This is a genomic window from Anaerococcus sp. Marseille-Q5996 (genome assembly GCF_946893725.1).
GTDB lineage: Bacteria > Bacillota > Clostridia > Tissierellales > Peptoniphilaceae > Anaerococcus > Anaerococcus martiniensis.
The window spans coordinates 173,015-230,685 of sequence record NZ_CAMPPE010000003.1; the positions used below are offsets into that span (position 1 = coordinate 173,015).

Sequence of the window (57,671 nt, forward strand, 5' to 3'; positions counted from 1 at the left end):
ATGATATTAAGTTAATTAATCCTAGCCAAAAAACTAAAACTACCCAGATAGACCATTTGGTTGTATCAACCTATGGTATCTTTTGCATAGAAACAAAAGCATATAAGGGGAAAATATATGGAGGTGAATTTTCAAAGGAGTGGACTCAATATCTTTCTAATAGCCAGCATAAGTTTATGAATCCTCTTTTTCAAAACTACGGGCATATAAAGGCTGTTGAATCTATCATAAAAAATGATTATCCAAATTTGCCTTACTTTTCTATAATAGCTTTTTCTGCAGAGGCAAATCTAAGCTCAATAGATGTAAAAAAAGCTAAAGTCTGTAAGATTTCACAATTAAGTAATGTGATTAAATCCCTATCTACAAATGAAATAATATCAGAAGAGGAGCTTATAAAACTTGTAAAATTAATTGAAGAAAATAAATCTTATCAAATGGACATATTGCATAGTAGGGAAATAAATAAAGTTAAAAAAGAAAACCAAGAAAAAATAAGACAAAATATTTGTCCTAAATGTGGATCAGAATTAGTTGAAAGACAAGGTAAATATGGAAAATTTACTGGTTGTTCAAATTTTCCTAAGTGTAGGTTTACAATAAATACCAAATAGACATACATACATTAAAATGATAGATGAGAATTATTGAAAAAAGGGACAAAAATGATAAAATTTTTAAAATATACATTAGTAATATATTTAATATCCTTAATATTATTATATATTACATCTAAAATTAAAAATGATGAATTAATTATGGTGTATGCTGCTTTTGGAATAATATATGCTCCGATTGGAGCCTTGATTTTATATGGATTAAATAGAAAATATAATTTTTCTATGCCTATATTTTTATTTGTAGCCTTAGTCGCTACTATAATTGCATTTTTAATAGGAATGGTAATTGTTTTTAATTTCCTTTAAAATTTTAGTGGTTAATAAGAATGTGATAAATATAGATAATAAAACTATTAGCTAAAGCACAAAATCCTCGGAAAATACTTAACCGAGGATTATTCTTTATCTACTCATAAGTATTTTTATTAATTAAAGGGTAAAAATCATTATATATAAAATACTAGTTTAGATTTTCAAAAGGAGGCTTTTATGAACAAGAATACAGGCGCATACATGGGTGCTGGTATGTTATTGGGATTAATTTTTGGTATGCTACTGGAAAATATAGCCTTGGGATTATTAATAGGAATTGGATTAGGTGCAGCCATTGGGGGTTACAAAGATAAAAATATCTAATAATTTAGAAGTTAACGCCATGATGGCTCCAGCATAAGATATTTACCTTGATAATAGTGTAATTATTGAGTGAGAGATTATTTAATTATAGGATTTTGGGTAAGTTACTATATATAGGTTTTTTAAATTTGAATGTTATCATATACCTTTAAGATTTGAAAAAGTCTTAAAGGTTTTTTTATCGAAAAGTTAGGAGATATTATTGATTAAATATGAAAATGTATCACTGACCTATCCTGGATCTGGAAAGGCCATTGATAATATAAATTTTGAAATAGAGGATGGTGAGCTTTTTGTGATAGTTGGTCCCAGTGGAAGTGGAAAAACTACTACCCTTAAGCTTATTAATAGACTTTTAAGAGAAACTGAGGGACAAATTTTCTTTGATGGAGCCGATATAAATAGCTTTGATTTAAGAGAGTTAAGACTTAATATTGGATATGTTCTCCAAGGTATTGCCCTTTTCCCAAACATGACGGTAGCAGAGAATATAGCTATAATTCCAGAGATGAAGAATATGAATAAAGCTGATATTATAAAAAGAACTGATGAGCTTTTAAATGAAGTTGGACTGGATCCTGATATTTACAGAGATAGGCTACCTAGTGATTTATCTGGAGGAGAAAAACAAAGAATTGGCATTTTGCGTGCAATTATTGCAAACCCAAAGGTTTTGTTAATGGATGAACCTTTTTCTGCTCTTGACCCTATTAGTCGTAGAGATCTGCAAGATTTGATAATTGATTTGCAGAAATCCTATAAAATCACAACGGTTTTTGTAACCCACGATATGTCCGAGGCACTAAGGGTTGCAGATAGGATTTGTATCATGCAAGATGGAAAGATTGTCCAAATTGGTAAGGGAAAAGAAATTATTGAAAATCCTGCCAATAAATTTGTTAGTCAGTTTTTCGAAAATGAGAGTGAGTATATAAATGAATAATTTAGTAACTACATTTAATGAGAGAAAAGCTGATTGGTTAGTAGCCTTATACGAGCATTTAGAAATATCTTTGATTTCATTATTAATTGCTATTTTTATAGCTATTCCCCTTGCAATATTTTTATCAAATAGGAAAAAAGCAAACGAAGCTATTTTGCAATTAACGGGTATTTTTCAAACAATACCATCATTGGCCTTATTAGGTTTATTTATTCCAATCATGGGCATTGGTAAAACTCCAGCCATAACAGCCCTAGTAATTTACGCAATTTTCCCAATTTATCAAGCGACCGTGACAGGCTTATCGGAAATAGACCCATCTTTGGAAGAAGCGGCCACTGCCTTTGGTATGACAAAGTGGGAAAAGTTAAAAAAGTATAAATTAAGTTTGGCTATGCCAATTATAATGTCTGGTGTCAGAACTTCTGCGATTATGATAATAGGAACTGCAACATTGGCAGCCTTAGTTGGAGCTGGGGGACTTGGTAGCTTTATTTTGCTAGGAATTGATAGAAATAATTCATCATTAATTTTAATCGGTGCTATTTCTTCAGCACTTTTAGCTATACTCTTTGGAGCATTAATTAAATTATTACAAAATAAAAAACCAAAAACTATTTTAATATCACTAACACTTGCAACACTTCTTACACTTTTAAGTCTAACTCCATTTGGGGCAAAAAGTCCAAAAAAATTAGTTGCTGCAGGAAAACTTGGGGCTGAGCCTGAAATTCTTATAAACATGTATAAGGACTTGATAGAGGAAAATACTGATATAGAAGTAGAGCTAAAACCAAATTTTGGAAAAACAAGTTTTCTTTATGAGGCGTTAAAATCAGGTAGTGTTGATATTTATCCTGAATTCACTGGTACTATTACTAGTTCACTTTTAAATGATGATATTGGAGAAATATCAAATGATCCAACAGAAGTCTATGAACTTGCAAGGGATAAAATTTATGAGCAGGATAAGTTATCATTACTAAAACCTAGCGAATTTCAAAACACCTACGCTATAGCAGTTAGAGAAGATTTTGCAAATGAAAACAATTTGGAAAAAGTATCTGACCTTAAAAATGTGGAAGATAGTGCTGTAGCAGGATTTACCTTAGAATTTAATGACAGGGAAGATGGAAACCGTGGTCTAGAATCCTTATATAATTTAGATTTGGATGTAAAAACCATGGAGCCTGCCTTAAGATATACTGCAATTGCAAACGGCTCGATTGATATAACCGATGTTTATTCCACAGATAGTCAAATAATTACTAATAAATTGAAAGTATTAGAAGATGATAAAAAATTATTCCCTCCTTACCAAGCTGCACCTCTTTTAAGAAGTGAAACTTTAGAAGAATATCCTGAATTAGAAGAAATATTAGGAAAACTTGCAGGAAAAATAAATTCTGATGAAATGACTAAAATGAATTATATGGTAGATGTAGAAGGAAAATCTGCAAATGAAGTTGCTAGAGAATTTCTTATTAAAGAAAAGCTAATCGAGGATAAGTAAATATTGACAAAAACAATAATTGCTTTAACGTTGCAGGGCGTGTGCTTGCTAGCTTTATAAATTTCAGTTATCCTTTTATTGAAGATAGTAAAAATAAAAGTTATTTTGAAATTTTAATTTTTTGAGGTGAATTATGGATAATAAGTTTTGGACATATGAAGACCAGGCAGTTGAACTTACACTAGAATGGGCCAAAGAGAGAACCGTTTCTGGATCTGACCCAAAGACAACTGCCCTTTCCGCAAAAGAATTAAGAGAAAAAGTTGGTCAAACTATAACTGATGATGGACTTGGGCCAAAAAAAGCCCTAGAAATTTTTGAAACACTTAATAGGGCAACTCGTTCTGCAGATGACCCAATGAATTTTGCATACATTCCATCTGCTCCAACCAAGGCAGCAGTTGCCTTTGATGAAGTAGTATCGGCAGCCAATGTTTTTGGTGGAATTTGGGAATGTGGTGCAGGAGCAATTTTTGCTGAAAACCAAGTGATAGATTGGATAAAAGAAAATTTAGCTTGGCCAGATGAAGCTGTTGGAACTTTTGTTTCAGGAGGTACACATGGCAATCTTTCTGCCCTAGCCTGCGCCAGAGACCATGCTAAAAATGTTTGGAAAAATGAAGGGAAATATCCAAATGGCAGACCAAGTGATGGTTATAAATTAATAATTTCTAAAGATACTCATTCATCAGTAAAAACTATTGCAAAAGTTTTGGATGTTGATGTATTGACAGCTGAAACTGATGAAAATGGTAGAATGACCGGACATGCAGTTGAAAGACTTATAAAAGAAAATGAAGGAATATTTGCTGTAGTTGCAACTACAGGAACTACCAATACTGGATCTATCGACCATATTGAATCCATCTCTAAAGTATGCAAAAAATATAATATCTGGTTACACATTGATGGTGCCTATGGTGGGGCTGGAATACTTGCTCCAAGCGTAAGAGACTTGTATAAGGGTATTGAAGATGCTGATTCCTTTATAGTAGATCCTCATAAATGGCTTTTTGCACCATATGATTGTTGTTGTTTGGTATATAGGAGTCCAAAAAATGTATACCAAACCTTCTCCCAACATGCAGAATATTTGGACGGAGTAGACCATAGTCAATCAAATCCATCAGATATGGCCATCCACCTTTCAAGAAGGACCAGGGGATTGCCATTATGGTATTCATTAGTAACATATGGTAGGAAAAAATATACAGAAGCCATTGAACTTTGTATAGCAAATGCAAAAAAATGTGCCAAAGCAATTAAAAATACTGACCATTTAGAATTAGTAATGGAGCCAAGCCTATCAATAGTTGTATTTAAAAGAAAAGCTTGGGAGAAAGAAGACTATGATGCCTGGTCAAAAAATTTAGCTTTAAATGGCAAATTACTTTGTCTACCATCAAGTATAGATGGAGAAACTATCCTAAGACTTGCATTTTTAAATCCAAATACAGATATAGATAAGGCTATAGACATGATAATAGAAACAACAAAATAAATAAGCAAGAAACTTCACTTTAATAAGTGGAGTTTTTTAAGCATAATTAAGTGGGATGGGTATAAAGAAGTAAATACTAGAATGAAATAAGAGGAAATATGAAATTACATACAGGCAACCTATATTGGCCAGTAAATACTGAGCCAATTTCTTTAAATATTAATTATAATGTAGACGCTGATTCGGATGTCTTAGTAGTGGGATCTGGTATGTCAGGAGCCTTAGCAGCTTATGAACTTTCAAGAAAGGGATATAGGGTAACTTTAATTGAACAAAATAAAATTGCTTCAGGATCTACATCTGCAAATACCGGGCTTATCCAATATATGTCAGATGAGGGTGTCAAAAGTTTTTCTGAGCAAATAGGCCTGGAAAAAGCGGTAAAATTTTATAACCAATCCAAGCAAGCTATAGATGATCTAATAAAAATAGATCAAGAATTAATAAATATAAGTCAAGCAAATTTTAAAACAAGTGAAAGCCTAATACTGGCAAGTGCAAAAAATAAAATACAAGATGTCAAAGATGAAACTAAAATGCAAAAAGAAATTGGATATGAAGTTTCTTTTTTGAATAAAGATGATTTAAAAGAACATAATATCAATGCCTATGGGGGATTACTAGCAGGACCAGATATAAATCTAAATCCCTATGCTTTTGTGCTTAGACTACTCAAAACTGCATCTGAGAAATATAATCTTCATATTGCAGAGGGCGTAAAATTTATTGAAGCAAGAAAAGAAAATGCAGACAATATAGTGACTTTGGAAATTGCTGGAAAAAAAATAATAAAAACCTATAAAAAAATAGTAATTGCAACAGGATATAATCCACCAGCTCAATTTGAAAAACACTTAAAAAATGTAGAGATTTATAGGACCTATGTTGCTGTAAGTCAAGTTATTGATATATCTGATCGAGAAGACTTTTTGACTTGGGAAGTTAAAGATGCCTATACTTACTTTAAAAAAACTTTTGCCAGTAGGCTAATGGTAGGTGGGTTTGATGAAAAAGGCGATAAATTAAAAGAAAAAGATGCAAAAAAACATAAAAATGATTTGCTAAAAGCTGCAAATAATATGTTTGTAGAAAAAAAGGATTTAAGTTCAGAATATAATTATGCTGCCCTGTTTGGGATGAGTAAAGATAATCTTCCATATATGGGTATAGATCCAGAAAATCCAGACATATTTGTAGTTTGTGGTGTAGGTGGCAATGGCACAGTTTATTCTAAAATTGCTGCTACTATGATTGCAAAATGGATAAATAATGAAAGTCTTAAGGATTATGATACTTATAGACTTGCTAGGTAGATCTTAAAATCAAATGTAAAGGTGATACTATGACAATAATTAAAAATGAAATACCCATATTAGAATACGATGATAATCTAAATTCTATCATCATGCCTAATCATGCAAATCTTGATATTAGTCTTCCTAGCAAATGTTTGTTCGCTTTTTTGGGAGATGCCCTAGATAAGTTAGCTTATGATTATAAGGCAAAGATAATAACTACCTTTAATTCAATTACTAAAATTTATCCTATTTATATCATAGATTATGAAGGTGAGGAAATTTGCCTAGTGCAAGCTCCAGTAGGTGCAGCCGCATCTGCCCAGATTTTAGATTGGTTAATATCTTATGGATGTAGGCAAATAATTACTACGGGTTCTTGTGGCACTTTAGTTGATATAGATGAGAATGTTTTTTTGATACCTTATACTGCCTTAAGAGATGAAGGGGCTAGCTATCATTATTTGCCGCCATCTCGTTTTGTAAATATACATCCACTTGCTTTAAGAACTATTGAAAAAACTTTGATTCAGCATAATCTAAAATATGAAGAGGTCATTACTTGGAGTACAGATGGATTTTATAGAGAAACTAGAGAAATGGTAGATTATCGAGTAAGCGAAGGATGTAAGGTAGTAGAAATGGAGTGCTCAGCTCTAGCAGCCGTTGCTGAGTTTAGAAGTGCAATCTGGGGACAAATCTTGTTTACAGCAGACTCCCTTTCAGATATTAAAAAATATGACCCTAGAGGATTTGGTGGAGATTCCATAGACTATGCTTTAAAGCTTTCGTTGGACACATTAAAAAATTTTGATAAATAGAAAGCATTAAGGTAAATAGAAAACATTAAGATAAATATAAATCATTTAATAAAAAATAAAGAAATTAAGATCCAGGAATTATAACGAATATGGCAAAAAAATTGAAAGAATACTATGATCAAGAATATTTGGTGAATTTAGCAGACAAAATCTCAAAGGTTACGGATAAGTTTGATAGATATAAGTTTTTAGAACTAACTATACCTTCTATTGACAACTTGGAATTTACTCCCAGACAAGAACTTGTAGCCAATGCCTTATACGAATCTATAGACAGAGATTATATAGGTACACTAAATGTTTTTTACCAAATCCTTGGACCAGAACTTACGGGAAATTCTGGGGCCTTTTCAGAAGGCTGGTGGCTGTGGCCTATCGGCAAATATGTAGAATATTATGGAGCAGAGTATTTTATCCAATCCACAGATTTTTCTAAAGAATTAACCAAAAGATTTACCGGTGAATATTGTATGCGTCCAATATTAAAAAATTATCCGCAAAAAACTTTCGAACTTCTAAAGATATGGTCCACAGATGAAAATGAACGTGTGAGAAGACTTTCAAGTGAATGTATGAGAATAAGGCTACCATGGGCAAGGAAAACGGACATAGCACTTCAGTATTTCGATGACTTTGTAGAAGTTCTTGACAATCTTAAAAATGATCCCGATAAATATATTCAAAAATCTGTAGCTAATAACCTAAACGATTTGTACAAGGAAGATCCAGAAAAGTTTGTCTATATAGTAGACAAATGGGAGAGTCCAGATATGACTAAAGAGACTGAATGGATTATAAAACATGGCTCAAGGACGCTTGATAAGGAGAAGTCCTCGTAGGAAATTACAATTATGATATTAAAAGCTAGTTTAAATGATTCAAGAATCTTAGCCCAAATGGCGATTAAAATCTGGGACAATGACTCGGTAGAAGAATTGGAACAAGAGTTTAATGAGTTCGCAGTGAATTCTGATATGGCAAGTTTTATCAAATATGTAGATAAGAAACCAGTAGGCTTTTCCAATGTATCTATAAGATATGATTATGTAGAAGGCTGTGAAACTTCCCCTGTTGGCTACCTTGAGGGAATATATGTTGAGGATTGCTATAGAAATAATAATTTTGCAAGAGACCTAGTAGAAGCTTGCGAGGTGTGGGTAAAAAGCAAAGGAATAAAGGAATTTGCAAGTGATTGTGAATTGACAAATTTAGATAGCCTAGCCTTTCATCTGGCTATTGGCTTTAGTGAGGCCAATAGAATTATTTGTTTTAAAAAAGATATATAAATTTAGGAGGATCTTATGAATAGCAAAATGGCAACTTGGGTAGCTGTAGGGATAGCACTTGGGGCAGGAGTTGGTTCGGCTCGAGGAAATATTCCAGTAGGTATTGGAATAGGAATTATCTTGGGAGTGGTTGGAGGTTTATTGACTTCCAAACAAGGAGATAAAAATAAAAAGGCATAGGCCTTTTTTTATTTGACAAATGACACTGTGTCATCTATAATAAAAAAGTGACACGGTGTCATAAGAGGAGGATAATATGCCTAAAGATACTTTTCATAATCTAGACCAGGAAAAAAAGCAAAAAGTTACTAAAGTATTACTTGAGGAGTTTTCTCATAAACCATTTTCTGAAGTAAATGTAAAATCAATAGTTGAGAAAATTGGCATAGCTCGTGGTAGTTTTTACCAATATTTTGAAGATCTTGAGGATAGTTATTTTTATATACTTGATAAAAATACTCGTGATATACATTTGCTTTTTATGGCAACTTTGAAAAATAATAAGGGTGATATTTACAAATCTTTGAATGAATTTGGTGAAGATATTGCTGAAATAATTTTTGACAAAGATGTTTATAATTTATACAAAAATAAGTTTTTATATTGGGATGAAAATCTTAATAAAAGTTGGGAATGCTCACATGGGGATTTTAAGAAAGCTTTTAATAGGGCGGATTCTATGGGCATAGATATAGAAAAAATTTATTTTTTTAGGGCCGTTGTCCATAGCCTCATCGAGCGAAATTTTAGAGAAGAATGGGATAAGTCTACATTTGTAGAAAAGTATAAGATCCATATAGGGTGGATAAAGGAAGGAATTTTTTAATGCAATTAGGAGAAAGTTTATTTGATATAGGCTATTTGGCCTTGGTTGTAGCCTTGGGAGTAAGGTTACTTTTAGAAAATAGTAAAGAAGCAAAATTATTTGGTATTATGGCCATAGTTCTGGGAATTGGTGATAGCTTTCATCTATTACCAAGAGTGGTTTCTCATCTAAGTCCCGGAGGTCTTGCAGCACATACATCAGCTCTTTCTTGGGGTAAATTTGTTACAAGTATAACTATGACAATTTTTTATGTTTTATATTATTATTTTTATAGAAAACAAAGTGGAGACTATGACAATAAGAAGAAAATTTTAATTTACGCACTTGCTATTATAAGAATAATACTAGTAGCAATGCCACAAAATAATTGGGGATCAGCAAATGAATCATACCAATGGGGGATTTATAGAAACATTCCTTTCTTGATTATGGGCATTTTATTAATTATCTGGTCATACAAGGAAAAAGAAAAACCAGGTCTTAAAAATATGTGGTGGTTGATTTTACTAAGTTTTGCATTCTACATTCCGGTAGTGCTATTTGCAGACAAGTACCCTGCAGTTGGATCAATGATGATGCCAAAAACGGTGGCGTATCTATTTATAGTAGTGTATGGATTTAAATACTTTATAGGAGAATTTAAAGCAAAATCTATACTTGCTAGTTCCATTACAATGTTAGTTATGGGTCTATTAGCTGGAGCATTTTCTAGAGAATTTACAAAATTTTATAGTTTTAATGAAGATACCTATTTAAACCTTATCCATACCCATAGCTTGGCTCTTGGATTCTTGGCCTTAATGGGAATCTACTTGCTAGTTAGAAATAACGATGATAGAAAAATCCTTTCAATAAAAAAATCTTATCATACTTATATTACTGGTCTTACAATTACTGTTGTTGCTATGATTGTTAAAGGAATATTTACAGTAGTATCCCAAGGCAGACAAACTATTAACCAAGTGGCCATTGCTGGAATTTCTGGTATCGGTCATATAGTATTAACAATTGGTATTATTAGTTTGATGGTAAAAATTTATAAATTTGAAACTGAAAATAACATTATAAAAAAATCTATAAATAAAAAAGGATTAGCTAAAACTAGCTAGTCCTTTTACTTTATATCTTTAAATCCTATTATTTTTACAGAAGGCAGATCTTTTATATTTACTATTTTCTTCTTTGCAATATAATCAAAAATTAATTGAGGCATTTCTAGGGCAGATTCCCAGATTATTTGTGTCCCATCAAGTACTGGGAAATCTCCACCTCCTATTGCTCTGTAGTTGTTTGTAGCAAAAGTAATCATTTCATCATCAGTAATTTCATGGCCCCTATAAATAGCACTAGTAAGTCGTTTGCCTTTTTCTTTTGTATAATCAAAAGTATAGTCCACGCCAGAATATATGTCGTAATTAAAAATAAAATATTCGGGATTTTGTACTAGATTGCCTTCATCATCAATCATAAAATAATTAGAATTATATTCTAGTATTTCCTTAAACTCTTTACCGCTGACTTCAATTTTCATCAAAGTGTTGTTAAATCTATAATTTGAAAAAATATCTCTCATAGTAACTTCATTTGGTATGCCTTTAGCCTCTGAGGAATATATTGCAACTGCAGCAATGTCACAATCCGCATAGTCCATTTGAATTTGATTTATTAAATTAATGTAAGCATGACCATCAATTTGAACTTCTCTTACAGACTCTATTAGAGCAGATGGAAATATTTGCCCGCATTTTTGATCTAAGTACTTATTTACACCCACTAGATCATTTTCTACTAATTTTTCTAATTCTTCATTGGGAATTATTTCTCCCATATCCACTAACTTCACATCTCTATCTATTATGTTTTTGCCCTCATCTATATATAGAGTAATTTCAGAAATCTTCCCGCCGGCAAAGCCAGGTTGGGTAACTACAATATCATTATAGATGCCAGATATTTCTTTATGGGTATGGCCAGTTAAAAATACATCAAAATTTAAATTTGAATAAAGCAAATCATAAGCTTCATTTTCTCCCGTCTGTGGGGTTAGCTCACGACCTGTTTCTAAGTCTCTTGCAAAACCACCATGGTAAGAAACAATTACAATATCGCAGTTTTCTTTATCCCTGAGTATTGGTAGATATTGCTCAGCAGTTTCCATAGCTGATTTAAATGATAGTCCCTGGATATTTTTAGGATTTTCCCAATTTGGGATGTATTGGGTTGTAATTCCTAAAATTCCAATTTTAATATTGCCTAAAGTTTTTGTAATATAAGGCTTAATATCAAGATAATTATCATTTTGTAAGGTATTTGCTGATAATACAGGGGCATCCAAATAATCTATATAAGATTTTAAATATTTCTTTCCATAATTAAAATCATGGTTTCCCAGAACAATTGCATCAGCTTTTAGTAAATTATAAGCACTTGCAAGATTTTTTAAATCATTGTTGTTATGGTAAAAAGTTCCTAGAGGAGATCCTTGAATATTGTCTCCATTGTCAATATAGACCACAAACTCATTTTCATCTCTCGCTTGGTCAATGTATGTTTTTATTTTTGACATTGAGAAAAGCTCACTTTTATTGGCGTCGGTAAAAGATTTATTTGAAATATAAGCATGGATATCGCTAGTTTCGAGTATTGTGATTTTCATAAAATCCTCCTATATACCATAAGCAAGTTTTTTGCGAAATCTGGTAGAAAGTAGCTCAACTACTAAAACCAATATCATAAGAGCAAGTAATATAACTCCAACCTCATTCCACCTATAGGCATTAATTGCAAATATAAGTGGAGCACCGATACCACCAGCTCCTACCAAACCAAGTGTTGTTGCATCACGGATATTCATATCAAATCTATAAATTATTGTAGATAGAAAGCTTGCAAAAAGTTGTGGCAAAATTCCAAATCTTATCTTGCCCCAAGTATTAATTCCAAGGGATTCAAAAGCTTCTAGTATGTCCGTGTCAATATTTGCAATTGTTTCTTGAAATAATTTTGTTAGCATACCAATAGATGTAAAGGTCATAGTCATAACCCCAGCAAAAGGCCCAGGTCCAGTAACTCTTATAAACATTAGCCCATAGACAATTGCTGGTATTGTTCTAATTAACAAGATAAGTATTTTAAAAATTTCTGCAATCACTCTGGGAACAATATTTGCAGATGATAAAAATGCCAGTGGTAGGGAGATTAAGGCTCCTATTAATGTCCCAACAAAGGCTATACAAACAGTCTCAAAAATCAAATACCAAAGTCCACCTCCAGAAAAATCTGTCAAAAGACTCATATCTGGATGGATAATTCCACCCAAGATTGATTTTATAATTCCGACACCCTTTGAACTTGTTTTTGAAAAATCCATAACACCTGATGACCAAATTAGGAGGGCAATGGTTATAATTGTAAGTATTGTGCGTATAAGTTTATAATTTGGTTCAGCCTTTAAAACCTTTTCTATTTTTTGATCCATTTAATCCTCCTAAGCTAACCTTTTTCTAATTGTTCTAGAAATTAATTCTATTACAAAGACAGTTATTACAAGGGCAAACAAAATTGTGCCGACTCTGTTATAATCACGCCATCCAATATTTTCATTAATCAACAATCCAAGACCTCCAGCACCTACATAACCTAAAATTGAAGCGTAGCGGACATTTCCTTCAAAGTTAAATAGGGAAGTAGAAATGTATGTTGCCATAATTGACGGGATTACTCCCTTAAAAAAAGCCATTGCTCTAGTGTAGCCCATAGAAATCATTGCTTCATAAGCACCTAAATCTTGAGTTTCTATTTCTTCATACATTATCTTTCCAACATAGGCAAAGGAAAATACAAAAATCGCAAAGGTTCCAGCTAGGGTTCCTAGTCCAAAAACATATGTTGCAATTAGGGCGATAACTAGGGTTGGTAGGGTCCTTAAAATAGTAAATATTAATTTAAAAAGCCAGTTTATAAATTTATTATTTACCATATTTGAAGCTGATAAAAAAGCTACTGGTAAGGCTAAGAATGCTCCTAAAAATGAACCGAAGAGTGACATTTTTATAGTATCAAAAGTTGGACCAATTACTTTAGGCAAATAATCCCAATCTGGATTAAATAAGTCTTTTAAAATAACTAATAAATTATGACCATTTCGAGCTAGTATTTTGCTATTAAAACCTGTCACTTTGAGGGCAATGATTAAAAATACTAAAAGAATAAGTGATATAAGCAAAGAATTGGATTTTTTTTCTGTAACTACTTTTCCATTTGAAAGAGTAATTGTTTTTGCTTTAAAAATATTATCCATAATTTACTCCACAACAATATTTTTAGGGTCTTGGCCATAGATATTTCTAATTACATCTACATTTACTTCAGATGGCTTACCATCAAAAGCTAGCTGGCCTTTTTTGATTCCTAGAATCCTATCTGAATATTCTAAAGCTGTCTCAACATCATGGATATTTACAATTACAGTAATACCATTTTCACGATTTAGATTTTGAAAATAGTTCATAACTTGGCGGCTAGATACGGGGTCTAAACTTGCAATAGGCTCATCTGCCAAGATTATTTTTGGATTTTGAACAATGGTTCTTGCAAGGGCAACTCTTTGCTTTTGTCCACCAGAAAGTGCATCTGTACGTGAGTAGGCTTTATCCAAAATATCTACACTATCCAAGGCTTCTAGAGCTTTTCTTTTCATATCATTACTATAAATGCCAAATAACTTTTGGAAAAAGTTTAGGTCTGGCACAAAAGTATTTAGTACGTTTTTTTGGGCAGTAGTTCTTTCAACTAGGTTAAAACCTTGAAAAACCATACCAATTGTTCGTCTGTAATCCCTTAGTGCCTGGCCATTTAACTTCGATACATCTTTTCCATCTACAACTAATTGTCCGCTAGAAATCTCGTGCATTTTATTAATTGTACGAATAAGGGTAGATTTACCAGCCCCTGATGATCCAATTATAGATACAAACTCTCCATCTGCAATTGTTAGATCTATATCTTTAAGTGCTAAAAATCCACCTTCATATGTTTTTGATACATTTTTAAATTCTATCATTATAATTCCTTCATTAAAAAATAAGACCTAAAACCCCTTAGGGCATAGGCCTTTTTAGTTTTTATTTTATATGTTCTTAGTTAGCATCTCTTGCCATTTTTTGTACTTCACGTTCTGAATCATAGTCAGCTGGATTTGCTTTTTCATATCCATTGTGAGTATAAATAGCAATTACTTCTTTACCTTCATCTGTGTTACCAATGTTGATAAATGCATTTTGTAAGGCTTCAATAAGCTCTGGTGTCATTTTTTCGCTTGATTCTGATACTGAGATTGTATCATTCATCATTTTATCTGTTACACCAATTACTTGAACATCTGTGAAAATATCATTTTTGCCACCAAATTCGCTTTGCCATTGATCAACAAAGTCCATTCTTGCATCAGCATATGTTACAAGAACATCGATTTGACCTGTAGCAAGTCTTGCAAATGAAGATGGGTAAGAATCTGCTTGAACTGCATTTGATAAATCAGAAATTGTGTGTTCATAATTATTTTTTAACCAAAGTGATGGATATAGGTATCCAGCTGGAGAAGTAGGTCCCATTACTGCCCAGTTTGCAGAGTCAAGGTCTTCCCAAGATAATTTTTCACCATTATTTATTTTTGCAGCAAGTTCTTGTCCTTTTTCAGAAGGACCAGCTAATACTAGACCCCTGTAAAATGTTACTTGATCATCCACTTTTTCTGTTGGCGCTTTGTCATTCCATTCTTTTGCATCATCAGATTCAATTGATAGTCCATTACGTGTTGCTGTAAGAATTGCTTCAACACCATCATCATATGTTACATAAGTTCCACCTGGAATAAATCCAACATCAACTGTTCCAGCACTCATTGCTTCACCAGTTGCTTCGTATGATGTACCAACAGAAATATCTACATCTTCTACTTCGTAACCTTCTTTTGATAATTCTTCTTTTAGCATATCTTTTAGTGGTTCAGTAGCTGTGATAATTTCCTCTGGTTCACGAGATGGTACAAATTGTACTGTTAATTTATCGATAGCTTTATTTTCTTCTGTTGTTTCTGTGCTTGCAGTTTCACTTGTGTTTGCTTCATCTGTATTTTCTGGTTGATTATCAGCATTATTTCCACAAGCTGTAAAAGCAAGGGCTGTCATTAGTGTCATACCTAATGAGAAAATTTTATTTAATTTCATAATTCCTCCTAAAAATTAAATCCAAGTATATTATACAATATTTTCATGACTTGTAAGACATTTGTATGTAAAATAAAATTTACATTTTTAATTAAATTTATTAGTATGATATGTATATGAATATGAGTAAAAATAAATTATTTTATGAAAACTATAATGACTTATGTGATTGTGCATTTTGTTGTTTTTATATAGAAAATATTGAAAATCAATACCATGATTTGTCACAAATTTTAAATAAATGGGGGATAGACATTAAAAAACCCTTTGAAGCACCCATTCCATACTTGGAGAAAGATAATATAATATTTCCTTTTGCTCAATACATTGTAATGGGTAAGTATAGTAAGGAAATAATAGAAAATATTGAAAATGAAAAAATAACTTTAGCTAGGAATTATCCAGATCCAAAAATAGACGAGGACTATTTTATAATAGAGATTGGACCAATTTTATTTAATAAAAATCTAGCTAGAAAAGATTTATTGTTAGAACTCGGAGAATAGTATGGATATGCTTAAAGAATTTTTAAGAAAAACAGGCATAGGAGTTAAAGAATTTTTAAAGGCTTCAATAATTTCTGCTGCCATTAGCTTTATTGTATTGCTAATTGGTTTAAAGATTGGAGATGTGCCTTATTATGGATTGGTGGCAATATTTATAGCAATAGTTGATCTATTGCCAGTTTTAGGAAGTGGGATTATTTTAATTCCTTGGTCAATCATTTCATATTTTATGGGGAATCCTCACTTGGCTTTAATCTTGATAATAGTCTTTGTAATAACTTTTTTAATAAAACAATTATTGCTGCCCTTACTTTTAGGAAAAAGCATTGGATTAAAACCCTTGTATACAATAATCATAACCTTAATTTCTATGATTGTTCTGACTCCAGCCATAGGTGCTATTGTTGGTTCGGTAATATCAATTATAATTGCGGTAATAATTGATATGAACAAATCTAGAAAGTTATGATTTTAGAGTTTTAATAAGTCTTATAGACTTAAATATTAGATATGATATAATATTAATTATTCGACTAGACTGAAGGAGGATTTCATGGCAGATTATATTTTAAGCGCAGAATCAATCATAGACTTAAATATTGACTTTGTAAATGAACTTGGCATAAGCATAATAAATTCAAATTACCAGCTAAATAATACAAACTACATAGATGATTTTGGACAGACACTAGATATGAAAACATTTTATGATAACATGGCTGAAGGCAGTAATCCTTCAACTTCTAGGATAAATACTGGTGAGTATATAGATTATTTAAAACCACTATTGGAACAAGGTCAAGATGTAGTACACATTTGCTTATCAACAGGTATGTCAAGCCAATATGAATCTCTATTAGAAGCTATTGATTTTCTAAAAGAAGATTTCCCAGAAAGAAAAGTCTATCCAATAGATTCTAAAATGGCATCAGCTGGCGTTGGATTATTGGTTACAAAATTATCAGAACTAAAAAATGAAGGTCTATCTGCCAAAGTACTTTATAATTGGGCAGAAAATAATAAACTTCACGTAATTAATTATACAAGTAATGAAAATTTAGAGTATGTAGCCAGAGGTGGTAGAATTTCAAAAACAGCTGCTAGTATCGGTGGAGTTTTACATATTTGCCCACTAATAGAAGTAGATAATGATGGTAAATTGATAGTTACTAGTAAAATAAGAACAAGAAAAAAACTTCTAAATACCATGGTTAATAAAATGGAAAATAATATTATCGGTGGTCAAGATTATGATGAGAAAGTATTTATATCAACAGCAGATAATATAGAAGTTGCAGAGAAACTAAAATCAATGATAGAAGAAAAATTTCCAAATATTGATGGGGGTGTAAAAATATTTAATATTGGTCCAACGATTGGTAGTCATATAGGACCAGGAACAATTGCTCTATTTTATTGGGGAGAAGAGAGAATGCTTGGCTATAAAAAATAAGTCTATGTTAGACTTATTTTTTTATTTGTATTCAAAATATTTTACATTGCCATCAAAGTAGACTAAATCACCCTCAGGATAATTCCATATAGCTTGCAATTTTTTAGGAAAATTAATTCCATCTTGATTTTTTTCATAATCACTACATTTTGCAGTCCAAGGAATATAATCGACAGATCCATTATCCTTTACTGCTGCTCGATCTTCGGTATAAAATTTTATCATTTCGTAATTTTCATTAAAAGTAAATATTCCTGACACGGTAATGCCATTATTTTTTATATTTGCCTTTATATTATAGGGGTCGATTTCTTCAAAATAAATATCATTTTCAAGCAGAGCTGAAGGAACAAATAAAGACTCACCAAGATATGTACACAAGGCCCCAGCATCCATAACAGGTCCTTTTTGGTCAAAAAGAGTAATATTTTTACCAATGACACCCTTCATACCGCCCTTTCCATCATAAATATAATCATAACCTTCAAAAGGAATACCAAAAAGTGAACTTTTTATGTAAGCAATACGAGCTGGGTTTTTAGCAAAATTATACTGATTATAATCCATTTTTAATTTTGGTTTTTCAGGATTCTGAATAAAGTCTGTTCCTGCGAAGAAAATATTAATATAATTCATTTTTTTATTACCTATATATCCATTCTTTTCCATATATTTTTGAATGGCGGTAGGATATTCTTCAAAATCTTCTTTAGTAAAAACATCATTATCAATATTTGACTCTTGCATTATTTTTTCTAAATCGTCATTAAATTCATTTTTTAATGGGGAGTAGGAAATGTTAAAGTAAACTAACATAGACCCAATTACTACTAGCAAGATACCAATAAAAAGCATAATATTTTTTTTAATTCCCTTCATATAATTTTTCTCCGTATTCTTCAACCCTTGTTAAACCACTTTCCAATTTATTATACAAATTGAATAATTGAGTAATTTCTTCATCAGTAAAATCTTTGAATAATAAAGTCAAAGTTTCTAAATGCTTGGCTGTCATTTGATTTGAGTATTTAAAAAATTTATCAGTAACATCAATATTTAATGAATTCTTAGATCCTTTTATAAATTTTATATATCCCTTTTCTTCTAAAGGCTTTGCCAATTTTTTAATATTTTGCCTAGAACAACCCATCATATTACCAATCTGGCTTAGATTTCTATTTTCATTCATATTTAAAGCAATTGCTAGCATTAGCCATTGCTTGATTGTGATGTCTGTTTGGATTTTTTCACAAGCTGTTTGAAGCCTATTTGATAATATAAAAATATTTGCAAAAATCATTTGTTTTGCATCTATTAAGTAATCTTCCAAATTAACCTCCCCCTTGTAGTAACTAGTTACTATTATAATCTAATACGTTTTCATTGTCAATATTTTATTTATCGTTTATAATTAGATAAAATATAAGTAATAAATAAAGGAGATATTATGACTGATTTTATCGATAAAGAAAAAATTGAGCAAGCTTATAAGCTAATTGATAATGCCCAATATGCCGTTATTTCCTTAGCAAAAGATAATGAACCTTATGGTATACCAATGTCTGTTGCTAGGATTGGTGATACTTTATATATTCATACTGGTCAACATGGCCAAAAAATCGATTATTTAAATACAAATCCTAAAGTGAATCTAACCTTTGTAGGAGAAGTTAATATTCCTAATTTATACGATAAAGACCAAGCCAATCAGATGGCAGCAGATCCTTCCAAGCATGGTAAGTTTGTAAATACTGTGTTTACTACTAATTTTGAATCTGTTATTATTAAGGGCGCGGCTAAAGAAATTATTGATGATGATCAAAAAATAGAAGCAATGCGTGCTATTTGTCAAAAATATACTCCTGATATGATGGATTATTTTGATATCCCTATTAAAAGAAGTTTGGGAATAACAAAAATTTTCAAAATTGAAATTAAAGATTTAAGATTAAGAAAAAAACAAGTTAAGATTTAGAAATATGAAAAAATTAAGCAAAATTAAGTATTTAGAATTTTATATCTTCAGCATTTTATTGATGGTTTTTGCCTTATTTTTGGATTCTCCAATTGATATTTACAATGGGCTAGTGAAAATTCTTACTTCTCCTAGTATCTTAGTATCAGACTATATGCAAATTGGAGGAGTAGGGGCCAGTTTTATGAACGCTGGTTTTATGCTTTTGATTTCTCTTATAATTGCAGAAAAAAGTGGAGCAGCCATTACTGGTGCCTTGATAGCAGGTTTATTTACCCTAACAGGTTTTGGTTTCTTTGGAAAAAATATCTTAAACTCTATACCACTTATGATTGGCGTTTATATTTATGCAAAAATAAAGAAATTAAGTATTGCAAATTATATACATGTTTTATGTTTTGTAACTGGCATAAGTCCTTTGGTGAGCTTATTTATTTTTGGTTTGGATTTTACATTAGTTCAAGGAATTATTTTAGGATTTTTATCTGGTATAATAATAGGGATAATTATTGTTCCAATATCATCAAATTTTGTAAAGTTCCATGACGGTTATTCACTTTATAATATTGGTTTTACAATAGGTGTAATAGGAATAGTCTTTGCTGGTTTATTAAGAATGTTTAATAAAGAAATACCAAGCATATCCGTAATTTATGAAGGAAATGATATATATGCATTTGCTTTTATTCTTATATTTTGCCTAGGACTAGTAATTATTGGACTTATAAAAAATAAAGGTTTGAGTGGATACAAAGATATTTTAAACCATAGTGGTAAGCTAATTACCGACTACACTATTGAATCAAATAGAAATCTTGTGATGATTAATATGGGTCTGACTGGTCTTATTGCAATTATTTTTGTAAAATTAAGTAATGGTATCTTCAATGGTCCTATAATAGGTGGAATTTTTACAATAATTGGATTTGCTGCATTTGGTAAACATCCACGTAATGTATTGCCAATTATGATGGGGGTATTTTTAGCTAGCAATTTAAATAAATATGAACCATCAAGCACAACTGCAGTTTTGACAGGATTATTTTCAACAACTATAGCACCCCTAGCTGGAGAATTTGGATTTTTAGCAGGGATTATTGCAGGATTTTTGCATAAAGCTGTAGCAACCAATACAGGTTTGATACATGGTGGTCTAAATTTATACAACAATGGCCTAGCAGGAGCTTTTGTTGCAGCTGTCTTGTTGCCGATATTTAGAGATTTAAAAGAAAGGCGTGAACGTGATTAAGGAAAGAGATAAGGCAAGAAAAATTTTAAATGTAATGGTTGAATACTTTGTCCTTAATAATTTTCAAAGTATAAATGCCAATATAAATATAGATAAAAAATCTACAAGTGTTTTCATAGAAGGAGTTATAGATCCAAAAGTTTTAAATATAGAAGAACTAAAAGACGAATTAAAAACGCCAAGAGTCTTAGCCTATGATGATTATTACGATGGGTTGATGGACTCTGATAGTGAAGAGGAATTAAAAGTTATAGGATATTTGGTTGATGAGTCTGATATAAAACTTGATGGAAATGTTTTAACTGTAAAACTAATAAGAAATCATATCTAAGAATATAAGAAAGCGATTAGCTTAAGTAATGGTTTTTAGTTTCAAAATTATATAAAGAAAATTACTACTAAAGAATAAAATAAAAACTGATATAGATTTGTGGTTAGAAGAAAATAATTTAATTTAGTGAAGTAAAAATTAAAAGGACCTGGATATTATTCAGGCCCTTTATTTTTGTTTTTTATTTATCGTTTTTTTCAATATCAGCTTGAGCAGCAGCTAGTTTTGCTATTGGTACTCTAAATGGTGAACAAGATGCATAATCTAAACCAACATTATATAAGTATTTTACAGTGGATGGTTCACCGCCGTGTTCTCCACAAATTCCTAAGTGTAGATCTTTATTTGCTGATCTACCTTTTTCTACAGCTGTTTCAACTAAGAAACCTACACCTTTCTGATCTAATACTTGGAATGGATCTTTTGCAAATAAATCTTTTTCTAGGTATAAAGGTAAGAATTTGCCAGCATCATCTCTTGATAGACCAAATGTCATTTGTGTAAGGTCATTTGTACCAAAGCTAAAGAAATCTGTGATTTCTGCTATTTCGTCAGCTGTTATAGCTGCTCTAGGGATTTCTATCATTGTACCTACAAGGTATTTGATTTCTTTTCCTTTTTCTTCGAATACTTTTTGGATTTCATCATTTACTTCATCAATTACATATTTTAATTCTTTTACATCACTTGATAAAGGTATCATTATTTCTGGAATTACTTCAATTCCTTCTTCATGGCAGTGAATTGCTGCTTGAATAATTGCTCTTGCTTGCATTCGAGAAATTTCTGGGTATCTTACTCCAAGTCTAAGTCCTCTAAAACCTAGCATTGGGTTTACTTCTTCAAGCTCACTAATTCTTTCTCTTACTCTAGCTGGCTTTATGTCAAGTTCTACAGCTAGGTCTCTGATTTCAGCTTCACCTCTTGGTAAAAATTCGTGAAGTGGTGGATCTAAAAGTCTTACTGTTACTGGTCTATCACCCATAAGTGTGTAGATTTGGTAAAAGTCATCTTCTTGCATTGGTAGGATTTTTTCTAGGGCGGACTTTCTTGTTTCTAAATCATTTGCTAAAATCATTTTACGGACTTGGAAAATCCTATCTTCTTTAAAGAACATATGCTCTGTACGGCAAAGGCCAATTCCTTCAGCCCCAAATTCTAGGGCTTGTTCAACATCTCTTGGAGTATCTGCATTTGTTCTGATTTTCATATCTCTAAATTCATCAACCCATTCCATAAATTTGCCGAAGTTTCCTTCTAATTGAGGAGATTGAGTTTCTAGACTTCCGATATAAACTTCACCTGTAGAACCATTTAGAGAAATTGTATCATCTTTTGTATAAACTTTATCGCCAATTCTCATTGCGCCTTCATCTTCATCAATATGAATATCGCTTGCACCTGATACACAACATTTACCCATACCACGAGCTACTACTGCTGCATGGCTTGTCATACCTCCACGAGCTGTTAATATACCGTTTGCTTTTACCATTCCTTCAAGATCTTCTGGAGATGTCTCTTCACGAACTAGTATTACTTGCTCTCCATCTGTTGCTCTAATAGCGGCATCTTTTGCTTTAAAGGCAATTTTACCAACAGCTGCACCTGGAGATGCTGCAAGACCTTTTGTTACAGCTTCATTTGATTTTTTAGCTTCATCTGTAAAAGTAGGGTGGAGTAGACCATCTAAATCTTTTGGATTTACTCTTAAAACAGCTTCTTTTTTATCAATTAATCCTTCATCTACCATATCTATGGCAGCTTTTACTGCAGCATGAGCTGTTCTTTTACCATTTCTTGTTTGAAGTAAGAATAATTTTCCTTCTTGGATAGTAAATTCCATATCCTGCATATCTTTGTAGTGTTCTTCAAGTTTTTTTGCAGTGTAAGAAAACTCTTGGTAAACTTCTGGCATAGCATCCTTAAGTGTTGAGATTTCTTGTGGGGTTCTAACACCAGCTACAACATCCTCACCTTGGGCATTTATCAAATATTCACCAAATAATTTGTTTTCTCCAGTTGCTGGGTTTCTTGAAAATGCTACACCAGTTCCAGAAGTATCTCCCATATTTCCGAAAACCATGGTTTGGACATTTACAGCTGTACCCATAGAATCATCAATATCATTTAATTTTCTATAAAGAATCGCACGGTCATTTCCCCATGATTTAAATACAGCAGATATAGCTAAATCCAATTGCTCACGTGGATCTTGTGGGAAATCTTCTCCTTTAAGTTCTTTATATTTTGCTTTATATTCTTCTACTAATTCTTTAAGGTCATCTGCATTTAGGTCGGTGTCGTTTTCAACATTTCTATCCTTTTTCTTAGCAGATAATAGTTTTTCAAAATTGTTTTTATCTAGTTCCATTGCAACATCTGCAAACATTTGGATAAATCTTCTGTAAGAATCATAAGCAAATCTTTCGTTTTCAGTTTTTTTAGCCAAACCCAAAACAGCATCATCATTTAAGCCTAGGTTTAAGATGGTATCCATCATACCTGGCATAGAAATAGGCGCTCCTGATCTTACTGAGACTAAAAGTGGATCATCTGTAGATCCAAATGTTTTTCCGTTTTCTTTTTCAAGGCCTTTGATATGTTCTGAAACTTCGTTATTTAAGTCATCCCATAACTTTTGATCTTCCTTATAAAACCTTGTACATGCTTCAGTTGTAACGGTAAAACCATAAGGTACGCAAATACCCATTGTAGTCATTTCGGCAAGATTTGCGCCTTTACCACCCAAAAGGGCCTTCATTTCTTTGTTGCCCTCATTAAAATTATAAACATATTTTTCGGTCATTATTTTTCCCTTTCTCTATTTATATTTTCGATGTTGCTGATTATGTATTCTGAAGTTTCTTCGATTGATTTGTATGTAACATCTATTATAGTACAATCCAAATCCTCCATTAGCTCCTTTGCATAGGCTATTTCATTTTCGATACGCTTTAAATCTGAATAATGAGAATCTGAAGAAAGGTTAATAGATTTTAGTCTTTCTTCTCTGATTTTTTGTAGCCTATGTGCATCAAGGGTCAAGCCAAAAATTTTCCTAGAATCAATTTCAAAAAGTTCACGTGGAACTTTTGCATCTAACAAAATAGGAACATTTATGACTTTATATCCAATACTTGCTAGATATACTGAAAGAGGAGTCTTGGATGATCTTGAAACTCCTATTATACAAATATCACAATATTTTAGTCCCTTAAAATCCCTACCATCATCATATTTTATAGCAAATTCCAAGGCATCTAAACGTTTGTAATTGTGGACTATGTCTAAATCATCATTAGAAAAACCATCAACAGGGTCTATGCCCAAAAATTCAGAAATTTTATTTAGAGAATAGCTAGCATAATTAATGGTAAGTATAGCCTTATCTTTGCCAAAATTTTTAAGAAACTTATTGTGATCTGGGTCATTTAGAGAGTTGAAAATTATTTTATATCCGTTATTGCTATCAATTTGATCTAAAACATCTGATAAATTCTCTAATGCTCTTACATTAGCAAAGGTTTTCTCGATGTATTGTATTTCAAATTTTTCCATAGTATTATGCGCTAGCCTCGATATACCGACACCATCTGTATCTGAAATTACAAAAACAAATAAATCCATAAATTTCCTCCTCTAACCCTAGCAATATTATAACACTATTTTTTGAATATGAAAATATTTTCATAAATAATTTGTTGGCAAAAATCATTCAAAAATATTAATAAATTTAAAGATTATTTTGTAATAAATATTATATTAGAATAAGTAAAAATGTTTTCATATGCAAATAGGATTTTTGACAAAATAGTTTATGGTAATATAATGATAAATGAAAATTAATATGAAATTGTAAAAGAGGAGTAAATTGTAAGTGCTTTTAGAGAAAAGATGGTTGGTGCAAATCTTTAGCTACAAGCTTTTGAAGGTTGCTTTTACATAATTTCAATGTGGTACGCATAAGTACATTAAGAGTCTTTTAATTAAAAGGAATTTAGGTGGTAACGCGATAACTCGTCCTAGAGCTATGGTCTTGCCACCTTTTTTAAATGCGAACTAAAAGGAGAAATAATGGAAACAAAATATAATCCTAGTGGATTTGAAAAAGAAATCTATAAAAAATGGGAAGATGGTGGATATTTTAAAGCAGATGTAAACAGGGATAAAAAACCATTTACTATAGTTATGCCACCACCAAATGTTACAGGTCAATTACACCTAGGACATGCTTTAAATAATACAATCCAAGATATAATCATTCGTTACAAAAGAATGGCAGGTTTTGAAGCACTTTGGATACCAGGAACAGACCACGCATCTATATCTACAGAAGCAAAGGTAGTTGGCAAAATTCGTAGCGAAGGTCATACAAAAAAAGAACTAGGCCGTGAAAAATTCTTAGAAGAAGCCTGGGCTTGGACAGAAGAATACGGTGGTACTATCAAAAGACAATTAAGAACTATTGGTGTTTCTTGTGATTGGGACTATGATAGCTTTACTATGGATGAAAATCTAACTCGTGCAGTAAAACGTGTTTTCAAAAAAATGTACGATGATGGTTTAATTTACCAAGGTAATCGAATTGTAAACTGGGATCCAGAAGCAGAAACTGCTATCTCAGATGCCGAAGTTTACCATGTAGAAAAAGAGGGCAATCTTTGGTACATCAAATACTTCTTTGAAGATAGTGACGAATATATTACAATTGCTACAACCCGTCCAGAAACTATGTTTGGGGACCTTGCAGTTGCAGTAAATCCAGAAGATCCTAGATTTAAAGATAAAATTGGCAAAAATTTAATTTTACCAGTAGTTGGAAGAAAAATTCCTTTAATTGAAGATGAATATGTAGATATGGAATATGGTACTGGTTGTGTAAAAATTACTCCAAGCCATGACCCAAATGACTTTGAAGTTGGAGAACGCCACAATCTAGGCCAATGTGTAGTAATAGATACAAAAGGTCATATCACTGATGATTATGGTCAATACTCTGGCCTTGATAGATACGAAGCCCGTAAACTTTTAGTAAAACAATTAGAAGATGAAGGATATTTAGAAAAGATTGAAACTCTAACCCATGCTGTAGGATACAGTGAGAGAACAAATGTTGTTATAGAACCTCTTATTTCTAAACAATGGTTTGTAAAAATGGATGAACTTGCAAAGATGGCTGCTGAAGTTTACCAAAATGGAGAGCTAAAATTAATTCCAGATTCTTTAGGTAAAACCTATATGAACTGGCTAAACAATATAAGAGACTGGACAATTTCCCGTCAGTTATGGTGGGGACACAGGCTTCCAGTATTCTACACTGATGATGGAGAAATAATAGTTTCAGAAGAAGAGCCAGATGAAAATGGAATGCTAAACGGTGTTCATGTTACCCAAGAAGAAGACACACTTGATACATGGTTCTCATCAGCACTTTGGCCATTTGCAACCCTTGGTTGGCCAGTAGAAAATGAAAAATTAGACTATTTCTTTCCAACAGACATTTTAGTAACAGGTTATGACATCATATTCTTCTGGGTAATCAGAATGGTATTTGCATCCCTTTATACAACAGAAAAAGTACCATTTAACCATGTATTATTTACAGGACTTATCCGTGACCCACAAGGCAGAAAAATGAGTAAGTCCTTAGGAAATGGTGTTGATCCAATTGATGTTGTAAACGAGCATGGTGCAGATGCACTAAGATTTACTCTTATTACTGGAAATAGTCCAGGAAATGACATGCGTTATGATGAAAAAAGAGTAATCGCCAGCCGTAATTTTGCCAATAAATTATGGAATGCAACTCGCTTTGTCCTAATGAATATCGAAGAAGGTGATGACCTAGACTTCTCAACCATAGAAAACCTTGCCCTAGAAGATAAATGGATTTTAAAACGCTTAAATAATGTTATAGAAGAAGTAACAAAAAACCTAGAAAAATATGAAATAGGTCTTGCAGCAAGCAGAATCGAAAACTTTATATGGGAAGAATACTGCGACTGGTACATCGAATTTGCAAAATTAAGATTAAATGCAGATGATCAGGCAGCTAAGTCAGATGTAAAAAAAGTTTTATTATATGTACTAAATAAAATGATAGCCTTACTTCATCCATTCATGCCATTTATCACAGAAGAAATCTACTCAGCCCTTCCAAACAAAGATGATATGCTGATAGTAGAAGAGTGGCCAAAATTCAATGAAGAGTTTGAATTTATAGATGAAGAAGCAACAGTAAATTCAGCTATAGAAGCTATTACAGCAATCAGAAACCAAAGGTCAACCTTAAATGTAGGGGCAAAAACCAAACAAGATTTAATAATCCTTGCAGAAAATGAAGATTACAAAAATCTACTAGAAAATCTAAAAGGTCAATTTAAAAATCTTGCAAATTCTAACCAAGTGGATATATATCTAAAAGAAGAATTTGATGGAGATAAAGAAAACCTAGTAAATCTAGTATTTAATGAATTTTCTGTTCTAATGAGTCTGGATGATTTAATGGACTATGAAAAAGAACGTGCTCGTCTAAAAGATGAGATTAAAAGACTAGAAAGCGAAATTAAAAGAGCAAGTGGTAAGTTAAATAACGAAAACTTCGTAAGCAAGGCTCCAGAAGCTGTTGTAAATGAAGAACGCGAAAAGCTTGCTAACTACGAAGATTTACTAGAAAAAACCAAGGCATCATTTGAAGAAATCAAGGATAAGTAATGTACGAATATTTTTCTTATATATATGATAAATTAAGCTTTGATATAGACTATGAAGGCTATGCGAAAAACATCTTAAATCTTTTAGATAAGTACAATAATAAAAGAGAAAACATGCTGGAGCTTGCTGCAGGCTCTGGTATGCTTACTCATTATTTTTTTGATGAGTTTAAGAATATTGATGCCTTGGATATTTCACCAGATATGCTAAATGTTTTTGCTGAAAAATATGATAATGACAATGTAAATTTGATTTATTACGATATGGTCGAGTTTGAAAATCCTGATAAATATGATTTGATAGTAATCCTACTAGATTCCATAAATTATGTAACAGACCCAAAAGAATTACAAAAACTTTTTGACAATTGCTATAAAAATCTTAAAGATAATGGATTATTAGTTTTTGATATAAATTCAGAATATAAGATGAAAGAAGTTTTTGGTTCAAATTGTTATGTTTATGAGTATGAAGATATTTTCTATACTTGGGACAACTTTTATGAAGATGATTTGATAGATATGCATTTGAATTTTTTTGTGGAGAATAAAGATGGTTGCTATGATAGGATTTACGAATATCAGTTGGAACGAGTGTATACTGTAGATCAAGTAAGTCAAAAAGTAAAAGAAGCTGGCTTTCATGATATAAAAACCTATGATGAAGATGATTTTGGTCCGGTTAAAGCAGATAGTTTACGAATTTTATTTAGTGCAGTAAAGGAAAAATAATGACAAAGGGAATTGTAAAATTTTTTGATAACGAAAAAGGATATGGTTTTATAAATTCTGATAATGTAGATTATTTTGTTCACTTTTCTAATATTATTTCAGATGAAGATTACAAAAAATTATCTGAGGGCGATCAAGTTTGTTTTGAAATTATCGATCAGCCTCGCGGTCCTTCTGCAATAAATGTCCAAAAAGTGGAGGAGTAGACATGCTTGATTATTTATTTCCTATACTAATAATATTATTATTTTTACCTCAAATTCATTATTTCAAAAAAACTCGTGATTACAAAAAAATGAATGTAGGAAGAAAATGGTTTGTAAAGCTAAAACAAACTTTCGATGACCATAGTGAAATGTACATTACAAATACAGACGGTCATGATATTTTCGTAAGATTATATGAAAATGAAAATCCAAAGGGAATTGTACAAATTGTCCATGGTATGGCCGAGCATTCTTACAATTATTTAGATTTTATAAAATTTTTAGTAGATAATGGATACACAGTTATATCCCACGACCATAGGGGACATGGCAAAAGTATTTCTGAAAAATATCCAAATGGGTATATGAGACTATCTGAAGAACTAATTGATGATACCTATGTAGTTAATAAATTTGTACAAAGCAAACATCCATACTTGCCAGTTTATATGATTGGTCATTCAATGGGATCGATGGTTGCTCGAACCTACTTACAAAATCATGATGATTCTATCGATAAATTAATTCTAATAGGAACAGTCGAGCATAGCAAAATTGCTGGGTTTGGAGTATTTTTAGGAAATATTATCTCTTTTTATTTTGGTGAATACCAGGCAGCTATTCTTTCACCACTATTGCCGGGAGATGGTAGAGATACATGGATTTCTTACAATATGGACAATGTTATAGAAAAAAGAAATGATAGCTTTAGGGTATTTCAATTTTTAGAAAGAGGAGTTGTTACAATTATTGACTTAAATAATAAGATGTCAAAGGTTAATGATTACAAACTACAAAATCCTAAGCTTAAAATTCATTCAGCAACTGGTGCAGATGATATAGTAACAGGATCTGACATTGGCCTAGAAAGTTCTATAAAAACTTTAAGACAAGCTGGCTATAATAATATCAGCCAGAAAGTCTACCCAGAAATGCAACATGAAATTTTAAATGAAAACAACAAAGAAATAGTCTATGAAGACATTTTAGAGTTCTTAGATGAATAAATAAAGCTCCTAGATAGTTCTAGGAGTTTTATTTTGTCATTTTATATTCGTAAAGTCTGACACCTGGGGCGATTGTTATATCAGATATGTTTGCATGGCTTAGCATATCAGCAGCAAATTCACTGCGTCTAGTAGATCCACAATAAAGAACTAGAGATTTATCAGTATCTATCTTGTCAAGATTTTCTAAAATCTCATAATAGGGAATATTTATAGACCCAGGAACGTGTCCATCCAAATACTCGTCTCTTGTCCTAACATCTATTATAAAATATTTTTCTAAATTATTTTCCAGTTCATTCCCGCTTATTAATTTGTATTCCATATTTTCTCCTTAAAACCATTATACCAGGAAATTCGATTGCTATAAATCGCTGAGTTTTATATAATAAATTATAATAAATAAGGAATATAAAATAAGGAGTTCATAATGAATTATATACAATTAAACGAAAATATTCACAAAGAAGTAAAGGATTTAATCGAAAAGGTGAAGTCTTCTACAGCTAGGACAAAAGAAAATGCCTTTTATGAATTATATGCACTTTTAGCAGGCCACCACGAGGCTGAAGAAAAAGTAATTTTTCCAAAAGCACTTGAAAATGTGAAAAACAAGATGATAAAGACACAACATTAGAAATGCCAGAAGAACATTCTTTACTCATGTTTCAATTAGGAGTTTTAAATAATACTCCCTTTGATAATGAAACATGGGATGCAAAATTTAGTGTACTTGAAGAAGTAGGTACCCACCACATGGATGAAGAGGAAGAAGAATTTGCAAAAGTAGCTAAAAAATTATTTACTGAGCAAGAATTGGAAGAGTTAGGCGATCAAGTAGAAAAAGAAATGAATGCCATCAAAAAAGAATGGATAGATAAACTTAAAAAGTAAAAAAAGATAAATTTAGTCTTTTTATTTTGTAAGTATTTTAGCATTATTTAACATACATTACATTGACTTTTTATAAAAAATATCTTATTATTATACAATATTCAATAGGAGGATTTATATGGAATATTTAAAACTTATAGGTATTCTGATAATTGTACTTGGATTTATTTTCAAATTAAATATCGTATTTACAGTTATATTATCAGGATTTGTCACAGCTATGGTTGCTGGAATTTCTATCCCAGAATTTCTAACCATACTTGGCGAAAATTTTGTAAATCAAAGAATAGTAACTCTATTTATCATAACCCTACCAGTAATTGGTTTATCTGAACAATTTGGTTTAAAGCAATCGGCAGAAAAATTAGTTAAAAAACGAGAAAATCTATCAGCAGGTGCTTTATTCAGCGTTTACTTAGTCTTTAGGGAACTAGCAGGATTCTTATCTATGAGAATCTATGGTCTAGTGCAATTTGTAAGACCAATCATTTTCCCAATGGCAGAAGCAGCAGTTGAAAAACAAAATGGAAAGTTAACTCCAGAACAAAGCGAAAAATTAAAAGCACGTGCTACATCCATGGAAAACTTTGGTAACTTCTTTGCCCAAAATACTTTTATTGGTGCAGGTGGCGTACTTTTAATTACCGGTCAAATGGAATCATTAGGTTATCCAGTGACAAATGCAGACATTGCATCAAAATCCCTACCAATTGCCTTAATTTGTTTAGTACTTGGAGTTATTAAAAATATAATTGATGATAGAAAATTAAAGGAGGCTAAATAATGCAAACAATATTTGGAATTCCAACAGCAGACTTTTTCCCAATGTTCTTAGAATTTATATTTGTATTAATAGGCCTACAATTTTTCTTTACAGCATTTAGGGTAGCAAGATCAGAAGATGGTGAAAAGAAATTTACAACAGTATTGTTCTGGCTTATCCTAGGTACACTTTTTGCCTTTGGAAAATTGATACCATCTATGGTTTCTGGAATATTAGTAGTAATCATTGGAATTATTTCACTTATGAATGGAATCATGGTAAAAGGTGCCATCGTTAATGATCAAAGAGTAGAAGTAGAAGGCTCAGACAGACTTGGAAACAAAATATTTATCCCAGTTATAGTTATGGCAGTCCTTGCAATTATCCTTGCAAAACTTATCCCAGATTCTTCATCATCTATCCTTGGTTTTACAGCAATAGTTGCAATTATTGTTGTAATGATAATGACCAAATCAGGCTTTGGTGATATGATGAAACAATCTGATAGAATGGTTCAACAAGTAGGGGCGGTTGCAATTTTACCACAACTTTTAGCAGCCCTAGGAGCTATCTTTGCAGCAGCAGGTGTTGGTGATGTTATTGCATCTATAATAGGTGGTATGATACCAACAGTAAATCCATGGACAGGATCTATAGCTTATGTACTAGGTATGGTAATATTTACAGCAATTATGGGTAATGCCTTTGCAGCCTTTACTGTAATTACAGCAGGAATTGGTGTTCCATTTGTAATAGCCCAAGGAGCAGATCCGGCAATTGCTGCAGCACTCGCCATGACAGCAGGATATTGTGGTACACTTATGACACCAATGGCTGGTAACTTTAACGTACTTCCAGTAGGATTATTAGATATGAAAGATAGAAATGGGGTAATAAAAGAACAAGCACCATTCTCAATATTGATGATAATTGCCCACATACTATTAATGAGATTTTGGGCGTTTTAGGAGGAATAAATGAAAATTTTAGTAACAGGATTTGACCCATTTGGTGGAGAACCAACAAATCCAGCTATAGAATCAGTAAAAAGAATAGATGACAATATCGAGGGAGCAGAAATAATTAAACTTGAAATACCAACAGTATTTCATAAAGCTGCAGATGTTGTTGAAGAAAAAATCAAAGAAGTAAAGCCAGATGTAGTTTTATCAATCGGCCAAGCAGGTGGTAGATATGGTATTACAGTAGAAAGAGTAGCAATAAACCAAGATGACGCTCGTATAGAAGATAACGAAGGTAAACAACCAATTGATGTAGTTATCAGAGAAGATGGTGCTCCAGCATATTTCTCAACCCTACCAATCAAAGCAATGGTAGAAGAAATCAAAAAAGAAAACCTACCAGCAAGTGTATCAAACACAGCAGGTACCTTTGTTTGTAACCACATAATGTATCAAGATTTATACTTGGCAGAAAAATATGGAAATATAAAAGCAGGATTTATCCACGTACCATTTTTAACAGAACAAGTAGTAGATAAAAAAGATACTGCATCAATGAGCCTTGAAGATATTGTAAAAGGTCTAAATGCAGCTATTCGTGCAATAGTAAAATATAACGATAAAGAAGACCTAAGCGTAACAGGCGGAGCAACCCACTAAAATAAAAGACCCCTTAGGGGTCTTTTAAAATACAAAAATAGGGGTATATTTTATAAAAGATATAAAGGAGCATCAATATGGAAAACAATAAAGAAAAATTAGTATATGAAACAGATGATTTAGAAAAAGAAGACAAAGTAAATTACGAAAAAACAAATGAAGAGATTGAAAAGATTAAAGAATATCAAGAGTCAATCGTAGAAGACGTACCAATGAGTAACGGTGAAAACTGTGGAATAGTAGAATTTGAAGGCCAAAGAATAAACACCTGCAAAGGCGAAAAAATAGTTAAAAACGGATACGAAAATCCAGACAAACGTTAATAATATTTGTAGGAAATTAAAATATAAATGCTAGGAATATGTGACATAAACTTCTAAATACATGCACCATGACAAACATTTATATGTAATAAACTATGCCAGCAAAAATAATATTACTACCATATCCTAGTAAAGAATAATTAAATGATAAATTATTTTAAGAAACTAGAATGAAAGTTCTAGTTTTTTTTATCCTCTAATTTGAGTACATATGAATTATAAAGAAATTATGAATTTTTGAAAAACCTAGTATAATACTAATAATTATATTAATGTAACTCATATTAAATAATAAAATCTCAATTAATACGATTCTATAAAAAAAAACCAGGTGTAAAGCCGGAAAGGAAAGCCATGCCAAAGAAGAAAAACAAAAATAAGTTTATAATAGGTCTATCATCTACCATGCTAGGTGCATTGATGATAGCATCAGCTCCAGATGCTCACGCTGCTGAAGCTACAAATATAGTTTATGAAATCAATGAAAATGCTGATTTTATTGAGCCTACAACTACTGAAGAAGATAGCGGATATAGCACTAATGACACTACTGCTGAAGAAGAATCCACCAGCGAAGAAACTACATTGGTAGAAGAATCATCAAAAAGTGAAAATTTAATAGATTCAGAAGCTGATGCCCTAAATCTTGAAGACTCAGCAGAAGAGGCCAATACTCAAAAAGTTAGCAACGAAAATAATGAGGAATTTACAGATAAAACTGACCCAGTGGATGAGTCAATTGAAACCTCATCTGATACTAGTGATGACCTTATTAACCAAGATCCCGAAGAAAAGAGTCAATCCATTGATTCAAACCGAAGTGCTGCAGAAACTGATTTTGCTACAGCAACGGATGCAGTTGACAAATCCAATACAGAAGATAATACAAATGCTCTGAAAGATATACCAGCAGACAATGAAGCCATAAAGGAATCTGAATCTGGAGATAGTCCAGAAGACTCTTCAGTGGAAGGGGGACTTAAAAAAGACACAGAGGCAGGTGACGACCCACTATTAGAAGAAGACGATAAGCTTCCTAAAACATCTGAAGGTGCACAATTGCCATCAGAAGAAGGTGCAGAAGTTTTAGCTGAAAAAAAACTAGAAATTTCAGAAGAAAAGACACCTCAAGCCCAACAAGCCGGGGAAGGCGAAGAAGCAACTGAACCAAATTATGCCGAAGACGAAAAGAAGATCAAAGACTATAGTGGCGAAGAACGCTATCGTTCAACCGAGATGGAACAAGGTAATGGCACAGCTGCCAACTTTATTCCACCTGATGAAATGAATGAATTTGTAGATGGTTACCGCTATCATAGCTCAGAACCGTCTGCAGCAAGTGAAGACAAGACCCAATGGGGAGTCGAGATTGAAATCGACAAGGAAAAAGGTCAAAGAACATACACTGACTTTTATTTTACCAATACTGGTAATATGGGAGGAGTGCTTGATACCGGTAATGTTTCTGCTAATGAAGCAGGTGATAAAATTGCTGGAGGAGAGAAAGATCCAAATTATAAGGCTACATCTGAGATAAAAATAGACGGAAGAAGAGATCAGAGGAACTTAAATCTCTATGCCACTGAAGATGATATAAAACATATAAATAACATAGATAATACCAACACAACAATGGCTTGGCAAGGTAAGTATAAAAAAGACCACTATGTTAAACCTAATGCTACTGAGGGAGCCAGTGCTCAATTTAGTTTCACAGTCAACCCTTGGCCAAATGAGAACGACAAGCTTAGCCTTATCAAACTAAACGGAAGTCATGACCAAAAAGAATTTGTCCAAGGCCAAACTATTACAACTGGAGTCAAGGTTGAAAACCTAGATGACAATGCTAGGGAAAGACTTGTAGGCCAAGTCTACAATCCTATTACAGGTGAAGTTGTCAAAGGAGCTAAAGCCTATATTGATGAAAATGACAATGTAGTAGTCAAAATGCCTGATGGTGCCCTAAAGAAAGACGCTAATGGCAAGACTGTTATCAATGAAGATTCTATCTTCAATACACCTGAATACAAGAATCTTCAAAATCTAGAAGTCAAATTCTTTGCCCGTCCAAGAACGGCAGAAGAATTTAAAGCTATAGTTGAGGGTAATGGCAATGGCTATTACACAGAAACAGGTGCCGGCACAGCTACAATTAACCACAATGGTAAAGATGTTGTAATTGACAAGCAAGGCATCGACCGTTACGACCACTATAACCTTATCGGTGACTTCAAGCTAAACCTAGATGACACACGCTACTATGACCAAGACTTTAAAGATCAAGAAGGAAAAAAACTTGATGACCATACTTCTACAAAGGTATTTCCCGGTAATGACTTTAGTGTCGAGATACAAGATCCGGCAGAAACTGGTGGAACTCAAAAAACTGGTGGAGAGATGGACGGCGCTTATAGTCGTGGAGAAGCATCAGGTAAACTAAAAGAAGAATTCCTTGATATAGCCAACAAGCAAATTGCTGATGATTTGGGAGTTGATTATGATGAATTTATCACAAGCGAGGATTACGCAGACAAACGCTGGATAGTTGATGGTAAGTCTGACAATATTTCAAAGTTTACAATAAGAGCTCCAAAACAAGCTAAGGCCGGGGACTTCTTAGCCCTACCTGTTGAATACACTTATACAAATGGATCTACAGACACCCACTGGTTCCACTTTGTTGTCCAAGAAACCAACAACAATAGACCGGAATACCTGGCAGAGGTAGGACCACAAGGAAATACCTTAGTCAATAAGCCAATCATTACAAAAAGTGAAGAGGACTTAAAGAAAAACCAACCTCAGTCCTACGAACTTATTGGAAATACCTTTAAGGACAACAAGGGAAATGTTTGGAATGTATCTATTGACCAAGAAACAGGTGCTGTAACAGCGACTCTTCCAACAAATCTTCCTGATGGAAAGGAAATAAATGGAGGGGAAAAATTAACTGTTCCTGTTAAAGTAAAATATACTGACCAAACGACAGGTGAAGAAAAAACTGAAGAAATCAAAGCTCAATTTATTGCCACAAAGCAACATAAGACTTTAACCAATGAAACAAAGACATCTGAAATACCTTATGAAACAGAGGTCGTATACGACGAAAATCTTCCAGAAGGTCACTTCCAAGAAACACAAGCTGGTCAAAAGGGAGAACTAAAGATAACTTTCGTCCAAGATACCCTAAATGGTAAAAAAGGTATTTTCCAACAAGATGGAACTTTTAAAGAAGGCGAAAGCAAAATTGAAGCAGTAGTTACTAAGGAAGCGACACCAAGAATTATAAAAATTGGTACAAAACCTGCTTCAACTACAGTAGAAATTCCATTTGATACAGAATATGTTCCTGATAACACATTGGATGTAGGAAAAACCGAACTTATTAATGATGGTGAAAAGGGTGAAGTGACCATCACCACAACAAGAAATGAAGATGGAACAATTACTGTAAATAAAAATGTTACTAAAGATGCAAAAAATAAGAAGGTCAAAATCGGTACCAAGACTCAAGGTCAAATTGTCGATACAGACAAGATTCCATTTGGATACAAGGTAGAATTTGATCCTGACTTCTACAAAAATTATCCAGACGCTACTGAAAACTACAAGATTGTAACTCCAGGAAAAGAAGGAGAAAACACAAAGACTTGGACTATTGTCAATTCAGAAAAAGTTGGCGATCCAGAAGTTAAAATAACAGATCCAGTAGACGCTGTAATTAAAGTTGGTCAAAAAGCCTACAATGGTACCGTTACAAATACAGTTACAAAAGAAATTCCATATACTGTAAAGGTAGTAAAAAATCCGGAACTAGAAGCAGGCAAATCCAATGTTAAGCAAAAAGGTGTTGCCGGTTCAAGAACTTATGAATACACTGGTGAGATTGTAAATGGAAACTTAAAAGAAGGTTCTACATTTACAGAAAAAGAACTTACTGATAAGTATGTTGCACCAAAAGAAGAGATAATCGAAATTGGTACAAAGCCAGCTGAAAATAGTAAAACTATTGATAGTGATGTTGAAGTGGATGTTGATATTATCTATGATCCAACAATAGACAAGGGAGTAGTAAACATAGGAGATCTCAAACCTGGAACCGTAACAACTGTAGTTAAGAATGAATATGATCCAGAAACAGGAGAAATCAAAACTACAGAAGATACTGTTGTTACAAACCCATCAAGGAAAGTAGTTATTGGGACAAAAGATCTTACAGCATCTTATACAGAAGAAGATAATGAAATAATTCCATTTAAGACTGAAATAGAATTTGATCCTAATTTAGAAGCTGGGAAACGAGAAACTAAACAAGTAGGTATTGACGGAGTAAGGACTACAAAAACTGATGTAAAGGTAGTAAATGGTGTAGTTACAAAGGGAAATCCAGTAGTAACAGAGTCTCAACCTCAAAATCAAATTATCAGAGTTGGTACAATGACTGAAGGTAAGCACTCACACGAAGAAAAGATTCCGTTTAAGTATGAAATCGAATATGATTCCAACTTAAAGGCTGGAGAATATGTAGTAGATGTTGAGGGCAAAGAAGGCTCAAGAACTACTGAATGGACTATAAAGAATTCTGAAGTAGTTAAAGACTCTGCAAGTGTAACTAAAGAAGAAAAGCCTGTTAATGCACAAATAAGAGTTGGAAAGAAAGACTTTACAGGAAATGTAAGCCACGAAGTGACAGAGGAAATTCCTTACGATGTAAAAGTAATTGAAGATCCAAATATGATAGCCGGCACAAGTGAGATTGTGACACAAGGTGTTGCAGGTTCTAAGACAACAAAATACACTCAAGCAGTCAAAAACGGCGAAGCTGATGGCGAACTTACTTCTGAAGTAACATCAACAACAAATCCTACTCAACAGGTAATTAAAGTTGGTACAAAACCAGCTGAAAATAATAAAGACTATTCAAAAGACGTAAATGTTAAAGTTGAATATGTTTACGACGAAAATTTAGACAAGGGTGTAGTCAAGGTTGGCGATCTAACCAAGGGCAAGGTAGAAATAAAGACTGTCAACAAATACGATCCAAAGACAGGGGAAGTAACAACTACTGAAGAAGAAAAAGTCACAGAAGCTACTCAAAAGATTATTGTAGGTACAAAAGACTTTACAGGAACTTACAAGTACGATAAAACTTGTCCGATTCCATTTGAAGTAACAATTACGGAAGATCCAAATCTTGCTAAAGGTGAAAAAGTAGTTGATCAAGAAGGCCAAGCTGGCTCTAAGACAACTTATTATGAACAAGATATTAAAAATGGTCAACCAGATGGAGATCCAAAGAAACTAAACGAAAAAATAAACTCTCAACCTAAGAACCATATTGTCCGCATAGGTACAAAAGTTTCAGAAAGCTCAACAGTAAAAACTGTAGATAGAGAAATACCTTTTGAAACAGAATATATTTATGACGATACTATGGATGCAGGAAGTGAAAAAGTAGAAAGCGAAGGCAAAGTCGGTAAAGAAAAAGTAACCATTACTACAAAAATTACTGACGGTACCGGAGAAACTTCTGAAGAAACTAAGACTATCACAGAAAAAGAAGACAGGGTAGTTAGAATTGGTACAAAACCAGTTACTAAAGAAACTGAACTTCCTTCAAATACTGAATACCGCTACAATCCAGAACTTCCTGCTGGTGAAACTAAGGTTGTTGAAGAGGGAACGCCAGGTAAGTTAACCTATACCACAAGTTTCAACAAGGAAACTGGTAAGCTTGAAGTAACAGAAGAAAGAACTGAACCTACAAATAAGGTCGTAGAATATGGGTCTAAGACAGAAGGAACAGTAACTGTAGAAAGTGACATACCTTTTGAAGTAGAAATCCAAGAAGATCCAGAATTAGAAGCTGGTACAACTAAAGTTGTTCAAGAAGGTGCGTTAGGTAAAAAGGAAACTACTATTACTATAGAAAATAGTAAGGAAGTTTCTAGGGAGGATAAGACAATAGCAGAGCCAACTAAGAAAATAATCAAAGTTGGAACCAAAAATGTCTGCGAAATCCCACCAGTAGATCCAACTGATCCAACTGATCCGACCGACCCAACCGAACCTACAGATCCGGAAGAGCCAGGCGAAGAAGATCCGACAGATCCGCAAGACCCAGGTGAAGAAAATCCAACGGACCCAACCGAACCTACAGATCCGACAGATCCAACAAAACCTGAAGAACCAGGCAAACCAAACGAACCAGGTACTCCAGGAGAGACTACAGAAGATCCAGGTAAATCAAACGAATCAGATACTCCAGGAGAAACTCCAGAAGAGCCAGGTAAGCCAAACGAACCAGGTATTCCAGGCGAAGATCCAAAACCAGAAGATCCAACAACTGAAAAGCCAGATGATAAACTAACACCAGAAGAAATTCCTGGACATAATTCAGAATCAGAAGCAACTGAAAAACCAGAAACTCCTGATAAGTCAGACAAAACTGAACAGACAGGTAAGGATGACAAAACTGAAGATGGTGAAAAACCAGAAGAAACTGACAAGCTAGATACTAAAGATAAGACCGAGATAGAAAACGAAGATAATGATATATCATCAGACAAGCTAAGAGTGCCAAGCCCATCAACATCTATCTCGTCTAACAACCAAGTAAGCTCACCTACTAGAAGTGTAGTTACTAAATCATCTGATAAAGGTGCAAGTAACAACGTAAAAACTGGTGTGAGCGGTGCTATTAATGTAGCGTCTATATTAGCTCTTGCTGGTGCTGGTTTATACGCTACTAGAAATAAAGAAAACGAAGAAGAATAGAAAATCTTTCTGATTCGTAGAAACTAAAAAAGACCCTAAGTTTTGATAAACTTAGGGTTTTTCTTTGCAAAATATCATAAAAAAGATGGACTATCAAGCCCATCTTTTTGATTATTAATCTTATTAGTTATTTGTTTTTTCTGTAGCTTCTTCTTCAGCTTCTGTTGCTGCTTCATCAGCATTTTCTTCAGCTTCTTTAGCTTCGTCAGCTGCTTCTTCTGCTTTGTTTTCAGCTTCGTCAGCTTTGTCTTCAGCTTCTTTTGCGTCTGTAGCTTCGTCTACTGCTGGTTCTGTAACAGTTGTGTCTGTTGTTGGTTCAGCTTCTTTTGTTTCTGCATTGTTTCCACATCCTGCAAATGCGAATGTTCCTGCTAATGCTAATGCGATTAATTTTTTGTTCATAATACTCTCCTTTTTTGTTAATTATCTTAACAGCGTTATTATAGCCTCATAGGGCGTATTTGTCAAATAAGCTTATTATTTATACAATTTATGTAAATGATTGCTATTTATCATCAATAAAGGAAGATATTAAAAAAAACCCTACTTATATATAGTAGGAGTTTTAAATAATATCTAAGCTGCTTTGTCTGCTGCTGTAGCTTGACTTATATCTGTCATTCTGTTGTCTATTTGTGGATTGATTTCTCCATCGTTTCTGATAGCATTTTCAAAGATTTCTGAGATTAGTTCATATTCTCCAGTTCTTTGATATACCTTAAACATTTCATATCCATCTCCACCAATTGACATAAAGTCGTTTGTAACTAGGGTGTAGGTTTTGTTTGGATCCATAGCTTCACCAGCAATTGTTATTTCTGTTACTCTGTCACCGGTTTGTCTTGTAGAATCATATTTTACCATCATTCCACCAATTTGTGGGAATTTTCCAGCTGAGTTAGGTGCATCTGTTAGACCGTGTTCTAGAGCTTCTTTGATTACTGATCCTGGTACTTCTAAAGTTACTGCAAAGTTGGTGAATGGGAATACTGTTAGTACATCACCTTTTGTGATATTTCCAGCTGAGATTGAATCTCTAATTCCACCACCGTTTGTAATTGCTACATCTGCACCGGTTGCTTTTATCATTGCATCTGTTATATAGTTACCAAGGTTTGTTTCGCGAGTTCTTACCATTTCACGAGCACCTTCTAGGTCAACACTTGTTTGCCCAACGTTTTGGTCAAGTACTTTTTTGTTTTCATTTGAAACTGCTTCTATTTGTGCCAGTGTTTCTTTGTTTGCGTATAGGTGTTTCATTCTAGCGTATGGTTTTAGGCTAGCGCTTTTTGCAACGATTTTGTTATCTTTGTCTAATAGAAGTGTAACATCACCGATAAAATATCCGTGCGCCTTTGCTTGAGCAATAAGTGTGTTACCTACATATCTACCATTTTGTAATTCTGTGTGTGAGTGACCGTCGATTATTAGATCAATACCTTCTACATTTTCAGCAATCATTGTTGAAGTTTCTTTGCTTTCTTTATCTTCTCCTAGGTGAGATAGGCAGATAATGATTTGTGCACCTTGATTTCTTAAGTTATTAACTTCGTTTTGAGCTGTTTCTATAGTGTTTGCAAATGTTAGTCCTTCTGTATTTGCTGGAGAAGATTTTGTTTTTGTTTCTTCAGTAGCTAGACCAAAGATACCAACTTTTACTCCATCAACATCGATGATGCTATTTGAATCTATAATATTATTACCATCTTGGTTAGTAACATTTGCAGCAAAGATTGGGAAATTTGCTCTGTTATTTAGTTCTACTAGTCTTTGGTATCCGTAGTTAAAATCGTGGTTACCAGCTGCCATTGCATCAAATCCCATTTGGTTCATCACATCGATTACACTCTCACCACGAGATATTGTGGCAAAAGTTGTACCGTGGACAACATCACCTGCGTTTAATAGTAGGGCATTATTATTTGTATTTCTGTTATCAAAATATGTTTTTAACTTAGCAAAACCAAGTTCGCCATTTTTTTCATTTTCTTCGATTCTACCGTGAGTATCATTTACATGGACAATTGAAATTGTTTTGTAGCCACGAAGTTTGTTTAATTTGTATTCTGCTTTTCCTTGGGCTGTCATAGAGTCATTTACCATTTTAGTAAATTTATCTTTGCTATTTTCGATTTTATTTGGTGTTAGTTCAAATAATAGGAAAACTGACTCTGCTTTTACCTTGTTATTAAATACGGCATTGTCTAATTTTTTGATGCTTTCATCTTCATTTGCTCTTTCTGGATGTAGGGCATCTACAACTGGTTTTGATTTTTTAAGTGCTTCATCTGATTTTTTTACAAGATCACTAAGTTGAGATTCAGCACCATTTGCAAGGTTAGGATACTCATTTAAAAGCATTTTACTAGCTTTATTAGATACATTGTTGTTAAAGTACGATGTTTCAAGTTGAGCTTTTTTGCCATCATCTGGAATTGCATAAGCATCGTTAACTGATGTAACTAGGCCTGATGCAAGAAGTGCAAAACTTAGTGCAGCTGTAAAAATTGGTTTTACTTTTTTATTGTTTAACATAGATCCTCCAAAAATTTATTTATATATCTATCATATAATATTTTCAAAGTAAGTATTGTAAAATTTATTTTATATTTGTATGAGTTTGTAAAATCTAAGTAAGGGTAAAAGATAAGAAAGAATAGGTAAGCTAGAAAGGAATATACTATGGAAAAGTTTATAGGAAATTTGCCGATTGAAGTAACAGATATTAGGGCCAGCCGTGGTGGTGATGTCAATGATGCATACAAAATATATTCGGCTGATAAATTATATTATATGTTGGTTCAAAAAAATTGTTATGATAGTTTTTATGATGGTGAGATAGCTGGACTAAAACTTTTTGAAGAAATTGGCATAAATGCTCCTAGGGTAATTGACCATGGATTTGTTGATGGAGATGCTTATTTGCTTTTATCCTTTTTAGAAGAAGCTAGCAAAGGATCACAAAGTGAGCTTGCTGAAGTAGTTGCTAAGATGCACCAAAAGAAAAGCCCTAATGGAAAATTTGGTTTTGATTATCCTTACAGGGGGTCACAAACTACATTTTCAAATGATTGGAAGGATACTTGGGCAGAAGTTTTTTTAGAAGAGCGTATGAATGTATTAGCCAAACAATTAATGGATATGGATTTGTGGACTGACTATGATTATGAAAAGTTTGAGAAGGTATACCTGATAATGGACAATGAACTTAAAAATCAGAAATCTCAAGCATCTCTACTTCATGGTGACCTATGGGGTGGCAACTATATGTTTTTAAGCGATGGGTCACCAGCCTTATTTGATCCTAGTCCATTTTATGGCGATAGGGAATTTGATATAGGAATAACAACAGTTTTTGGCGAATTTACTGATGAATTTTACCAAAGATATAATGAAATCTATCCATTAGAAGATGGATATAGATTGCGATTAGAATTTTACAGGCTTTACTTATATATGGTGCACCTTGTAAAATTTGGAGAAATGTATGAGTCTTCAGTAAATGCTATTATGGAAAATATACTTAATTTTTGAGGTGAATTATGACATTGATAGAAAAGAGCAAGGAAAAAGTATTAGACTTTGTACAAAACGAATATGACGGCTATACAGATATAGATTATCTAGGTGAGTGGGAGAGCTATGATTGCTATGTAGTAAATACTGATGATGATACAGACGGAGTAGGAGCCTTTGCCTTAGTAAATGATGAAGGCGTTCGCATAGCTGATAGCGATGAAGATTATGAGATAGTCCACTTTTTTGATATAGATTAGGAGAATTATGGAAAATAAATATTATGACCAAGCCTTGGAATTTACAATAAAGGAATTTGAGGAAGATAGTGAAATTGCATTTCTTGGAGTCTACGAGGGTTATGAGGTCTATAGGATAAAAAATAATGATGATGAAAGCAATTTTTTAGTAGATGAATACATCTTGGCAAATGAAGATGGAGTAGCTAAATCCTATTATCACGAGTCAGTAGATATTGCTAGAAAATTTGGAATATAAGAAATACGCTAGGAAACTAGCGTTTTTTTAAGCAAAAAATACCCAAGGACGGTATAATGTTATTTAGATTAAATTAAGGGGGCTTATGTGAAATACGAAGACATCAAAAAAATGATTGATAATATAGCAAGCGATATTTCTAAGCTTCAAAATAATGAAAAACATACATTTAAGAGAAAAATAGAAGCTGGAGATATGAAGGGTGTCATCGATATAAGCCTAGATAAAGAAGTCAAAATTCCTGAAAAATTGCCAGATGAAAAACCAATCATAAAAGACTATAGATATTGGATTTTAAAACTTGACCGCCAATATAAGTCAAAAGCAATGAGAGTAAATCAATTAAATGTAGCTGCCCTTAAGATGTATGCGAAGCTTTGTGAAAAATTAGAAATTTTCCTAAATGAACAAGGAACAACTGTTGCTAGGAAGGTATCAAGCCTTCGTAGAGAAGGTCTGAATTTTGATTTATACTACACGATTTATCTGATAGCAGAAACTTATGTAATTAATTTTTATAACCCCTTATCCCAAAAAACAGCAGATAGGTCATTTAAAATTGTAGAAAATAATGTAGGTCATGAAGCAAGAAATATTATAGAAAATGAAGCTGAAAGATTAACTAGGGAATTAAAGCCTGCTGATAAGCAAACTCGTGAGTATTTTAAATTAACAGATAGTAATAAAGTATCCTTGTGGTGGGATGCGGATGGCTCTTTAAGAAAAAAATATAATTTTTCTAAAGATGAGCAAATTGCCATAGATCAGATTTCAAAACGTACTAATGTGCTTTGGAGAAATAAAAACGTATTTAATATCCTAATGGACCTTTATCTATCAACTCTAAGGGCCTTGTTTGACTATGAACAAATAAAAACTGATAGGCTAATAAAAATTATTAAACCCTATCAACAGTCCAAGGATATTTTAGATGCGATTTTGGTAATTTCTGAGAAAAATCTACGTGAAAAATTTACTTTTTATGGTTGGATTTCTACAAACAAGGCTAGGGATTTGCTAAAAGAAGAAGTTAATGAGGATATATATTTATTTATAAAAAAATACCAAACAGACTACTTAAATAACTTGGATGAAGAATTGGTAGATGAAATATATAGGGAATATTTCGAAAAAAACCCCAATAAGATTCAAGATTTTATAAACTATTTGATAGGGCTTGATACAAAAAAACAAATCACTCTTATAAAAGATTACGAAAACAAAGAAAATTTTGAAAGAATCTTAAATGAACTTGTAAAATCTTATGATGAAGAAAATAAAATTATTGGCTTGTTCTATTTTTATAAGAAGGGAATTAATAAAAAGAGTACAGAAAAATATTTATTTGAAGTTATTAACAAAGAAAACTATGATAAATTTTTAAATCTTGTAAATCAAAATGAACTTAGTGAAGAACTAATAGATGAGATAAGGGATTTAGAAAAAATTGCCCCTAAAAAAATAAAAGTCGATAGTAAAAAAATAGATATTTCTCGTAAAAATCTAGACAAAACTGTAAGTATGGTCAATGATTTTTATGAAGATGTGGAAATCAAAGAGGAAGAAACCCTAGAAAAAACTTTGACAACAAATAATGAAAATAATTATGATGGCATACTAATAAAAATTTTGGATCAGGGTTTTATTAGCACAGATGAACTTGAAAGTTTAGGCAAAGAAAAGGGCTTGACTTTAAACTCATTTTTAAGCAATATAAACGAATCCTTATTTGATTACATAGGTGATCAGACCTTACTAATTGATGGCGAAAAAGTAATTATAGATGAATTTTATGTAGATATGATAAAGGAGTATGTAGATGGCAAATAGAATAAATCCCAAAGAGGCATCAATTATCATAAAATCTTTAGAGGGTGGGGTTGTACCCAATTTGGGAGTTCAACATCTTTTAGTAGGCAGAAATAGAGAAGTTGAAGAAGTAATCAAAATTTTAGATAATGTAGCTGATGGAGAAAGTGATATTCGCTTTTGGGTTGGTGATTTTGGTTCTGGAAAAAGCTTTATGCTTGCTACAATCGAGCAAATTGCCCTGCAAAAAAACTTTGTTGTTTCGACATTGGATTTAAATCCATCTAGAAGATTTTATGCAACAGATAGGAAAGCTGTTGCCCTTTATACAGAGATAATAGATAATATTAAAACTAAAACCCTAAAAAGCGGGAATGTTTTAAGTTCTATAATAGAAGAATGGCTAAACCAAATTTTTTCAAGAGTTTCTGAAGACCTTAATGTAGAAGCATCAGAAATAATAGAGGGAAATTATCAAAAAGAGGTTACCAATGAGATTTTAAATATCATTGGTGATTTCTCAGCAGTTGGCTTGTCCTATGAATTTGCTCAGGCCATTGTCAAGTTTTATGAAGGATTCATAAATGATAATAGACTGTTAAAAACAAATGCCATCAGATGGTTAAGGGGAGATGTCACAACCAAGACCGAAGCCAAAAAAGAACTTTCTATTAATCAAATAATCAATGATGACAATTGGTTTGACGCTTTAAAAAATATGAGTGAGCTATTATTGGGAATAGGCTACAGTGGATTTGTAGTAAATTTTGATGAGGCAGTTAATTTATACAAAATCCCTCAATCAGTGACCCGTGAGAGAAATTATGAACGTATTTTAAATATCTATAATGAAGCTAAATCAAATATTGCCAAGGGTTTATTTATTAATTTCGGGGCCACTCGTAAAACAATTTTTGATGAAAATCGTGGTCTATCTTCCTATGGAGCGCTTAAAGGCAGACTTGGTAATGAAGATAGTATGGACAATAAATTAGTAAATACAAATCGTACAGTCCTTGGGCTTAAACCACTTTCTAATGAGGAAATCTATACACTTTTAGAAAATTTGGTAAATGTTTATAATGTCCACTATAAAGAATCAATTCAAATTAGCGAAAAAGAAATAATTACCTATATGGAAGGTCAATTAAATAGACCAGGGGCTGATGAATTTTTAACCCCTCGTGCAGTAATAAAAGATTTTATAGAAATACTTGACCTAAAAAGACAAAATTCAAATGTGGATTTGATGGACATAATCAGTGAGAGATTTAAAGATGTTTTAGAAATTAGCAAAGATCCAGCCGATATGGATGATGAGATTGAAATAATATGACAGATTCATTTTCTTTACTAAATCGTGAACTTAGATTTTATATTCATGAAAAAGGTTGGCCAGCGCTTACAAAAATTCAAAATGCTTCTATAAAAGCATTTTTTAGTACAGACAATAACTTGATACTATCAGCAGCTACAGCATCGGGCAAAACTGAAGCTGCATTTTTGCCTGCCATTAGCAAGGTCACTTCTTGGGATAAGGGTGTAAAAATTTTATATATTTCACCCCTAATAGCTCTAATAAATGACCAGTTTAAACGTATAAATGATATGTGTTTTGATATGAATATCCCCATCACATCTTGGTATGGGGAAGCAAGCAAGGCAAAAAAAGACAATCTTATTGAAAGCCCAAGGGGAATTTTGCTTATTACCCCAGAATCTATCGAAGCTTTATTATCTGGAAAACCAGAAATTGCTAAGATTCTTTTTGATGACCTTGAATACATAATAATAGATGAAATCCATAGTTTTTTATCTGGTAATCGCGGTTTGCAGTTAAAATCGCTTTTAGACCGCATCTTGCGTTTTACCTATGAAATACCAAGAATGATTGGTCTTTCTGCAACCATAGGGGATTTAAATTATGGTTTAGCAAAATCTTTTTTCAACAATGGTCGTGAAACAATCATTTTGCTTGACAAATCACAAAATGAATTTGAATATACTTTTGATTTGACAGAAGACATCAACTTATCAAATGAATACCTAAATCTTATGCATGATTATTCTTTAGAGGGGCCTATGCTTATTTTCCCAAATTCTAGGGAAAAAGTAGAACTAATTGCAGTCCAGCTAGCTAATATTTATAAGAGCCTCAATGAAGACATAAAAATATTTGCCCACCACTCGTCAGTTAGCAAAAATCGCAGACAAGAAATAGAAGAATTTGCAAAAGAAGCCCGAAGTGAAAAATATGTCATAGTTGCCACCTCTACCTTAGAATTAGGCATTGACATAGGATCTGTGACATCAGTGGTTCAATTTGGAGCTGCTCATTCAGTTTTATCACTTGCCCAAAGATTAGGAAGAAGTGGTAGAAAAACTCACAAATCAATTCTCCATCAAATAAATATCGGAGTCTATGATGCCCTACAATCAATGGCAGCTATTAGCCTTTTTGAAGAAGGGTTCTTAGATAAAATAGAAGTAAGCAAAAAAGCTTATGATGTTTTTGCCCACCAAGTTTTATCTACACTTTTAGAAAATTATGGTCTAGCAATTGAAGAATATAAGTATTTAAATAAGACTTTATCCACTTTTTCTGATATTAATGATGAGGAATTTGAGCAAATTACAGATTTTATGGCCCAAGAAGGTTTTATAGAGATACTAGAAAATGAAGTAATAACAGGGATAAATTTAGATAATTTAATGTTTATGGGCAGATTTTACAATCAATTTTTAACCGCCCAAGCATTTACAGTTTATAATGAGTCTGGCAAAGTAGGAGAAATAGAGATTAGACCAGAAATTCAAGAAGAAGCAAATATATTTTTAGCAGGACAGGTCTGGAAGATTGAAAAAATATATAGGGATAGCAAAAAAATTAGAGTTTCAACTGCCAATGAAGGGGCTCCTCCTAAATTTTTATCAGCTGGAGATGTAGATGTAAGCCCAATTATTAGACAGCGAATGAGATATATAATTGATAATCCGAAAGATTTTGAATTTGATGAAGAGTCCAAAAAATACATTTATGAGCTCCATGATGTCTTAAAGGATTACCAATATCCATTTTCAATTGAGAATGATTATATAGGCCTAATTACTTTTCAATCTACAAAAGTAAATAGGACTCTTGCCATAATGTTTAATATTATAAGCAAATCGACTTCATATTTTATTTCTGAAGCAGATAGTATGGTTTGTGGGCCAAAAACCCCAGAAGTTTTTGACGAATGTAGGATAAATCCAGTAAGAAGAGATAGAATTTTTAATTTTTTAATGAAAGAAAAAACTTTGCTTGATGCATATCTAAGCTCAAACAAATATATGATTTTAGTTCCAGAAAATTTACGCGCAGATTATGTAATAAATAATTATCTTGATATTGATGGAGCTTATAAGTATTTGGAGTTAGATATTAATAATGTTGATACAAAAAATCAGCAAACTTATTAACCATACTATTTATGGTAAAATATAGATAAAATGATAATTAAAGGATATTTAATGAAGAAATTTTTGTATATACTTACATTATTAATACTAACTGCCTGTGGCAACATGGCTAAGGAGGGGGGAGTTCCTCCTATTACCAATAGTGGTGAAGATGAAGTTGTCGATCAGTCAAATATTTCTTTGGAGGATATTAAACCCAAAAGCCCCACTTTAAAACAACCTATCTTTGAGCCTCATGAACTTGACTATGAGATAAATAAACCGGGATTTTTGCTTAAGGAAAGGTTTGCTGACTTAGAAACTCAAGACAAATATGCCGTCAAAATGATGGAATACTACGATCAAGAAGATGAAATGTTTTATGTAAGTCGAATTATAACTGAAGCCCTCCAAGACCCAAAGGTTACGCTTACAAATGATTTTGATGATAAGATGAAGTTTGCAAGTGACCTTTTTTTGCTAAGCCCATATTATTCAGAAGGTAGGATGGAACCCTATATTTATGCCAATTATTGGTTTGATGAAGAGACTTTTAAAATAGTTCCAAGATACAAAATCGAAGAAAATACCAAAACTTATATGACTGAAGAGCAAAAAGCTCAGGTTGAAAATCAGTTAGATGTACTAGTAGATTATGCTAATGAAAATTATGATAATGATTATGATAAGGCTTATTATTTTGCCCAATGGCTTGCTGAAAATAATGAATATCAATTTGTGTCAGATCAAGATAATTTAATAGAAAATAATATGTACGGAGCTATGGTCAAAGGACTATCTCAATGCTCTGGTTTTGCTCAAAGTTTTGCAATTCTTTGCCAAAGAGTGGGCATACCCGCATATTCAGTTACTGGAAATACAAATGAGAAAAATAGACCAGATGGATACTCTGGAGAACACCAGTGGAATGTTGTAAAACTAAACGATAATTGGTCATATGTTGATGTTACGGGCATGGTAGCAAATGGAAGACCTTATTATTTTTATTATTTTGACAGGTCAAAAGAAGAATTTGTAGATTATTATGTGAGCAGCTTTTTTAATGATATAGAGGAGTATATAAGATGATTGTAAATCCTTACAGTGAATTAATTTCTTTGCATGACATGGATATCATAGATTTTGTAGTAGAAGATGGCAAGGCTATTATAAAACTTAGCCAAGCCTTTTTGTTTTCAGCTAGGGCAGATTATGTCCTTGATAATCCTGTAGTGATAGCAAATGATTTGATAGAAATTAAAGCTAATGAAGATTATCCTATAAGAATAAAACTAATAAATAATGATAAAATACTTAGCTTAAGTGTTAATGATTTTAAGGATTACAGATTTAATATACTAGAAGAGGCATACGGATTTGGGCTAGTTCATTTTTATGGGATAGCTACAAAACTTGACAAGGCATATGATTGCTTTATCGACATACATTATTGTGGAGACTTAGAAATAAATTGGGACAACAAGGTATTAGTAGAGGTATAAGATGAGTTTTCAAATTATAAGTAAAGATATTACAAAACTTGATGTAGATGCAATAGTAAATGCTTCAAATACTTCTTTACAAATGGGAGGGGGAGTCTGTGGAGCAATTTTTAGGGCAGCTGGAGCTGATCAATTGCGAAAAGCTTGTGATATGATTGGCCCAATAAAAACAGGTCAAGCAGTAATGACAGATGGATATAATTTAAAAGCAAAACATATAATCCATACTGCAGGACCAGTTTTTGACTCTCAACATCCAGAGAAATCTAAAGAATTACTAGAAAATTCTTATAAAAATTCCTTAAATTTAGCAAGAAAGCACAATTTTAAATCAATAGCCTTTCCACTTATTTCTGCAGGCATTTATGGTTATCCTAAAAAAGAAGCATTTGATATTGCTAAAAATACTATTAATAAAATTTTAATAGATAATGATACGGATGTTTATCTTACAATAATCGATAAAGATTTGTTAGATAGTGTAGCTAAGGTAGATTAATATGCAACTTACAGACAAATTTACCTACGACAATTGCAAAAATAAAACTAAATATCAAATCAAACACCAAGAAATTCCCATTAGTCTAAGTAAAGAACTAAGAGAGGGGATTTACTATCTTTTATGGTATGTTCCAAATATAAAATCAGAACAATCTGAAAAAAATGAACTTCTTTTAAATCCCCAATACGATGATTTTATTTTTATAGAACTTATGAATGCAATGGATTTAGCAGATGAGGATGTTTTATTTACAGAAACTATAACAAATCATATGATTAGCCCATTTTTAGAAGAGATTTGTACAAAATGCCCCAAAATAATGATGACTATTGCTGGTGGGGAAACAAAAACTATGGCCCTTTTAAGGCACATAAGAAATGCCATTGCCCATGGAAATTTTAATGTAATTGGAAATATGGTAGTGGGTTTTGACTTACAAAGATATGAAGATAAGGTCGAATATCGAGGATTTTTTAAGATTAATCCTAATAGGCTACTGGATGCCTTAAGAAAAATTCAGTTTGATTATAATTCTCAGCAATTAATCAAAGAGGCTTTTAACAACACGGGATATTTTATTGAAGCCTATCAAGAAAAATATAAGAGAAGCCATGATTTCGAACTATTTGCTAGAAAAAATAATAAAAAATACGCAATTGATATAAAAAATTATAAGTATGATAAAGTGGTAGATCAAGATTTTGTTAAACAACTTATTATACAATATGAGGGGTTAATCAATGATATTACTCCAATTTTGATTATTAATACTTCTTTTCTCGATGATCCTAGCAAAAAAGAATTATTGACTCACAATGTAATAATCTTAGATGTAAAAAATATTCAAAAAATGATAAAGGGCCGTGATATGGTCGCTGAAATAGAACGTGCACAAGTGGTTAATCAAAGCTTAAAATAATATTTAAAATTAAATTTTAATTATTATAAAAATAAAATTTGCTTTAATAAAATTTGATTTAAAATTATAAATGTTTGAATTTACTAATATATGGGTATTATATCTAAGTAACAAAATTAATTATTTATTTGTTATCATTATAAGGAGGAATTATGACAGATAGAAAAAATAATGATCCAAAAGTTGATACTTTTGAGACAGAAACAACTGTTGAAAGATCAAATAATCGCCAAACAGGCAGAGCGCCACGTAGAGGCGAAAGAGTAGAACGAACTGAAAGAGTTGAAAGACATAGAGAAGGTGTTCCGGTTTACGAAAGAGCAACAAGCGTACTTCCAGCAGGAAATAACCTTTCATGGGGATCAATCCTAGCAGGTGCTGTAACAGCAGCAGCAGTTTTTGCAACACTTAGCTTAATTACAGCAGCATTAGGATTTGGATTATTTTCACCAACTACAAATGACCCACTTTCAGGTGTAGGAGTTGGTACAGGAATTTGGACAGCAATCACACTTATTCTTTCATTCTTATGTGGTGGATACATCGCTGGTTATTCAGCTAGATCTACAGGTAAACTACACGGTGCAATTACTTGGGCGGTAACACTTTTACTATTACTAACCCTAGTATTAAATGCTATTTCTTCAGTTTTAGGAACAGCTGCTAACGTTGCAGGTAGTGTAGCTGGTGGAGTAGGAAATGTAGCAGGTTCTGCAATCACAGCAACAAGTGATGCTATTGGTTCAGGATTTGAATCAGCAGGTAATGCTATAGAAGATGTAAATGTTGATAATGAAGAAGTACAAGCAGATATCGAAAAATATCTATCAGATACAGATATTCCTGAACTACAACCAGATTATCTAAAAAGTCAACTTCAAGAATCAAGAGATCTAATCGCATCTGCAGCTAAAAATGTTGCTCTTAACCCAGATTCAGCAAATGCTGAGATTGATAGAGTTTCTAAAGATTTAGCTGATAGAGCTCAAACTATAGCTGACTCAGCTGATAGAGATGCAATTGCAAATGCAGTTGAAGCTAACTCTGATCTAACACAAGAGGAAGCTGAACAAGTTACAGATAATATCTATAATGGTTTACAAGATGCTAATAAACAAGCACAAGAAACACTTGATGATGCATCTGTAAAAGTACAACAACTTGCTAACCAAACAGAAAGAACAGTTGATGAAACTGTTGAAGGTGCTAAAAAAGGAGCAGAAGATGCTTCTAACAAACTTTCAGCTGGTTCTGTAATCACATTTATCGGCCTACTTGCAGCTTTAGCTTTATCAGCTTGGGGTGGACAACTAGGTGAAGAAAAAGCAAAAGAACTAGTTAGAAGAGAAACAATTAGATAATAATATAAAAGAAGGCATTAGCCTTCTTTTTTTGTGTAAAATTTTCTTAAAACTTTAAAGTATTTGTGGTAGTATTATTATAGAAATTAAAATTGGGGAGATGGATTATATGAAAATTTCTTTATTAAATTATACTATGGGTGCTGAACAAACGATTGCCCAAGCCGGCAAACTTTGTTATTCAAACGTAGGTGTTGAAGATATAAAAGAAAAATTAGATGAGGATTCCATAAAAAAATATATAAATATGTTAATTTCTATGGGACATTTATCTCCAGTAGAACATGCTAGTTTCACTTTTGCAGTTGAAGGGGTATCTAGGTCGCTAACCCATCAGTTAGTAAGACATAGGATTGCTTCTTATTCTCAACAATCACAAAGATATGTAAAATTTGATGATTTTGATTACATAATTCCACCTGCAATAGACAATAATGAATCTGCAAAAAAGTTATATATTGAGACTATGGAAAAATGTAATGAAGCATACTTAAAGATAAGCCAAGAATTATATGATAATTATTACAAAATAAACTTAGAAGATGGATTAGATGAAAAAAAGGCTAGATCAAAAGCAGAAAAGTCAGCTATAGAAGACGCTAGGTATGTATTTCCTAATGCAAGTGAGAGTAAAATTGTATTTACAATGAATGCTAGAAGCTTGCTACATTTTTTCTCTCTTAGATGCTGCAATAGAGCTCAGTGGGAGATAAGGGAGATGGCTTTTGAGATGGTGAAAATATGCAAGGAAATATATCCAAATTTATTTCAAAGTGCAGGACCAAATTGTGTAAATGGGCCATGTCCTGAGGGGAAGATGACTTGTGGAAAAATCAACGAAGTAAGAAAAAAATATAAAAATATTTAGACTATAAAAAAGCACTCTTTTTTTAAATAAGAGTGCTTTTTAAATTTAATTAATTATATCTAATATAGTTGAAATAGGATCTTTTGAGTTTATCCTCTCATCATAATTTAAATAAAGACTTTCATCATCTTTGCTGTAAGCGCTATTTAGACTTAGGACTAGACCAGAATGTTCCATGACGTATAAATCAGATCTAAAATTATAAATCACATCTTTAGAGGTAATTGCAGTATCAAAAGTATTCTTTACAATATATGCTCCATTTTCTTTTAAAATCTTAGCTAATTTAATAGCCTCATTTGCTGTATTATCGTTAGTTAAGACATATATTTTCCTATTCGAAAAGTCTTGATTTTTATTTATATTTAGGCTTACTTCATCGTAGTAGCTGTAGTTTTCTAAATCAATATTTTCTATTTCTTCACTATATTTTGATGCCAAGTTTTTTACATTAGCTGTACTATAATAACCATTTTCATTATCTTTTATAGAATCTAGACTTTTGCTTGCTAGATTACCCCTATAGAAAATTAGATTACTTTTATTATAATTTTCATGAATTAGAATTTCTAAAAGTTTATTTATATATATATCGTCAATAGAAGAGTTATTTGATAGGTCTAAAATGATTGCACTTATTGGTGGATTATTTAAAAATATTTCCACCAGATTCTCTAAATCCTTGTCAAACTCATTTGGTTTGAAATCAGGAAGAGTGATAGATAAAACACCTTCTCTTTCTATATTTGCAATCATAGATGGTTTTTTTGCATTGCTAGAGGTAATTAATCTTTTGTATCTATCAACGGCTTGGGGGTTTTCTAAAACAAGTTTTCTTGCCTTATCATTACTTTTTCTGTAGTATTCGAACAAGCTATCATAAGTTTCTTTATCTATGATAAATGTTCTATTATCATTTAATACTTCTAAATACTGGCCTATTAGTTTGAAATATTCTTGATCAGTTTTTGAAGCATAAACTTTTTTTCTAAATTCGTTGTAAGAGCTAATAAACTTTTCAAAATCTTCCTCGTTGAGATTATCAACTGCATAATTTCTTTGGATGGTATTAAATAAATCATCAAAATCAGTTACTTTTTCTGCAGTGCTTAAGCTTCTGCCTTCAGAAGAAGATACAAACACTTCATTGCCCATATCATTTAAAACTTCATCGCGAAAATCTGGATAACCCATTATTTTGTATCTATTTGCAGCATTTACTATAAAATTTATCAAAAAAGCTAATAGGATTAGAAATATTATTAAAAGCCCTATTCGCCTTCTTCTAAACTTTTTTTGCTTTTGAATTTTTTTCTGCTTGGCTCTTTTTTCACTTGAAGAATATGAAGTTGTTTTTTGACTTCTAGTTCTTCTATTAGATCTATTTGATTTTTTAGAAGAACTGGAGTTTCTTTTTGCCATATTATTAACCTTTATTTAGTAAATGTAAGAATAAAAGTCGTTCCTACATTTTCCTCAGATTCTACTTCTATTTTGCCACCTAGGGCATCTACAAAGTTTTTTGTAATAGATAAGCCCAAACCGTGGCCATTTTCTTTGGTATTTCTAGCATCTTCGATTCTATAAAATCTTTCAAAAATACGATCTATTTTATCTTCTGCAATTCCTACACCATCATCTGATATTTTTAAATTAATTTCATTTGTGTCTGCAGATAAATAAACATCAATCTCACCATTTTGGCCAATTGCTTTTATAGCATTTGAGATAAGATTTTGTAAAATTTGACTATATTTTTCACCGTCAGAATAAAATTCAATATTTTCCTGGATAAAAGTATTAATTTTTATATTTTTCTTATCAGCATTGGCCATAAAACTTTGAACAACACTTTCAGTAAGCTCAGATATATTGAAATCTTCTTTTTTTAACTCAAGATATTCTACATTTTCATCAAAAGTTTTTTTCAAACCTTCTATTAAACCTTCCAGCCTGTTTACATCTTCTAGCAAAACTGCCATGGTGTTTTCATCAGGCTCTACTACTCCATCTTTAATAGCTTCAATGTATAGTTGAAGATTAGTTAGGGGAGTGCGTAGCTCGTGAGAGATATCTTGGGCATATTGTTTTCTAATTTCTTCTTGTTTTTTTAAGTTGTTTGAAAGATAATTTATATTTGTTTGCAGGGTTTCTATTTCTTTTATATCAGTAAGCCTATCATCCATATCATAATTTCCATCTTTTAGGTTGATAGTTTCATCACTAATTTTCATAATAGGTTCTGAAATATTTTCTGAAAGAATTAGGGAAATTATAAAACCAATTAGTAAGGAAATACTTAGGGAGTAAACTATTGCTCTAGAAAAATCTCTCTGCATTTTTTTTACAGGTTCAAAGTTTGCGTTATAAACTACATGCAAGGTACCAGACCTACGACTTCTATTTATATTAAATACTGGAAATCTTTTTTCTTCTCTAAGATATTCATTTTCTTTACTTCTACCATAAGCTGGATAGGAAATAGTTCCATTTGGTTCTTCAAAGTAAACATCTACTTCTAAGTCTCTAGCTAGATTTTCAAGACCATCTTGCATATCCTCTTTGGAGTAGGATGGGTCGTTGTTTACTTTTTTAAACCAATTACTTACCTGGGTTGGTCTGGAGTCTAGATTTTTTTTAATTAGCTCTTGGTAGTTAAATGTTACAAAGAGGGTAACTAAAATTGAAAAAACTAAAACGCAGGCGAGTATACCTGCAGTAAAGTTTCTTATAATCTTACTCTTTAATGTAATCATCTATTCCGCCTGATTTGTATCCCATACCATAAATTGTTTTGATGTACATTGGTTTTTTGGGATTATCTTCGATTTTTGATCTGATATTTTTTATGTGGGTATCAATAGCCCTATCATAAGCATCATAATCAAAACCAAAGGTTAACTCTATAATCTCATCTCTGGAATAAATTTTGTTTGGATTTGAGAAAATCGTTTTAAGGATTTGAAATTCATTTTTTGTAAGCAAGATTTCCTTGCCATCCTTAAAAATCCTGTTGTATTCAAGGTCCATTTC

General features: G+C 32.3%; 57 protein-coding genes (2 of these 57 running past the window's edge). 42 read left to right on the forward strand and 15 right to left on the reverse strand.

The features are described 5' to 3' along the window. The 13 genes from OC526_RS05245 to OC526_RS05305 all read left to right on the forward strand — a co-directional run. Window positions 1–614, forward strand: the 3' portion of a protein-coding gene (locus OC526_RS05245) for an NERD domain-containing protein (RefSeq protein WP_262122566.1). It extends 145 nt beyond the left edge of the window; 614 of the gene's 759 nt are visible here — the last part of the coding sequence; its start codon lies beyond the left edge, outside the window; the stop codon is at window positions 612–614. Between the two features lie 33 nt (window positions 615–647). After that, window positions 648–926 carry a hypothetical protein gene (locus OC526_RS05250; RefSeq protein WP_262122567.1) on the forward strand — a complete coding sequence of 93 codons (279 nt, stop codon included), beginning with the start codon at window positions 648–650 and terminating at the stop codon, window positions 924–926. Between the two features lie 183 nt (window positions 927–1,109). Then, the gene (locus OC526_RS05255; RefSeq protein WP_262122568.1) at window positions 1,110–1,256 is read left to right on the forward strand and encodes a hypothetical protein; all 147 of its coding nucleotides are present in this window, start codon (window positions 1,110–1,112) and stop codon (window positions 1,254–1,256) included. Between the two features lie 202 nt (window positions 1,257–1,458). Beyond that, entirely contained in the window at window positions 1,459–2,199 is a 741-nt protein-coding gene (locus tag OC526_RS05260) for an ABC transporter ATP-binding protein (protein WP_262122570.1), read from the forward strand. Continuing rightward, on the forward strand, window positions 2,192–3,712 hold the full coding sequence (locus tag OC526_RS05265; protein ID WP_262122571.1) for an ABC transporter permease/substrate-binding protein: 1,521 nt from the start codon (window positions 2,192–2,194) through the stop codon (window positions 3,710–3,712). The genes OC526_RS05260 and OC526_RS05265 overlap by 8 nt, the downstream gene beginning before the upstream one ends. Window positions 3,713–3,845: 133 nt before the next feature. Further along, on the forward strand, window positions 3,846–5,213 hold the full coding sequence (locus OC526_RS05270) for a pyridoxal phosphate-dependent decarboxylase family protein (RefSeq protein ID WP_262122572.1): 1,368 nt from the start codon (window positions 3,846–3,848) through the stop codon (window positions 5,211–5,213). A gap of 98 nt (window positions 5,214–5,311) precedes the next feature. Further along, window positions 5,312–6,526 (forward strand): NAD(P)/FAD-dependent oxidoreductase, encoded by a 1,215-nt coding sequence (locus OC526_RS05275; protein WP_262122573.1) that lies wholly within the window; start codon window positions 5,312–5,314, stop codon window positions 6,524–6,526. Between the two features lie 29 nt (window positions 6,527–6,555). After that, window positions 6,556–7,329 (forward strand): nucleoside phosphorylase, encoded by a 774-nt coding sequence (locus tag OC526_RS05280; RefSeq protein ID WP_262122575.1) that lies wholly within the window; start codon window positions 6,556–6,558, stop codon window positions 7,327–7,329. Window positions 7,330–7,418: 89 nt separating this feature from the next. Further along, window positions 7,419–8,168 (forward strand): DNA alkylation repair protein, encoded by a 750-nt coding sequence (locus tag OC526_RS05285; RefSeq protein WP_262122576.1) that lies wholly within the window; start codon window positions 7,419–7,421, stop codon window positions 8,166–8,168. A 12-nt stretch (window positions 8,169–8,180) separates the two neighbouring features. After that, on the forward strand, window positions 8,181–8,615 hold the full coding sequence (gene aac(6'), locus OC526_RS05290) for an aminoglycoside 6'-N-acetyltransferase (RefSeq protein WP_262122577.1): 435 nt from the start codon (window positions 8,181–8,183) through the stop codon (window positions 8,613–8,615). 15 nt (window positions 8,616–8,630) lie between these two features. Next, window positions 8,631–8,795 carry a hypothetical protein gene (locus OC526_RS05295; RefSeq protein WP_262122578.1) on the forward strand — a complete coding sequence of 55 codons (165 nt, stop codon included), beginning with the start codon at window positions 8,631–8,633 and terminating at the stop codon, window positions 8,793–8,795. A gap of 76 nt (window positions 8,796–8,871) precedes the next feature. Continuing rightward, window positions 8,872–9,441, forward strand: coding sequence for a TetR/AcrR family transcriptional regulator (locus OC526_RS05300; protein WP_262122581.1), 570 nt, complete (start codon window positions 8,872–8,874; stop codon window positions 9,439–9,441). After that, window positions 9,441–10,550, forward strand: a complete 1,110-nt coding sequence (locus OC526_RS05305) for a DUF2871 domain-containing protein (RefSeq protein WP_262122582.1) — start codon at window positions 9,441–9,443, stop codon at window positions 10,548–10,550. The genes OC526_RS05300 and OC526_RS05305 overlap by 1 nt, the downstream gene beginning before the upstream one ends. A gap of 5 nt (window positions 10,551–10,555) precedes the next feature. Here OC526_RS05305 and OC526_RS05310 read toward each other — a convergent pair whose 3' ends face one another. The 5 genes from OC526_RS05310 to OC526_RS05330 form a co-directional block, all read right to left on the reverse strand. Continuing rightward, entirely contained in the window at window positions 10,556–12,097 is a 1,542-nt protein-coding gene (locus OC526_RS05310; RefSeq protein ID WP_262122583.1) for a bifunctional metallophosphatase/5'-nucleotidase, read from the reverse strand. 9 nt (window positions 12,098–12,106) lie between these two features. Further along, window positions 12,107–12,919 (reverse strand): phosphonate ABC transporter, permease protein PhnE, encoded by an 813-nt coding sequence (gene phnE, locus OC526_RS05315; protein WP_262122584.1) that lies wholly within the window; start codon window positions 12,917–12,919, stop codon window positions 12,107–12,109. A gap of 9 nt (window positions 12,920–12,928) precedes the next feature. Further along, window positions 12,929–13,741, reverse strand: coding sequence for a phosphonate ABC transporter, permease protein PhnE (gene phnE / locus OC526_RS05320; RefSeq protein ID WP_262122585.1), 813 nt, complete (start codon window positions 13,739–13,741; stop codon window positions 12,929–12,931). A 3-nt stretch (window positions 13,742–13,744) separates the two neighbouring features. Next, window positions 13,745–14,503 carry a phosphonate ABC transporter ATP-binding protein gene (gene phnC / locus OC526_RS05325; RefSeq protein ID WP_262122587.1) on the reverse strand — a complete coding sequence of 253 codons (759 nt, stop codon included), beginning with the start codon at window positions 14,501–14,503 and terminating at the stop codon, window positions 13,745–13,747. Window positions 14,504–14,579: 76 nt separating this feature from the next. Beyond that, window positions 14,580–15,668, reverse strand: a complete 1,089-nt coding sequence (locus OC526_RS05330) for a phosphate/phosphite/phosphonate ABC transporter substrate-binding protein (protein WP_262122589.1) — start codon at window positions 15,666–15,668, stop codon at window positions 14,580–14,582. 116 nt (window positions 15,669–15,784) lie between these two features. Here OC526_RS05330 and OC526_RS05335 point away from each other — a divergent pair, with 116 nt between their 5' ends. The 3 genes from OC526_RS05335 (at window position 15,785) to OC526_RS05345 (ending at window position 17,627) form a co-directional block, all read left to right on the forward strand. Then, the gene (locus tag OC526_RS05335) at window positions 15,785–16,174 is read left to right on the forward strand and encodes a hypothetical protein (protein WP_262122591.1); all 390 of its coding nucleotides are present in this window, start codon (window positions 15,785–15,787) and stop codon (window positions 16,172–16,174) included. Between the two features lies 1 nt (window position 16,175). Next, window positions 16,176–16,643, forward strand: coding sequence for an AI-2E family transporter (locus OC526_RS05340; RefSeq protein ID WP_262122593.1), 468 nt, complete (start codon window positions 16,176–16,178; stop codon window positions 16,641–16,643). An 84-nt stretch (window positions 16,644–16,727) separates the two neighbouring features. Then, on the forward strand, window positions 16,728–17,627 hold the full coding sequence (locus OC526_RS05345) for a DegV family protein (protein ID WP_262122594.1): 900 nt from the start codon (window positions 16,728–16,730) through the stop codon (window positions 17,625–17,627). A gap of 21 nt (window positions 17,628–17,648) precedes the next feature. On the opposite strand, the gene OC526_RS05350 is transcribed toward OC526_RS05345, so the two are convergent. Next, window positions 17,649–18,506 carry a DUF6544 family protein gene (locus tag OC526_RS05350; protein ID WP_262122595.1) on the reverse strand — a complete coding sequence of 286 codons (858 nt, stop codon included), beginning with the start codon at window positions 18,504–18,506 and terminating at the stop codon, window positions 17,649–17,651. After that, window positions 18,493–18,957, reverse strand: coding sequence for a MarR family transcriptional regulator (locus OC526_RS05355; RefSeq protein ID WP_262122596.1), 465 nt, complete (start codon window positions 18,955–18,957; stop codon window positions 18,493–18,495). Before OC526_RS05355 ends, OC526_RS05350 begins: the two co-directional genes overlap by 14 nt. 117 nt (window positions 18,958–19,074) lie before the next feature. Between OC526_RS05355 and OC526_RS05360 the strand changes: the two genes are divergently transcribed. From OC526_RS05360 to OC526_RS05370, 3 genes are read left to right on the forward strand one after another with little or no spacing between them, the layout of a single operon-like run. Beyond that, the gene (locus tag OC526_RS05360; protein ID WP_262122598.1) at window positions 19,075–19,602 is read left to right on the forward strand and encodes a pyridoxamine 5'-phosphate oxidase family protein; all 528 of its coding nucleotides are present in this window, start codon (window positions 19,075–19,077) and stop codon (window positions 19,600–19,602) included. A gap of 4 nt (window positions 19,603–19,606) precedes the next feature. Then, window positions 19,607–20,851 (forward strand): DUF1576 domain-containing protein, encoded by a 1,245-nt coding sequence (locus tag OC526_RS05365; protein ID WP_262122599.1) that lies wholly within the window; start codon window positions 19,607–19,609, stop codon window positions 20,849–20,851. Then, entirely contained in the window at window positions 20,844–21,182 is a 339-nt protein-coding gene (locus tag OC526_RS05370) for a hypothetical protein (RefSeq protein WP_262122600.1), read from the forward strand. Before OC526_RS05365 ends, OC526_RS05370 begins: the two co-directional genes overlap by 8 nt. A 181-nt stretch (window positions 21,183–21,363) precedes the next feature. On the opposite strand, the gene ppdK is transcribed toward OC526_RS05370, so the two are convergent. Next, on the reverse strand, window positions 21,364–23,991 hold the full coding sequence (ppdK, locus tag OC526_RS05375; RefSeq protein WP_262122601.1) for a pyruvate, phosphate dikinase: 2,628 nt from the start codon (window positions 23,989–23,991) through the stop codon (window positions 21,364–21,366). Further along, window positions 23,991–24,812, reverse strand: coding sequence for a pyruvate, water dikinase regulatory protein (locus OC526_RS05380; RefSeq protein ID WP_262122602.1), 822 nt, complete (start codon window positions 24,810–24,812; stop codon window positions 23,991–23,993). The genes ppdK and OC526_RS05380 overlap by 1 nt, the downstream gene beginning before the upstream one ends. Before the next feature lie 447 nt (window positions 24,813–25,259). Between OC526_RS05380 and OC526_RS05385 the strand changes: the two genes are divergently transcribed. From OC526_RS05385 to OC526_RS05400, 4 genes are read left to right on the forward strand one after another with little or no spacing between them, the layout of a single operon-like run. Then, the gene (locus OC526_RS05385; protein WP_262122604.1) at window positions 25,260–27,899 is read left to right on the forward strand and encodes a valine--tRNA ligase; all 2,640 of its coding nucleotides are present in this window, start codon (window positions 25,260–25,262) and stop codon (window positions 27,897–27,899) included. Further along, a complete protein-coding gene (locus OC526_RS05390) occupies window positions 27,899–28,630 on the forward strand; it encodes a class I SAM-dependent DNA methyltransferase (protein ID WP_262122605.1) in 732 nt (243 codons plus the stop codon). Before OC526_RS05385 ends, OC526_RS05390 begins: the two co-directional genes overlap by 1 nt. Next, a complete protein-coding gene (locus OC526_RS05395; protein WP_262122606.1) occupies window positions 28,630–28,836 on the forward strand; it encodes a cold-shock protein in 207 nt (68 codons plus the stop codon). The genes OC526_RS05390 and OC526_RS05395 overlap by 1 nt, the downstream gene beginning before the upstream one ends. Before the next feature lie 2 nt (window positions 28,837–28,838). Further along, on the forward strand, window positions 28,839–29,843 hold the full coding sequence (locus OC526_RS05400; RefSeq protein WP_262122607.1) for an alpha/beta fold hydrolase: 1,005 nt from the start codon (window positions 28,839–28,841) through the stop codon (window positions 29,841–29,843). A gap of 28 nt (window positions 29,844–29,871) precedes the next feature. Here the strand turns inward: OC526_RS05400 and OC526_RS05405 are convergent, their stop codons facing one another. Continuing rightward, window positions 29,872–30,168, reverse strand: a complete 297-nt coding sequence (locus OC526_RS05405; RefSeq protein ID WP_262122608.1) for a rhodanese-like domain-containing protein — start codon at window positions 30,166–30,168, stop codon at window positions 29,872–29,874. A gap of 105 nt (window positions 30,169–30,273) precedes the next feature. On the opposite strand from OC526_RS05405, the gene OC526_RS05410 reads away from it, so the two are divergent. The 7 genes from OC526_RS05410 (at window position 30,274) to OC526_RS05440 (ending at window position 40,222) form a co-directional block, all read left to right on the forward strand. Beyond that, a complete protein-coding gene (locus OC526_RS05410; protein WP_262122610.1) occupies window positions 30,274–30,480 on the forward strand; it encodes a hemerythrin domain-containing protein in 207 nt (68 codons plus the stop codon). Window positions 30,481–30,506: 26 nt separating this feature from the next. Beyond that, window positions 30,507–30,737, forward strand: coding sequence for a hypothetical protein (locus OC526_RS05415; RefSeq protein WP_262122611.1), 231 nt, complete (start codon window positions 30,507–30,509; stop codon window positions 30,735–30,737). Between the two features lie 118 nt (window positions 30,738–30,855). Next, complete coding sequence (locus OC526_RS05420) at window positions 30,856–31,521, forward strand: DUF969 domain-containing protein (protein WP_262122612.1); 666 nt, start codon at window positions 30,856–30,858, stop codon at window positions 31,519–31,521. Next, window positions 31,521–32,468, forward strand: a complete 948-nt coding sequence (locus OC526_RS05425; protein WP_262122613.1) for a DUF979 domain-containing protein — start codon at window positions 31,521–31,523, stop codon at window positions 32,466–32,468. Before OC526_RS05420 ends, OC526_RS05425 begins: the two co-directional genes overlap by 1 nt. A 9-nt stretch (window positions 32,469–32,477) precedes the next feature. After that, on the forward strand, window positions 32,478–33,122 hold the full coding sequence (gene pcp / locus OC526_RS05430) for a pyroglutamyl-peptidase I (protein ID WP_262122615.1): 645 nt from the start codon (window positions 32,478–32,480) through the stop codon (window positions 33,120–33,122). 77 nt (window positions 33,123–33,199) lie between these two features. After that, window positions 33,200–33,445, forward strand: coding sequence for a hypothetical protein (locus OC526_RS05435; RefSeq protein ID WP_262122617.1), 246 nt, complete (start codon window positions 33,200–33,202; stop codon window positions 33,443–33,445). Window positions 33,446–33,799: 354 nt separating this feature from the next. Beyond that, the gene (locus tag OC526_RS05440) at window positions 33,800–40,222 is read left to right on the forward strand and encodes a G5 domain-containing protein (RefSeq protein WP_262122618.1); all 6,423 of its coding nucleotides are present in this window, start codon (window positions 33,800–33,802) and stop codon (window positions 40,220–40,222) included. 123 nt (window positions 40,223–40,345) lie between these two features. Here OC526_RS05440 and OC526_RS05445 read toward each other — a convergent pair whose 3' ends face one another. Together OC526_RS05445 and OC526_RS05450 are read right to left on the reverse strand one after the other, a co-directional pair. After that, window positions 40,346–40,624 (reverse strand): hypothetical protein, encoded by a 279-nt coding sequence (locus OC526_RS05445; RefSeq protein WP_262122619.1) that lies wholly within the window; start codon window positions 40,622–40,624, stop codon window positions 40,346–40,348. Between the two features lie 174 nt (window positions 40,625–40,798). Further along, a complete protein-coding gene (locus tag OC526_RS05450) occupies window positions 40,799–42,757 on the reverse strand; it encodes a bifunctional metallophosphatase/5'-nucleotidase (protein WP_262122620.1) in 1,959 nt (652 codons plus the stop codon). Window positions 42,758–42,904: 147 nt separating this feature from the next. Between OC526_RS05450 and OC526_RS05455 the strand changes: the two genes are divergently transcribed. The 12 genes from OC526_RS05455 to thyX all read left to right on the forward strand — a co-directional run bounded on the left by OC526_RS05455 (window position 42,905) and on the right by thyX (window position 54,638). Next, complete coding sequence (locus tag OC526_RS05455; protein WP_262122623.1) at window positions 42,905–43,756, forward strand: fructosamine kinase family protein; 852 nt, start codon at window positions 42,905–42,907, stop codon at window positions 43,754–43,756. A gap of 8 nt (window positions 43,757–43,764) precedes the next feature. After that, window positions 43,765–43,998 carry a hypothetical protein gene (locus OC526_RS05460; protein ID WP_262122624.1) on the forward strand — a complete coding sequence of 78 codons (234 nt, stop codon included), beginning with the start codon at window positions 43,765–43,767 and terminating at the stop codon, window positions 43,996–43,998. 7 nt (window positions 43,999–44,005) lie between these two features. Beyond that, window positions 44,006–44,236: a hypothetical protein gene (locus OC526_RS05465; RefSeq protein WP_262122625.1), complete on the forward strand. Its 231-nt coding sequence runs from the start codon at window positions 44,006–44,008 to the stop codon at window positions 44,234–44,236. Between the two features lie 87 nt (window positions 44,237–44,323). After that, window positions 44,324–46,066 carry a tellurite resistance TerB C-terminal domain-containing protein gene (locus OC526_RS05470; protein WP_262122627.1) on the forward strand — a complete coding sequence of 581 codons (1,743 nt, stop codon included), beginning with the start codon at window positions 44,324–44,326 and terminating at the stop codon, window positions 46,064–46,066. Then, window positions 46,056–47,381, forward strand: a complete 1,326-nt coding sequence (locus OC526_RS05475) for an ATP-binding protein (protein WP_262122628.1) — start codon at window positions 46,056–46,058, stop codon at window positions 47,379–47,381. Before OC526_RS05470 ends, OC526_RS05475 begins: the two co-directional genes overlap by 11 nt. Continuing rightward, window positions 47,378–49,507: a DEAD/DEAH box helicase gene (locus OC526_RS05480; RefSeq protein WP_262122629.1), complete on the forward strand. Its 2,130-nt coding sequence runs from the start codon at window positions 47,378–47,380 to the stop codon at window positions 49,505–49,507. Before OC526_RS05475 ends, OC526_RS05480 begins: the two co-directional genes overlap by 4 nt. 51 nt (window positions 49,508–49,558) lie before the next feature. Then, a complete protein-coding gene (locus tag OC526_RS05485) occupies window positions 49,559–50,575 on the forward strand; it encodes a transglutaminase domain-containing protein (RefSeq protein WP_262122630.1) in 1,017 nt (338 codons plus the stop codon). Next, the gene (locus tag OC526_RS05490; protein ID WP_262122631.1) at window positions 50,572–50,988 is read left to right on the forward strand and encodes a hypothetical protein; all 417 of its coding nucleotides are present in this window, start codon (window positions 50,572–50,574) and stop codon (window positions 50,986–50,988) included. The genes OC526_RS05485 and OC526_RS05490 overlap by 4 nt, the downstream gene beginning before the upstream one ends. 1 nt (window position 50,989) lies before the next feature. After that, complete coding sequence (locus OC526_RS05495; protein WP_262122632.1) at window positions 50,990–51,487, forward strand: macro domain-containing protein; 498 nt, start codon at window positions 50,990–50,992, stop codon at window positions 51,485–51,487. Between the two features lies 1 nt (window position 51,488). Next, the gene (locus tag OC526_RS05500; protein ID WP_262122633.1) at window positions 51,489–52,409 is read left to right on the forward strand and encodes a hypothetical protein; all 921 of its coding nucleotides are present in this window, start codon (window positions 51,489–51,491) and stop codon (window positions 52,407–52,409) included. Between the two features lie 152 nt (window positions 52,410–52,561). Then, entirely contained in the window at window positions 52,562–53,770 is a 1,209-nt protein-coding gene (locus tag OC526_RS05505; protein ID WP_262122634.1) for a hypothetical protein, read from the forward strand. 109 nt (window positions 53,771–53,879) lie between these two features. Then, on the forward strand, window positions 53,880–54,638 hold the full coding sequence (gene thyX, locus OC526_RS05510; protein WP_262122635.1) for an FAD-dependent thymidylate synthase: 759 nt from the start codon (window positions 53,880–53,882) through the stop codon (window positions 54,636–54,638). A 45-nt stretch (window positions 54,639–54,683) separates the two neighbouring features. Here thyX and OC526_RS05515 read toward each other — a convergent pair whose 3' ends face one another. The 3 genes in view from OC526_RS05515 to OC526_RS05525 are tightly spaced (at most 11 nt apart) and all read right to left on the reverse strand, a layout consistent with a single transcriptional unit that may run on beyond the window. Next, window positions 54,684–56,060: a peptidase S41 gene (locus OC526_RS05515; RefSeq protein ID WP_262122636.1), complete on the reverse strand. Its 1,377-nt coding sequence runs from the start codon at window positions 56,058–56,060 to the stop codon at window positions 54,684–54,686. A gap of 11 nt (window positions 56,061–56,071) precedes the next feature. Beyond that, window positions 56,072–57,394, reverse strand: a complete 1,323-nt coding sequence (locus OC526_RS05520; RefSeq protein ID WP_262122637.1) for a sensor histidine kinase — start codon at window positions 57,392–57,394, stop codon at window positions 56,072–56,074. Next, window positions 57,375–57,671 carry the final stretch of a response regulator transcription factor gene (locus OC526_RS05525; protein ID WP_262122638.1) on the reverse strand. 417 nt of this gene lie beyond the right edge of the window, so the window shows 297 of its 714 coding nt (coding positions 418–714); its start codon lies beyond the right edge, outside the window; the stop codon is at window positions 57,375–57,377. The genes OC526_RS05520 and OC526_RS05525 overlap by 20 nt, the downstream gene beginning before the upstream one ends.

Excerpts from the sequence above, each read along its gene's own strand:
- OC526_RS05255 (WP_262122568.1), top strand. The coding sequence starts at position 1,110 with ATGAACAAGAATACAGGCGCATACATGGGTGCTGGTATGTTATTGGGA.
- OC526_RS05265 (WP_262122571.1), top strand. The coding sequence starts at position 2,192 with ATGAATAATTTAGTAACTACATTTAATGAGAGAAAAGCTGATTGGTTA.
- OC526_RS05270 (WP_262122572.1), top strand. The coding sequence starts at position 3,846 with ATGGATAATAAGTTTTGGACATATGAAGACCAGGCAGTTGAACTTACA.
- OC526_RS05275 (WP_262122573.1), top strand. The coding sequence starts at position 5,312 with ATGAAATTACATACAGGCAACCTATATTGGCCAGTAAATACTGAGCCA.
- OC526_RS05280 (WP_262122575.1), top strand. The coding sequence starts at position 6,556 with ATGACAATAATTAAAAATGAAATACCCATATTAGAATACGATGATAAT.
- OC526_RS05285 (WP_262122576.1), top strand. The coding sequence starts at position 7,419 with ATGGCAAAAAAATTGAAAGAATACTATGATCAAGAATATTTGGTGAAT.
- OC526_RS05295 (WP_262122578.1), top strand. The coding sequence starts at position 8,631 with ATGAATAGCAAAATGGCAACTTGGGTAGCTGTAGGGATAGCACTTGGG.
- OC526_RS05300 (WP_262122581.1), top strand. The coding sequence starts at position 8,872 with ATGCCTAAAGATACTTTTCATAATCTAGACCAGGAAAAAAAGCAAAAA.
- OC526_RS05305 (WP_262122582.1), top strand. The coding sequence starts at position 9,441 with ATGCAATTAGGAGAAAGTTTATTTGATATAGGCTATTTGGCCTTGGTT.
- OC526_RS05310 (WP_262122583.1), bottom strand. The coding sequence starts at position 12,097 with ATGAAAATCACAATACTCGAAACTAGCGATATCCATGCTTATATTTCA.
- phnE (WP_262122584.1), bottom strand. The coding sequence starts at position 12,919 with ATGGATCAAAAAATAGAAAAGGTTTTAAAGGCTGAACCAAATTATAAA.
- phnE (WP_262122585.1), bottom strand. The coding sequence starts at position 13,741 with ATGGATAATATTTTTAAAGCAAAAACAATTACTCTTTCAAATGGAAAA.
- phnC (WP_262122587.1), bottom strand. The coding sequence starts at position 14,503 with ATGATAGAATTTAAAAATGTATCAAAAACATATGAAGGTGGATTTTTA.
- OC526_RS05330 (WP_262122589.1), bottom strand. The coding sequence starts at position 15,668 with ATGAAATTAAATAAAATTTTCTCATTAGGTATGACACTAATGACAGCC.
- OC526_RS05335 (WP_262122591.1), top strand. The coding sequence starts at position 15,785 with ATGAATATGAGTAAAAATAAATTATTTTATGAAAACTATAATGACTTA.
- OC526_RS05340 (WP_262122593.1), top strand. The coding sequence starts at position 16,176 with ATGGATATGCTTAAAGAATTTTTAAGAAAAACAGGCATAGGAGTTAAA.
- OC526_RS05345 (WP_262122594.1), top strand. The coding sequence starts at position 16,728 with ATGGCAGATTATATTTTAAGCGCAGAATCAATCATAGACTTAAATATT.
- OC526_RS05350 (WP_262122595.1), bottom strand. The coding sequence starts at position 18,506 with ATGAAGGGAATTAAAAAAAATATTATGCTTTTTATTGGTATCTTGCTA.
- OC526_RS05360 (WP_262122598.1), top strand. The coding sequence starts at position 19,075 with ATGACTGATTTTATCGATAAAGAAAAAATTGAGCAAGCTTATAAGCTA.
- OC526_RS05365 (WP_262122599.1), top strand. The coding sequence starts at position 19,607 with ATGAAAAAATTAAGCAAAATTAAGTATTTAGAATTTTATATCTTCAGC.
- ppdK (WP_262122601.1), bottom strand. The coding sequence starts at position 23,991 with ATGACCGAAAAATATGTTTATAATTTTAATGAGGGCAACAAAGAAATG.
- OC526_RS05380 (WP_262122602.1), bottom strand. The coding sequence starts at position 24,812 with ATGGATTTATTTGTTTTTGTAATTTCAGATACAGATGGTGTCGGTATA.
- OC526_RS05385 (WP_262122604.1), top strand. The coding sequence starts at position 25,260 with ATGGAAACAAAATATAATCCTAGTGGATTTGAAAAAGAAATCTATAAA.
- OC526_RS05390 (WP_262122605.1), top strand. The coding sequence starts at position 27,899 with ATGTACGAATATTTTTCTTATATATATGATAAATTAAGCTTTGATATA.
- OC526_RS05395 (WP_262122606.1), top strand. The coding sequence starts at position 28,630 with ATGACAAAGGGAATTGTAAAATTTTTTGATAACGAAAAAGGATATGGT.
- OC526_RS05400 (WP_262122607.1), top strand. The coding sequence starts at position 28,839 with ATGCTTGATTATTTATTTCCTATACTAATAATATTATTATTTTTACCT.
- OC526_RS05405 (WP_262122608.1), bottom strand. The coding sequence starts at position 30,168 with ATGGAATACAAATTAATAAGCGGGAATGAACTGGAAAATAATTTAGAA.
- OC526_RS05410 (WP_262122610.1), top strand. The coding sequence starts at position 30,274 with ATGAATTATATACAATTAAACGAAAATATTCACAAAGAAGTAAAGGAT.
- OC526_RS05415 (WP_262122611.1), top strand. The coding sequence starts at position 30,507 with ATGTTTCAATTAGGAGTTTTAAATAATACTCCCTTTGATAATGAAACA.
- OC526_RS05420 (WP_262122612.1), top strand. The coding sequence starts at position 30,856 with ATGGAATATTTAAAACTTATAGGTATTCTGATAATTGTACTTGGATTT.
- OC526_RS05425 (WP_262122613.1), top strand. The coding sequence starts at position 31,521 with ATGCAAACAATATTTGGAATTCCAACAGCAGACTTTTTCCCAATGTTC.
- pcp (WP_262122615.1), top strand. The coding sequence starts at position 32,478 with ATGAAAATTTTAGTAACAGGATTTGACCCATTTGGTGGAGAACCAACA.
- OC526_RS05435 (WP_262122617.1), top strand. The coding sequence starts at position 33,200 with ATGGAAAACAATAAAGAAAAATTAGTATATGAAACAGATGATTTAGAA.
- OC526_RS05440 (WP_262122618.1), top strand. The coding sequence starts at position 33,800 with ATGCCAAAGAAGAAAAACAAAAATAAGTTTATAATAGGTCTATCATCT.
- OC526_RS05445 (WP_262122619.1), bottom strand. The coding sequence starts at position 40,624 with ATGAACAAAAAATTAATCGCATTAGCATTAGCAGGAACATTCGCATTT.
- OC526_RS05450 (WP_262122620.1), bottom strand. The coding sequence starts at position 42,757 with ATGTTAAACAATAAAAAAGTAAAACCAATTTTTACAGCTGCACTAAGT.
- OC526_RS05455 (WP_262122623.1), top strand. The coding sequence starts at position 42,905 with ATGGAAAAGTTTATAGGAAATTTGCCGATTGAAGTAACAGATATTAGG.
- OC526_RS05460 (WP_262122624.1), top strand. The coding sequence starts at position 43,765 with ATGACATTGATAGAAAAGAGCAAGGAAAAAGTATTAGACTTTGTACAA.
- OC526_RS05465 (WP_262122625.1), top strand. The coding sequence starts at position 44,006 with ATGGAAAATAAATATTATGACCAAGCCTTGGAATTTACAATAAAGGAA.
- OC526_RS05475 (WP_262122628.1), top strand. The coding sequence starts at position 46,056 with ATGGCAAATAGAATAAATCCCAAAGAGGCATCAATTATCATAAAATCT.
- OC526_RS05480 (WP_262122629.1), top strand. The coding sequence starts at position 47,378 with ATGACAGATTCATTTTCTTTACTAAATCGTGAACTTAGATTTTATATT.
- OC526_RS05485 (WP_262122630.1), top strand. The coding sequence starts at position 49,559 with ATGAAGAAATTTTTGTATATACTTACATTATTAATACTAACTGCCTGT.
- OC526_RS05490 (WP_262122631.1), top strand. The coding sequence starts at position 50,572 with ATGATTGTAAATCCTTACAGTGAATTAATTTCTTTGCATGACATGGAT.
- OC526_RS05495 (WP_262122632.1), top strand. The coding sequence starts at position 50,990 with ATGAGTTTTCAAATTATAAGTAAAGATATTACAAAACTTGATGTAGAT.
- OC526_RS05500 (WP_262122633.1), top strand. The coding sequence starts at position 51,489 with ATGCAACTTACAGACAAATTTACCTACGACAATTGCAAAAATAAAACT.
- OC526_RS05505 (WP_262122634.1), top strand. The coding sequence starts at position 52,562 with ATGACAGATAGAAAAAATAATGATCCAAAAGTTGATACTTTTGAGACA.
- thyX (WP_262122635.1), top strand. The coding sequence starts at position 53,880 with ATGAAAATTTCTTTATTAAATTATACTATGGGTGCTGAACAAACGATT.
- OC526_RS05515 (WP_262122636.1), bottom strand. The coding sequence starts at position 56,060 with ATGGCAAAAAGAAACTCCAGTTCTTCTAAAAAATCAAATAGATCTAAT.
- OC526_RS05520 (WP_262122637.1), bottom strand. The coding sequence starts at position 57,394 with ATGATTACATTAAAGAGTAAGATTATAAGAAACTTTACTGCAGGTATA.